The 57671-nt window shown below is 70.1% G+C and carries 45 protein-coding genes, 1 tRNA gene and 1 pseudogene (2 of these 47 running past the window's edge); 24 read left to right on the forward strand and 23 right to left on the reverse strand.

Translation table 11 applies throughout. From position 1 onward, the window contains the following. Positions 1 to 517: the 5' portion of a UTP--glucose-1-phosphate uridylyltransferase GalU gene (gene galU / locus EV659_RS10960; RefSeq protein WP_132708931.1), read on the reverse strand. Its footprint begins 368 nt before the window's first position; the window shows 517 of its 885 coding nt (coding positions 1–517); the start codon lies at positions 515 to 517; the stop codon falls past the left edge of the window. 297 nt (positions 518 to 814) lie between these two features. Here galU and thrS point away from each other — a divergent pair, with 297 nt between their 5' ends. After that, positions 815 to 2791 (forward strand): threonine--tRNA ligase, encoded by a 1977-nt coding sequence (gene thrS, locus EV659_RS10965; protein ID WP_132708989.1) that lies wholly within the window; start codon positions 815 to 817, stop codon positions 2789 to 2791. A 72-nt stretch (positions 2792 to 2863) separates the two neighbouring features. On the opposite strand, the gene EV659_RS10970 is transcribed toward thrS, so the two are convergent. The 6 genes from EV659_RS10970 to EV659_RS10995 all read right to left on the reverse strand — a co-directional run bounded on the left by EV659_RS10970 (position 2864) and on the right by EV659_RS10995 (position 11313). Further along, positions 2864 to 3769 (reverse strand): ribokinase, encoded by a 906-nt coding sequence (locus EV659_RS10970; RefSeq protein ID WP_132708932.1) that lies wholly within the window; start codon positions 3767 to 3769, stop codon positions 2864 to 2866. A gap of 322 nt (positions 3770 to 4091) precedes the next feature. Further along, on the reverse strand, positions 4092 to 5330 hold the full coding sequence (locus EV659_RS10975) for a NupC/NupG family nucleoside CNT transporter (protein ID WP_132708933.1): 1239 nt from the start codon (positions 5328 to 5330) through the stop codon (positions 4092 to 4094). A gap of 77 nt (positions 5331 to 5407) precedes the next feature. Continuing rightward, complete coding sequence (locus EV659_RS10980; protein WP_132708934.1) at positions 5408 to 7666, reverse strand: aldehyde dehydrogenase family protein; 2259 nt, start codon at positions 7664 to 7666, stop codon at positions 5408 to 5410. A 15-nt stretch (positions 7667 to 7681) separates the two neighbouring features. After that, positions 7682 to 8713: a deoxyribose-phosphate aldolase gene (deoC, locus tag EV659_RS10985; RefSeq protein ID WP_132708935.1), complete on the reverse strand. Its 1032-nt coding sequence runs from the start codon at positions 8711 to 8713 to the stop codon at positions 7682 to 7684. Between the two features lie 43 nt (positions 8714 to 8756). Beyond that, on the reverse strand, positions 8757 to 10115 hold the full coding sequence (gene deoA, locus EV659_RS10990; protein WP_200287476.1) for a thymidine phosphorylase: 1359 nt from the start codon (positions 10113 to 10115) through the stop codon (positions 8757 to 8759). A 442-nt stretch (positions 10116 to 10557) separates the two neighbouring features. Continuing rightward, positions 10558 to 11313: a PAS domain-containing protein gene (locus EV659_RS10995; RefSeq protein ID WP_132708936.1), complete on the reverse strand. Its 756-nt coding sequence runs from the start codon at positions 11311 to 11313 to the stop codon at positions 10558 to 10560. A 479-nt stretch (positions 11314 to 11792) separates the two neighbouring features. Here EV659_RS10995 and EV659_RS11000 point away from each other — a divergent pair, with 479 nt between their 5' ends. Then, positions 11793 to 13340 carry a cryptochrome/photolyase family protein gene (locus tag EV659_RS11000; RefSeq protein WP_132708937.1) on the forward strand — a complete coding sequence of 516 codons (1548 nt, stop codon included), beginning with the start codon at positions 11793 to 11795 and terminating at the stop codon, positions 13338 to 13340. Between the two features lie 55 nt (positions 13341 to 13395). Here the strand turns inward: EV659_RS11000 and EV659_RS11005 are convergent, their stop codons facing one another. The 3 genes from EV659_RS11005 to leuC all read right to left on the reverse strand — a co-directional run bounded on the left by EV659_RS11005 (position 13396) and on the right by leuC (position 16218). Further along, complete coding sequence (locus EV659_RS11005) at positions 13396 to 14004, reverse strand: pseudaminic acid biosynthesis-associated methylase (RefSeq protein ID WP_132708938.1); 609 nt, start codon at positions 14002 to 14004, stop codon at positions 13396 to 13398. Between the two features lie 175 nt (positions 14005 to 14179). Continuing rightward, positions 14180 to 14794: a 3-isopropylmalate dehydratase small subunit gene (gene leuD / locus EV659_RS11010; RefSeq protein ID WP_132708939.1), complete on the reverse strand. Its 615-nt coding sequence runs from the start codon at positions 14792 to 14794 to the stop codon at positions 14180 to 14182. Continuing rightward, a complete protein-coding gene (leuC, locus tag EV659_RS11015) occupies positions 14794 to 16218 on the reverse strand; it encodes a 3-isopropylmalate dehydratase large subunit (protein WP_132708940.1) in 1425 nt (474 codons plus the stop codon). The genes leuD and leuC overlap by 1 nt, the downstream gene beginning before the upstream one ends. A gap of 288 nt (positions 16219 to 16506) precedes the next feature. On the opposite strand from leuC, the gene EV659_RS11020 reads away from it, so the two are divergent. Continuing rightward, positions 16507 to 17076: a phosphoribosyltransferase gene (locus tag EV659_RS11020; RefSeq protein ID WP_132708941.1), complete on the forward strand. Its 570-nt coding sequence runs from the start codon at positions 16507 to 16509 to the stop codon at positions 17074 to 17076. On the opposite strand, the gene uraD is transcribed toward EV659_RS11020, so the two are convergent. Continuing rightward, positions 17046 to 17639, reverse strand: coding sequence for a 2-oxo-4-hydroxy-4-carboxy-5-ureidoimidazoline decarboxylase (gene uraD / locus EV659_RS11025; RefSeq protein WP_165878857.1), 594 nt, complete (start codon positions 17637 to 17639; stop codon positions 17046 to 17048). The two genes, EV659_RS11020 and uraD, sit on opposite strands and share 31 nt — an antisense overlap. Before the next feature lie 667 nt (positions 17640 to 18306). On the opposite strand from uraD, the gene guaD reads away from it, so the two are divergent. Beyond that, positions 18307 to 19626: a guanine deaminase gene (guaD, locus tag EV659_RS11030; protein ID WP_132708943.1), complete on the forward strand. Its 1320-nt coding sequence runs from the start codon at positions 18307 to 18309 to the stop codon at positions 19624 to 19626. 41 nt (positions 19627 to 19667) lie between these two features. On the opposite strand, the gene EV659_RS11035 is transcribed toward guaD, so the two are convergent. Next, a complete protein-coding gene (locus EV659_RS11035; RefSeq protein WP_132708944.1) occupies positions 19668 to 20726 on the reverse strand; it encodes a Kelch repeat-containing protein in 1059 nt (352 codons plus the stop codon). Between the two features lie 133 nt (positions 20727 to 20859). On the opposite strand from EV659_RS11035, the gene EV659_RS11040 reads away from it, so the two are divergent. Continuing rightward, entirely contained in the window at positions 20860 to 21573 is a 714-nt protein-coding gene (locus EV659_RS11040; RefSeq protein ID WP_132708945.1) for a 2OG-Fe(II) oxygenase, read from the forward strand. A gap of 10 nt (positions 21574 to 21583) precedes the next feature. Here EV659_RS11040 and EV659_RS11045 read toward each other — a convergent pair whose 3' ends face one another. Further along, on the reverse strand, positions 21584 to 23278 hold the full coding sequence (locus EV659_RS11045; protein WP_132708946.1) for a DNA recombination protein RmuC: 1695 nt from the start codon (positions 23276 to 23278) through the stop codon (positions 21584 to 21586). A gap of 189 nt (positions 23279 to 23467) precedes the next feature. Between EV659_RS11045 and EV659_RS11050 the strand changes: the two genes are divergently transcribed. The 4 genes from EV659_RS11050 to EV659_RS11065 all read left to right on the forward strand — a co-directional run bounded on the left by EV659_RS11050 (position 23468) and on the right by EV659_RS11065 (position 25569). Then, on the forward strand, positions 23468 to 24061 hold the full coding sequence (locus tag EV659_RS11050) for a superoxide dismutase (RefSeq protein WP_279388347.1): 594 nt from the start codon (positions 23468 to 23470) through the stop codon (positions 24059 to 24061). A gap of 256 nt (positions 24062 to 24317) precedes the next feature. Continuing rightward, positions 24318 to 24659 (forward strand): hypothetical protein, encoded by a 342-nt coding sequence (locus tag EV659_RS11055; RefSeq protein WP_132708948.1) that lies wholly within the window; start codon positions 24318 to 24320, stop codon positions 24657 to 24659. Beyond that, positions 24659 to 25186, forward strand: a complete 528-nt coding sequence (locus EV659_RS11060) for a helix-turn-helix domain-containing protein (RefSeq protein ID WP_165878858.1) — start codon at positions 24659 to 24661, stop codon at positions 25184 to 25186. Before EV659_RS11055 ends, EV659_RS11060 begins: the two co-directional genes overlap by 1 nt. Positions 25187 to 25290: 104 nt before the next feature. Continuing rightward, positions 25291 to 25569, forward strand: a complete 279-nt coding sequence (locus tag EV659_RS11065; RefSeq protein WP_132708950.1) for a hypothetical protein — start codon at positions 25291 to 25293, stop codon at positions 25567 to 25569. A gap of 39 nt (positions 25570 to 25608) precedes the next feature. Here EV659_RS11065 and EV659_RS11070 read toward each other — a convergent pair whose 3' ends face one another. Beyond that, entirely contained in the window at positions 25609 to 25950 is a 342-nt protein-coding gene (locus EV659_RS11070; protein WP_200287474.1) for a YbjQ family protein, read from the reverse strand. Between the two features lie 192 nt (positions 25951 to 26142). On the opposite strand from EV659_RS11070, the gene ggt reads away from it, so the two are divergent. Continuing rightward, a complete protein-coding gene (gene ggt, locus EV659_RS11075; RefSeq protein ID WP_132708992.1) occupies positions 26143 to 27867 on the forward strand; it encodes a gamma-glutamyltransferase in 1725 nt (574 codons plus the stop codon). Here ggt and EV659_RS11080 read toward each other — a convergent pair. Beyond that, complete coding sequence (locus EV659_RS11080) at positions 27861 to 28568, reverse strand: TetR/AcrR family transcriptional regulator (RefSeq protein ID WP_132708951.1); 708 nt, start codon at positions 28566 to 28568, stop codon at positions 27861 to 27863. The two genes, ggt and EV659_RS11080, sit on opposite strands and share 7 nt — an antisense overlap. A 232-nt stretch (positions 28569 to 28800) precedes the next feature. Next, positions 28801 to 29433, reverse strand: a pseudogene (lipB, locus tag EV659_RS11085) (lipoyl(octanoyl) transferase LipB); the annotation flags it as partial. A gap of 331 nt (positions 29434 to 29764) precedes the next feature. Here lipB and EV659_RS11090 point away from each other — a divergent pair. The 4 genes from EV659_RS11090 (at position 29765) to EV659_RS11105 (ending at position 32287) form a co-directional block, all read left to right on the forward strand. Continuing rightward, positions 29765 to 30001: a FliM/FliN family flagellar motor switch protein gene (locus EV659_RS11090; RefSeq protein ID WP_132708952.1), complete on the forward strand. Its 237-nt coding sequence runs from the start codon at positions 29765 to 29767 to the stop codon at positions 29999 to 30001. Positions 30002 to 30055: 54 nt separating this feature from the next. Beyond that, positions 30056 to 30143, forward strand: a tRNA-Leu gene (locus tag EV659_RS11095). Between the two features lie 171 nt (positions 30144 to 30314). Then, positions 30315 to 31781, forward strand: a complete 1467-nt coding sequence (gene mgtE, locus EV659_RS11100) for a magnesium transporter (protein ID WP_132708953.1) — start codon at positions 30315 to 30317, stop codon at positions 31779 to 31781. A 62-nt stretch (positions 31782 to 31843) separates the two neighbouring features. Further along, entirely contained in the window at positions 31844 to 32287 is a 444-nt protein-coding gene (locus tag EV659_RS11105) for a DUF1489 family protein (protein WP_132708954.1), read from the forward strand. A gap of 71 nt (positions 32288 to 32358) precedes the next feature. Here the strand turns inward: EV659_RS11105 and EV659_RS11110 are convergent, their stop codons facing one another. The 3 genes from EV659_RS11110 to sseA all read right to left on the reverse strand — a co-directional run bounded on the left by EV659_RS11110 (position 32359) and on the right by sseA (position 36997). Beyond that, positions 32359 to 34473, reverse strand: a complete 2115-nt coding sequence (locus tag EV659_RS11110; RefSeq protein ID WP_132708955.1) for a methyl-accepting chemotaxis protein — start codon at positions 34471 to 34473, stop codon at positions 32359 to 32361. Positions 34474 to 34874: 401 nt separating this feature from the next. Further along, positions 34875 to 36104, reverse strand: coding sequence for a cystathionine beta-lyase (gene metC / locus EV659_RS11115; protein WP_132708956.1), 1230 nt, complete (start codon positions 36102 to 36104; stop codon positions 34875 to 34877). Beyond that, positions 36101 to 36997, reverse strand: a complete 897-nt coding sequence (gene sseA, locus EV659_RS11120) for a 3-mercaptopyruvate sulfurtransferase (protein WP_200287468.1) — start codon at positions 36995 to 36997, stop codon at positions 36101 to 36103. Before sseA ends, metC begins: the two co-directional genes overlap by 4 nt. A 237-nt stretch (positions 36998 to 37234) precedes the next feature. Between sseA and queF the strand changes: the two genes are divergently transcribed. Both queF and pepN read left to right on the forward strand, forming a co-directional pair. Further along, positions 37235 to 37699 carry a preQ(1) synthase gene (queF, locus tag EV659_RS11125; RefSeq protein WP_132708957.1) on the forward strand — a complete coding sequence of 155 codons (465 nt, stop codon included), beginning with the start codon at positions 37235 to 37237 and terminating at the stop codon, positions 37697 to 37699. A gap of 78 nt (positions 37700 to 37777) precedes the next feature. Next, positions 37778 to 40459 (forward strand): aminopeptidase N, encoded by a 2682-nt coding sequence (gene pepN, locus EV659_RS11130; protein WP_132708958.1) that lies wholly within the window; start codon positions 37778 to 37780, stop codon positions 40457 to 40459. 100 nt (positions 40460 to 40559) lie between these two features. On the opposite strand, the gene EV659_RS11135 is transcribed toward pepN, so the two are convergent. Further along, complete coding sequence (locus EV659_RS11135) at positions 40560 to 41309, reverse strand: DUF1194 domain-containing protein (protein ID WP_132708995.1); 750 nt, start codon at positions 41307 to 41309, stop codon at positions 40560 to 40562. 492 nt (positions 41310 to 41801) lie between these two features. Between EV659_RS11135 and EV659_RS11140 the strand changes: the two genes are divergently transcribed. Further along, on the forward strand, positions 41802 to 43247 hold the full coding sequence (locus tag EV659_RS11140) for a class II 3-deoxy-7-phosphoheptulonate synthase (protein ID WP_132708996.1): 1446 nt from the start codon (positions 41802 to 41804) through the stop codon (positions 43245 to 43247). A 368-nt stretch (positions 43248 to 43615) separates the two neighbouring features. Here the strand turns inward: EV659_RS11140 and EV659_RS11145 are convergent, their stop codons facing one another. Continuing rightward, positions 43616 to 44335: a hypothetical protein gene (locus EV659_RS11145; protein WP_132708959.1), complete on the reverse strand. Its 720-nt coding sequence runs from the start codon at positions 44333 to 44335 to the stop codon at positions 43616 to 43618. A 431-nt stretch (positions 44336 to 44766) separates the two neighbouring features. Here EV659_RS11145 and EV659_RS11150 point away from each other — a divergent pair, with 431 nt between their 5' ends. The 6 genes from EV659_RS11150 (at position 44767) to EV659_RS11175 (ending at position 54083) form a co-directional block, all read left to right on the forward strand. Further along, complete coding sequence (locus EV659_RS11150; RefSeq protein ID WP_132708960.1) at positions 44767 to 45267, forward strand: hypothetical protein; 501 nt, start codon at positions 44767 to 44769, stop codon at positions 45265 to 45267. A 103-nt stretch (positions 45268 to 45370) separates the two neighbouring features. Beyond that, the gene (locus EV659_RS11155) at positions 45371 to 46903 is read left to right on the forward strand and encodes a TolC family protein (protein WP_132708961.1); all 1533 of its coding nucleotides are present in this window, start codon (positions 45371 to 45373) and stop codon (positions 46901 to 46903) included. Continuing rightward, positions 46900 to 48510 carry an efflux RND transporter periplasmic adaptor subunit gene (locus EV659_RS11160; protein WP_132708962.1) on the forward strand — a complete coding sequence of 537 codons (1611 nt, stop codon included), beginning with the start codon at positions 46900 to 46902 and terminating at the stop codon, positions 48508 to 48510. Before EV659_RS11155 ends, EV659_RS11160 begins: the two co-directional genes overlap by 4 nt. Beyond that, positions 48507 to 51698: an efflux RND transporter permease subunit gene (locus tag EV659_RS11165; protein ID WP_132708963.1), complete on the forward strand. Its 3192-nt coding sequence runs from the start codon at positions 48507 to 48509 to the stop codon at positions 51696 to 51698. The genes EV659_RS11160 and EV659_RS11165 overlap by 4 nt, the downstream gene beginning before the upstream one ends. A 60-nt stretch (positions 51699 to 51758) precedes the next feature. Beyond that, positions 51759 to 53390 (forward strand): DUF2867 domain-containing protein, encoded by a 1632-nt coding sequence (locus EV659_RS11170; RefSeq protein WP_132708964.1) that lies wholly within the window; start codon positions 51759 to 51761, stop codon positions 53388 to 53390. Positions 53391 to 53528: 138 nt separating this feature from the next. After that, a complete protein-coding gene (locus EV659_RS11175) occupies positions 53529 to 54083 on the forward strand; it encodes a DUF2867 domain-containing protein (RefSeq protein WP_132708965.1) in 555 nt (184 codons plus the stop codon). A gap of 53 nt (positions 54084 to 54136) precedes the next feature. Here the strand turns inward: EV659_RS11175 and EV659_RS11180 are convergent, their stop codons facing one another. After that, the gene (locus tag EV659_RS11180; protein WP_132708966.1) at positions 54137 to 55858 is read right to left on the reverse strand and encodes a tetratricopeptide repeat protein; all 1722 of its coding nucleotides are present in this window, start codon (positions 55856 to 55858) and stop codon (positions 54137 to 54139) included. A 179-nt stretch (positions 55859 to 56037) separates the two neighbouring features. Here EV659_RS11180 and EV659_RS11185 point away from each other — a divergent pair, with 179 nt between their 5' ends. Beyond that, positions 56038 to 57480 carry a hypothetical protein gene (locus EV659_RS11185; RefSeq protein ID WP_132708967.1) on the forward strand — a complete coding sequence of 481 codons (1443 nt, stop codon included), beginning with the start codon at positions 56038 to 56040 and terminating at the stop codon, positions 57478 to 57480. 36 nt (positions 57481 to 57516) lie between these two features. On the opposite strand, the gene EV659_RS11190 is transcribed toward EV659_RS11185, so the two are convergent. Beyond that, a protein-coding gene (locus EV659_RS11190) for a hypothetical protein (protein WP_132708968.1) crosses the window boundary here: on the reverse strand, positions 57517 to 57671 show its 3' end. It continues 406 nt past the right edge of the window; the window shows 155 of its 561 coding nt (coding positions 407–561); its start codon lies off the right edge, out of view; the stop codon is at positions 57517 to 57519.

Raw genomic sequence — 57671 nt, forward strand, 5'->3', positions numbered from 1 at the left:
TCTCGGCGCGCGGCACGTCCATCACCGCGACCATGTTGCCGCCCACCTCGGCATGGGCGTCGACCATCTGCTTCAGGCACGGCGTGTCGGCCTTGATCAGATCGTCGGCCAGCAAGACCGCGAACGGCGCGTCGCCGATCAGGTTGCGCGCGCACCAGACCGCGTGACCAAGGCCGAGGGGCGCCTGCTGGCGGGTATAGGCGATGTCGCCTTCCTGCGGCATGATCGCGGTGACGGTGGCCAGTTGCTCGATCTTGCCGCGTTCGCGCAGGGTGTGTTCAAGCTCGTGGCAATGGTCGAAATGGTCTTCGATGGCGGTTTTGCCGCGCCCGGTGACCAGGATGATCTCTTCGATGCCGGCGGCGCGCGCTTCCTCGACCGCGTACTGGATCAGCGGCTTGTCGACCACCGGCAGCATTTCCTTGGGCATCGCCTTGGTGGCGGGCAGGAACCGGGTGCCGAGGCCGGCGACCGGCAGGATCGCCTTCTTGACGCGGTGGGGGGAGGGCGCGGGCATGGGGGTCACATCCTGATAACCGGCGGAGGGCGCCGAAGGGGCGAACGCGCGGGCCGGCGGGTGGTGGGCCTGAGCGACTGCCGGGGGCAGCCGGGTGGCGCACGGGCGCGGGACGCGCGGCATGGTCGCGGCTCGCCTTACGGCAGAGGGCGGAAATCTGTCAAGCAACCCTGCGGCGTTCTCGTTGACGTGGCGGGGCCGGCTCACTATCCCGGGTGTGTTGAGTAGCAACCCTTATCAGGACCCCGAACGATGCCCGATACCGGACGTGACCAGATCGCCGAGCCCGCAGCCGATATGGCGGCGCTCGTGACTATCACGCTGCCCGATGGCAGCCAGCGTCAGGTCCGCGCGGGCACGACCGGGCATGACGTGGCGGCCGAGATCGGCACCGGGCTCGCCAAGGCGGCGCTGGCCATGCGCGTCGACGGCGAGTTGTGCGACCTCAAGGCACCGCTGACCCGCGACGCTGCGGTCGCCATCGTCACCGCCAAGGACGAGGCCGACGCGCTGGAATTGATCCGCCACGACTTCGCCCATGTGCTGGCCGAGGCGGTGCAGGCGCTCTATCCGGGCACCCAGATCACCTTCGGCCCGACCACCGCCGATGGTTTCTATTACGACTTCGCGCCCAAGGACCGGCCGTTCACCGAAGAAGACCTGCCGGCGATCGAAGACAAGATGCGCGCGATCATCCGCGCCGACAAACCGCTGCGCCGCGAGGTTTGGGAGCGCGCCGACCTGATCGCCCGCTGGCAGCGCGACGGCGAGGCGTTCAAGGCCGAATGGGCGGGCGAACTGCCCGAGGGCGAGGAGATCAGCGTCTATTGGTCGGGCGACGACTGGATGGACATGTGCCGCGGCCCGCACCTGCCGTCCACCGGCAAGCTCGACCCCGACGCCTTCAAGCTGACCAAGGTGGCCGGCGCCTATTGGCGCGGCGACGCCGATCGCGAGATGCTCAGCCGCATCTACGGCACCGCCTGGCGCACCAAGAAGGAACTCAAGGCCTATCTGCACCGGCTTGAAGAGGCCGAACGGCGCGACCACCGCAAGCTCGGCCGCGAACTCGACCTGTTCCACCTGCAGGAAGAGGCCCAGGGCTCGATCTTCTGGCACCCCAAGGGCTACCGCATGTGGCTCAAGCTCGAACAATATATGCGCAACCGGCAGCGCCAGGGCGGCTATCACGAGATCAAGACGCCGCAGGTGCTCGACAGCAAGTTCTGGCGGCTGTCGGGCCACTGGGACAAGTTCCGCGAAAACATGTTCGTGGTGCCCGACGTGGTGCCGTCGAGCGACAGCGACGAGCTGCACATCGACCCCGACGCCAAGATGATGGCGCTCAAGCCGATGAACTGCCCGGCGCACGTGCAGGTGTTCAAGCAGGGCATCAAGTCCTATCGCGACCTGCCGCTGCGGCTGTCGGAATTCGGCTGCTGCCACCGCAACGAAAGCCATGGCGGCCTGCACGGGCTGATGCGGGTGCGCCAGATGACCCAGGACGACGGCCATATCTTCTGCCGCGAAGATCAGATCAGCCAGGAGGCGGTGACCTTCTGCCGGCTGCTCGAAGTGGTCTATGGCGACCTGGGCTTCGACGACGTGGCGGTCAAGCTGGCGACCCGGCCCGAGGTGCGTGCCGGCGAAGACGATGTCTGGGATCGCGCCGAGGCGGGCTTGAGCGAGGCGCTCGACGCTGCCGGGCTCGACTATGAGGTGGCGCCGGGCGAGGGCGCGTTCTACGGCCCGAAGCTGGAATTCCACCTGCGCGACGCCATCGGCCGGTCGTGGCAGTGCGGTACGCTGCAACTGGACTTCGTCATGCCGCAGCGGCTCGACGCCGAATATGTGGGCGAAGACGGTGCCAAGCACCGGCCGGTGATGCTGCACCGGGCCATGCTCGGCTCGCTCGAACGCTTTCTCGGCATCCTGATCGAGCATTATGCCGGCGCCATGCCCATGTGGCTCGCGCCCACCCAGGTGGTGGTGGCGACGATCACCGACGACGCGGCCGACTATGCCTGCGAGGTGGCCGAGGCGGCGCGCAACGCCGGGCTTGAGGTCGACCTGGACCTGCGCAACGAGAAGATCAACTTCAAGGTGCGCGAACATTCGCACCAGAAGGTGCCGGCGATCCTGGTCTGCGGCAAGCGCGAGGCGGAAAGCCGCACGGTCAATGTCCGCCGCTTTGGCGCCAAGGATCAGACCGAAATGCCGCTCGACCAGGCGCTCAAGGCCCTGGCCGAGGAAGCCCGCACGCCGGGCATGTGAGAGAGAGGGCGGCTTTGCGCCGCCCGTCTCGCCTCCGCCCGTCTCGCCCCCGCCCGTCCGACGTCGTCGGTCTCATCCGGCGCCGGCCATCAATTCGGCGACGGCGGCGGGGTCGGGGAACGAATGCTGGGTGCCGGGTGCGGCGGCGGCGCAGGAGCCCGCGGCACAGGCATAGGCCAATGCCGCCGCCGGGTCGTCGCCGCGCAGCAGGGCCAGGGTCAGCGCGGCGGTGAAGGCGTCGCCGGCGCCGGTGGTGTCGACCACCTTGACCTTTGGTGCCGCCGCGCTGGCGACGGTCTCGCCGCCGCGCTTGAGGTCGGCGCCGCGCGCCGCCTTGGTGATCGCCAGCACCCCCCGATAGCCGGCCAGCAGGGGCTCGGTGGCGGCCACGTCCACTTCGTTGACGACGATCAGGTCGGCGCGGTCGAGCACCGGCTGCGGCACCTCGCGCACCGGCGACAGGTTCAGACAGAAGAAGGCGTCGCCGCACTGTTCGGTCACCGCCACCAGGGTGTCGCGCGGGATTTCCATCTGGCAGATCACCGCGTCGGCGGGCTTGAGGTGGAGATGCTCGCGGGTGAAGGCGCGGTTGGCACCCGGCGCCACGACGATCTGGTTGTCGCCATTCTCCGCCACCACGATCAGCGCCAGGCCGGTGGGCCGGTCGGCGAACACCTTGAGCCCCGACAGGTCGATGCCCGCCGCGCGCAGCAGGCTGAGCGCCTGCTTGGCTTCGGGGTCCTGGCCGACGCCGCCGTGCATGACCACCCGCGCGCCGAGCCGGCGGGCGGCGAGCGCCTGGTTGGCGCCCTTGCCGCCGGGGTGCTGGGCCAGTTGCGCGTCGGTCACGCTTTCGCCCGGCAAGGGCAGGCGCGGCGCGCGTGCCACCATGTCCAGGTTGATCGAGCCGACCACCGATACGGTCGGGCCGGTGATGTCATGGGGGGCATGGTCGGTCGAGGCTGAATGGTCGCTCATGACCGTGTCTCCGGTCGCTGGGGGGCTCGGGGGATCGAGCGGGACCTGCCTATCAAACCGCGCCCGGTGGCTCACGTAAACCCTTCGCTCAAGCGCCCCGCCCGTTCCCCCTCCCGTCCTGGCGAGCGTCAGCGACGCCATCCAACTGACGGCAGCAACAACGCCCGGCGGCCGATAACGGGCCGGCGCCGCCCACACGGCTATCCGCAGCGCTGAGCGGCGGCGGCAATTGGGTCGCGTCGCTTGCGCTCGCGACGACGGTGATTCAGACGACCCTTGCTCGGCCTCCCGCCCCCGTCCTGGCACGCCCGGCCTCCCGCGGTCAGACCGGGGCGATCATCAGCCCGGTGAGTGCGGCGCTCAACAGATTGGCCAGCGAGCCGGCGGCCACCGCGCGCATCCCATAGCGCGCGATCAGCGGGCGCTTGTCGGGGATCAGCGTGCCGATGCCGCCCAATTGGATGGCGATCGACGACAGATTGGCAAAGCCCGCCAGCGCCACGGTGACGATCGCCTCGGTGCGCGGGCTCAGCGTCTCGCGCACATCGGCTAGGCTCAGATAGGCGACGAATTCATTGAGGATCAGCTTTTCGCCGAACAGCGCACCGGCGGTCGTGGCCTCGGCCCACGGCACCGCCAAGAGCGCCATCACCGGCGCGAACAGACGCCCCAGCAGGCCCTCGAAGGTCAGGCCGTCCAGGCCCACCCAGCCGCCCACGGCACCGAGCAGGCCGTTGGCCAGGGCGATCAGCGATACGAACGCGATCAGCATGCCGCCGATGTTGAGCGCCAGCTTGACGCCTTCCTGCGCGCCATTGGCCGCCGCCATGATCACATTGTCATGGCCGCCCACGTCGCCGTCGAACGGGCGGAACGGTGCGGTGTCGCGCTCGGCCGGGTCGTCGGGGTCGCCGGGCAGGATCAGCTTGGCCATCAACAGCCCCGCCGGCGCGGCCATGAAGCTGGCCGCCAGCAGATAGTCGAGCTTGACCCCCATCTGCGCATAGGCCGCCAGCACGGTGCCCGACACCGAGGCAAGCCCGGTGGTCATCACCGCGAACAGTTGCGCGTCGGTCAGCCGGCTCAGATAGGGGCGGATGACCAGCGGCGCCTCGGTTTGGCCGACGAAGATGTTGGCCGCCGCGCACAGCGATTCGACCGGCCGGGTGCCCACCAGGCGCTGGATCGCGCCGCCCATCAGCCACACCACGCCCTGCATCAGCCGCAGGTGATAGAGCACCGCCATCAGCGACGAGAAGAAGATGATGATCGGCAGCACCTCGACGGCGAAATTGACCGCCGGGAACCCGGTCGCCAAGTCGCCGAACACCATGTGGATGCCGGCGCTGGAATAGCCGAGCAGGGCGACCACGCCGTCGGACAGCGCGGCGATCATCGCCTGGCCCGCCGGCACATGAAAGACGAACGCCGCCACCGCCACCTGCAGGCCCAGGGCGGCCAGCACCACGCGCGGCCGGATCGCCCGGCGGTTGGCGGACAGGGCGACGGCGAGCGCCAGGATCACGGCGATCCCGGCCAGGCTAATGAGCGCCGAGGGCATGAAGCGGGGGTCCTTCTTAGCCGGGCGGTCGGGCGGTCAGGCCGGCGGGCCGCCCGAGGCGGGCGCGGGGCGAAGCGTCAGGCGTCATGGGGCAGCCACAGCGTCTTGGTGGCGGTGGCGGCGTCGAGGAAGGCGGCGCCGTCGCCGGCCGGTGGCGACAGCCAGTCGGGCGACCGGCCCCGGCTGACCCAGGTGCGTTTGAGGTCGTCGGCCGCGGCGGCCTCGACCGCGGCGGCGTCGGCGGCCGAGGTGAAGCACCAGACGCCGTCCACCTGGCCGTGCTCGGCGAGCGCCCGGGCCAGCGGGCCGCGCGCGCCGGTCAGCAGCGTGGCGACGCCCTGGGGCAGTTGGGCCGCCGCCAGCAATGCCTGAAGGTCGTCGGCCAGGGCCGCGTGGCCGGGGCCGGCCACCAGCACCGCGCGGTTGCCCATGGCCAGCGCCGGCGCGAGCAGCGAGACCAGCGCCACCAGGGGCGGCCGGTCCGGGCAGACGATGCCCAGCACGCCCACCGGTTCGGCCAGCGTCAGCACGGTCTGGCCGGGCTGGGCCAGCGACGCGCCGCCTTCGTGGCTCTCGGCGTGGCCGGCATAGGCGTAGAGCCGCGCGGCGCTGGTCTCGACCTCGTGCCGGGCGGCGGCGCGGTCGGCGCCGGTGGTCTCGACCAACCGGTCGACCAGGGCGTCGCGCCGGTCGTCGACCGCCTGGGCCAGACGCACCAGGGCGGCGGCGCGGGTGCGGCCGTCGCATTGCGCCCAGGGGGCCGCCTTGGCCGCCGCCTCGACCGCCTTGTGCACCGCGTCGGCGACGCCGGCCGGCACGGCGTCGGTGTCCAAGGTGGCGGTCTCGGCGTCGGTGTCCGGGGTCTGCTGCCGGTCGCGGCGCTTGAGATAGGCGAGCAAGCCTTCGCGCCCGCCTTCGCGGCCGAAGCCCGACTGGCGCACGCCGCCGAACGGCACCCCGGCGTCGAGCTTGTTGGTGCAATTGACCCACACCACGCCGGCCTTGATCCGGCGCGCCAGGGCGAGCGCGCGGCCGCCGGTCTCCGACCAGACGCTGCCGGCGAGCCCGTAGCGGGTGTTGTTGGCCATGTCGGCGGCCTCGGCGTCGGTGCGGAAGGTCAGCACCGACAGCACCGGGCCGAAGATCTCCTCGCGCGCCGCCACATTGGCCGGTGCCACGTCGGTCAGCACGGTGGGCCGGTGGAAACAGCCGGTCGCGGGGCAGTCGATATCGGGCTGCCACGGCGCCGCGCCTTCCTCGACCGCGCGCGCCACCAGGCCCGCCACGCGCTCGTGCTGGACCCGGTCGACCAGCGCGCCCATGTCGGTGGTCCGGTCGAGCGGATCGCCGAGGCGCAAGCGCGCCAGCCGCGCCTTGATCTTGGCCACCAGCGGCTCGGCCACCGCTTCTTCCACCAGTAGCCGCGAGCCGGCGCAGCAGACCTCGCCCTGGTTGAACCAGATGGCGCTCATCAGCCCTTCGACCGCGGCGTCGAGGTCGGCGTCGGCGCAGACGATGAACGGCGACTTGCCGCCCAGTTCGAGGGTCAGCGCCTTGCCCGACCCGGCGGTGGCCCGGCGGATCGCCCGGCCCACCTCGGTGGAGCCGGTGAACGCCACCTTGTCGACGCCGGGGTGGGCGACCAGGGCGGCGCCGGTGTCGCCAGCGCCCGTGACGATGTTGACGGTGCCCGCCGGCAGCCCGGCCTCGGCCACCAAGTCGGCCAGGTAGAGCGCGGTCAGGCTGGTGTATTCGGCCGGTTTCAGCACCACCGTGTTGCCGCAGGCGAGCGCCGGGGCGATCTTCCAACTGGCCATCAACAGCGGGAAGTTCCACGGGATCACCTGGCCTGCCACCCCGTGGGGGGCGTGGTCGGGGAAGGTCTGGGCGACCAGGGCCGCCTGGTTGGCGTGGTAGGTCAGGTGGCGCACCGCGCCGGGGATGTCGATATGGCGGGTCTCGCGGATCGGCTTGCCGTTGTCGAGCGTTTCCAGAACCGCCAGCGTCCGCGCGTGCTTGTGTACCAGCCGGGCGAGGCGGTGCAGGTGGCGTGCCCGGTCGGCGCCGCTGAGCGCGGCCCAGGCGGGCTGGGCCCGGCGGGCGGCGGCGACCGCGGCGTCCACGTCTTGGGGGCCGGCCTGGGCGATGTGGGCCAGCAGGTCGCCGGTGGCGGGGTTGGTGCTGGCGATGGCGGGCAGGGCGTCGTGGCTCGCCTGCCAGCGGCCGTCGATGAACAGCGCGAAGGACGGGCGCTCGGCCAGCCAGCGGCGGACCGCCTCGGCGCTTTCGTGCACCGGGGCGTAGTCGGGCGCGGTCTCGGAGTGGGTGTCGGTCATCGGCGGGGGGGCTCCCTATCCCAGGGCGAAGTGGTCGGGGCTGGCGTGGCGGCCGGTGAGCGTCAGGTCCAGATGGCGTTCGATGTCGCCCAAGAGGCGCGAGGCGCCGAAGCGGAACCGGGCCGGGGTCATCCACTCCGGGCCCAGTTCCTCGCGCAGCAGCACCAGATAAGCCAGCGCCTCGTCCGCCGAGCCGATGCCGCCCGCCGGCTTGAAGCCGACGCGCGCGCCGGTGCGGGCGTGATAGTCGCGGATCGCGCGCATCATGACCAGCGCCGCGGGCAGGGTGGCGTTGACCTTTTCCATCCCGGTCGAGGTCTTGACGAAGTCGGCGCCGGCCATCATCGCGACCAGGGCGGCGCGCGCCACCCGGGTCGGCGAGCCCAATTCGCCGGTGGCCAGGATCACCTTCATGTGGGCGTCGCCGCAGGCGTCGCGGAACGCCGCGATCTCGTCATAGAGCGCCGACCAGTTGTCGGTGAGCGCGTGGGCGCGGGTGATCACCACGTCGATCTCGCGCGCGCCGGCGGCGACCGAGGCGCGGATCTCCTCGATCCGCAGGGGCAAGGGCGACAGGCCGGCGGGAAAGCCCGTGGACACCGCCGCCACGGCGATGCCGGTGCCGTCGAGCGCGCGCACCGCAGTCTCGACCAGACCATGATAGACGCACACGGCGGCGGTGGTCAGCGGCCGGTGGGCGCCGAGGGCGGTTTGCGCCTCGGGCGACAGCGGCAGGCGGGCCTTGGCGCACAGCCGGCGCACCCGGCCGGGGGTGTCGTCGCCGGCCAGCGTGGTCAGGTCCGTGCAGGCGATGGCGCGCATCAGCCAGGCGGGCCGGACCGCAGCGGCGACCGGCCGGGCGGCGGCCAGGGCGGTGATCCGGCTGGCGACGGCGGCGGCGTTGACGCGGGTCGCCTGGACGCCTGCCAGGTCGAGCGCGGTGCCGGGGTTGCGCGCCGGGGGGCGGGCGCTGGTCGCGGCCCCAGGCCCGGCCGGCGCGGGCGCCGGCCCGGGGTTTGGGGGCGGGCTTTCGGGCGACTGGGACACGGGCGTCGGTCCTTTTCGGTCGGGCGCCGGTGGCCGGGGGCGATCAGGCCGCCGGCTCTGGGGCCACGGGCGCGAACGGGGTCAGGGTGGTGTGGATCAGCGGCGGGATCGTCGGCGCGTCGTCACACACCTGACAGGCCGCGCGCAGCCGTTGTCCGGCCAGTTCGGCGGCTGCGGCGGTGCGCGCGTGAACGCGGGCCAGCGGGCGGTCGGGGGCCACAGGGTCGCCAAGCGCCGCCATGTGGCTGAAGCCCACCGCCAGATCGATCCGGTCATCGAGCCGGCGCCGGCCGCCGCCCAATTCGATCACCGCGTTGCCGACGGCGCGGGTGTCGACCGACGCCAGAAAGCCCGGCCGGTCCGGCATGATGTCGACCACATAAGGGGCGCTTGGCAGGATCTGCTCGGCGCGCTCCAGAAAGTCCGCCGGACCGCCGAGGGCGGCCAGCATGGCGTTGAACCGGTCGGCCGCGGAGCCATCGTCGAGTGCGCGGGCGGCGCGGTCGGCAGCCACCTCGCGGTCGGCCTCGACGCCGCCGGCGACCAGCATCTCGGCGACCAGCGCCAGGGTGACGGTGTAGAGCCGCGGGTTGCGCGCCCGGCCGGTCAAGAAATCCACCACCTCGCGCATTTCGACGGCGTTGCCGGCGGTGGTGCCCAGAACCTGGTTCATATCGGTGATCAGTGCGTGGGTGACCAGGCCGGCGGCCCGGGCCGTGTCGATCAAGCTGCGGGCCAGCGCTTCGGCGTCGTCGCGCGTGGTCATGAAGGCGCCCGAGCCGAGCTTCACGTCCATGACCAGGGCTTGATTGCCCGCCGCGATCTTCTTGGACAGGATCGACGCGGTGATCAGCGGCACCGATTCGGTGGTCGCGGTGACGTCGCGGATGGCGTAGAAGCGCCGGTCGGCGGGGGCTAGATCGTCGGACTGGCCGACGATGGCGCAGCCGACTTGGCTGACCACGCGGCGGAAGCGGTCCAGGTCGGGGGTGGCGTCATAGCCGGGCACGGTGGCGATCTTGTCCAGCGTGCCGCCGGTATGGCCGAGCCCGCGGCCCGAGATCATCGGTACATAAAGCCCGCACGCGGCAGCCAGCGGGGCGAGCAGGAAGCTGACCTTGTCGCCGACGCCGCCGGTGGAGTGCTTGTCCACCACCGGGCCGTCGAGACCTTGGGCGGTCCAGTCGAGTTGCGTGCCCGAGCGCATCATAGCGGTGGTCAGGTGCCCGGCCTCGGCCACCGTCATGCCGTTGAGAAAAACCGCCATGGCCAGGGCCGCCACCTGTTCGGCGGGCAGGCTGTCGTCGGCCAAGCCAGCGACGAATTGATCGATCTGGGCGTCGCTCAGCGGACGACCGTCGCGTTTGGTGCGGATGATGTCGACGAACAGCATATCTCTCATCGCCTGTGCGGCCATGGGTGGCGGATCGGCGGCCCCGGGGCCGCCGACCCTGCGGCGCTTGACCTAAGCGATGGTTCTTGCAGAAGTCAAACGAATGACGCTCGACGGGGCCAGCTCGATGGAGCCAAAGCGCCGAAGAGGCCGGGCGCGGTCGCGGGGCGAAAGCGAAGCCCGATGTCCGGGCGGCGCATGCAGCGGCGGTTCAGATGTTCGGTGCCAGGACCGGGTAAACCCGTCGCAGTGCCCTTGGTGATGGGCGGAAGGCTCGATTGTCGGGCGTCCGGCGCTGACGGAAGGTGGGGGCAGGCGGACGATGACCCCGCCCAGGCAAGCGGGCTGCGGCGGCGGGCGGTCAGCCGCCCCGCGACGGCCGCGCTGGGCTGCGGGCCTGAACTGCGGGTGGGGGCTGCGGGCCCGGCCGCACGCTTCGGCCAGCCCGATGCTAACCCAAGGGCGGCTGGAGCGAGCCGGTGACCAAACCGCGGCCCTTGAGCGCATGGATCAAGGGGCGCTCGGCGTAGGCGCAGCACAGCATGGTGTCGACGGTCTTGCCGTCTTCGGCGCAGGGCAGGGCCAGTTTGTGCAGCGCGCCGGGCAGATCCCCGACCGTCGACCGCAGATAGACGGCGTCGCCGGCGCAGTAGGCGGCGCATAGCGGCTCGCACAGTTCGACCGTCTCGTCGGGGCAATTGTCCAACCGGTAGGTAATGCCGGTGATATCGCGTCCCAGAAGGGAGACGAGATGCGTGCCGATCAGCGTGGCGGTGAAGGTGACCGGTGGCGCGGTGACGGCGAAGAGATAGAGTTGCCCCATCCAGGGGAACAAGTCGCGGTGGCTGAACCCGCTGCGCGCCGGCAAGCCGCATCCTGCGCGGCGGCTTGACCAAAGCGAGAACAGATCGACCAATCTCGGGTCGCCGATCTGTTCGGCCGCCAGCGCGGTCGGTATGCTGCAGGCAGTCGATGCCGTGTCGGCTTGCAAGCCATTGCCGGCTTGGTTTGTCCATGGGCCATGATGCGGCGGGCCATGGTTCAAGAGGCCGTCGCCGGCGGCCGAACCATGGGCGGGTGGCGCTGCCGGGCGGACGTTATCACGCCGCGACATCGACAGCCCCTCCATCGCCGACCAGATGACCGGCGGTTCGTCGGTGGGGTCCGGATCAGCCTCTGTCATGCCATCCGTCTGGGGGTCGGACACCAGCTGTCTCCTTGCTCATCACGCGAGTGGTTGCACACCCTATGCTCTTCGGGACGGTGTTAACCGTCCATCGGACCGGCGGGTTCCGGGTGTGCGACGGCATGGCCGCTTGCCCTCATCCGCGCGGTTTGTCGGTATTATACGAATCGTTTTAAGGCAAACAAGTGACTTGCCAGGAAATTTGATACTTAAAGTGATAAGAATTAGTGCATTGATTTGTCTGGCAAAATTTATGACCTATCTTGGTTGCATCGGGGCTGAGGCGGAAAATCGAGGCGCTTGAAGCGGAGCGCATCGCTCCCGGGCGCGGGCGACATGATCGCGAATAAGGCGAGTCGCTCTCGCCGCTTCGGCGAACCCCAAGCCAAGAATGGGCAGTTTATCCTAAAAATCAAACCAATGTCATCCGTTACCAGCGGTCGCACGGGCGCGCGGGATTGTCGCAAGCGGTCGGCGTGCGGGATCGCGTACACGACGGCATGACCTCATCCTGTGCGCTCATTCCCGTTTTCGCCGATCAGTTGAGCGATGGCTTGGCGTCGCTCGCTGCCGGCGTACCCGACCGCGACCTGGTGGTGATGGCCGAGGTGGCCGAAGAGGTGGGCTATGCCGACCACCATCAGAAGAAGCTGGCGTTTCTGTTCTCGGCCATGCGCCACTTCGCCCTGCGGCTGCGCGGGCAGGGCTGGCGGGTGCGCTACACCCGCCTCGACGACCCGGCCAACAGCGGCAGCCTGACCGGCGAAGTGGCGCGCGCGGCCGCGGCCGAGGCGGCGGGGCGGGTGCTGGTCACCGAGCCCGGCGAGTATCGCGTGGCGGCGATGATCGACCGGTGGCCCGAGCATCTGGGCCTGGCCGTCGAGCGCTTCGCCGACGATCGGTTCGTCTGTTCTCCAGGCGATTTCGCGCGCTGGGCCGAGGGCCGCAAAACCCTGCGCATGGAGTATTTCTATCGCGACATGCGCCGGCGCACCGGCCTGTTGATGGCCGGTGACGCGCCTGAGGGCGGGCGGTGGAACTATGACGCCGACAACCGCAAGCCGGCCGAGGCGGACCTGTTCATGCCCGCGCCGCACCGGGTCGAGCCCGACGCGATCACGACGGACGTGCTGGCCATGGTCGAGGCGCGCTGCGGCGACCATTTCGGCCGGCTGCGGCCGTTCTGGTTTGCGGTCACCCACGACCAGGCCGAGGCCGCGCTCGACCAGTTCATCGCCGCAGCGCTGCCCCGCTTCGGCGACTATCAAGACGCCATGCTGCGCGGCGAGCGGTTTCTCTATCACTCGGTGCTGTCGGTCTATCTCAATGCCGGGCTGCTCGACCCGCTGGCGGTGTGCCGGCGCGCCGAGGCGGCCTATTATGACGGCCACGCGCCGCTCAACGCGGTCGAGGGCTTCATCCGCCAGATCATCGGCTGGCGCGAGTTCATCCGCGGCGTCTATTGGCTGCACATGCCGGGCTATACGGCGCAGAACCATCTGGGGGCTGCGCGCGCCCTGCCGGGCTTCTACTGGACCGGCGACACCCACATGGCCTGTCTGGCCGAGGCGATCGCCCAGACCCGCGACGAAGCCTATGCCCACCATATCCAGCGCTTGATGGTGACCGGCAATTTCGCGCTGCTGGCCGGGCTCGACCCGGCGGCGGTGCATCGATGGTATCTGGCCGTCTATGTGGACGCGTTCGAGTGGGTCGAGGCGCCCAATACGCTCGGCATGAGCCTCTATGCCGATGGCGGCCTGTTCGCGTCCAAGCCCTATGCGGCGGGCGGTAACTATATCAACAAGATGTCCGACTATTGCCGGGACTGTCACTATAAGGTGTCGAAGAAGAGCGGCCCGGACGCCTGTCCGTTCAACTATCTCTACTGGGATTTTCTCGACCGCAATGCCGAGATCTTGGGGGCTAACCCGCGGCTGGGGCCGGTCTATCGTACCTGGGGGCGCATGGCCGACGACAAGCGCCAGGCCGCGCGCGACAGCGCGGCGCGCTTCCTGGCCCGGCTCGACGCCGGCGAACGGGTCTGAGCGCGGCGGCGAGCGGCCCGCCGGCGGCTTAGGGGGGGGCGCCGGCAAGGGTGGCTCAGGCGCGGCGTTCCATCAGGAAATAGGTCACATCGTCCTGCGGGCTGACCGGGTCGCGGCGGTAGACGAAGCCATAGTCGACCAGCGCGAAGCCCGAGCGGTCCATGAACTCGCCGGCGAAGTCGCGCTTGAACAAGCGGTCGCGCTCGCCGCGATAGGGCACTTCCTGCGGCGTCGGCGCATAGTATTCGACCATCAGCACATAGCGCCGCGACAGCGCCGCCGCCCGGTCGTAGACCGCGCCCAGCCGGTCGGGGTTGATGTGGATGAGCACGCCTTTGCACAAGACCAGGTCGAAGGTCTCGTCAGGCGTCGTGTCGAGGATCGAGCCGTGCAGCGCGTCGGGCACATGGGCGCGCAACTCGGCGTGGGCGGCGGCGTTGATCTCGATGCCGTGCAGCCGGGCGTCGGGCAACAGGGCGGCAAGCGCGGCCAGATTGTTGCCGATATTGGCGCCGATCTCGAACACCGAGCGGACCCCTTGGGCGGCGCGCAGGGCACGGCCGAAGAAGGCGATGGTGGGGGCGAGCGCGTAGCGGTTGCGCTCGATATAGTCGGTGCCGAAGCGGCCGGCCCAGAAGGCTTCCTGCTCTGTCTCATAGGCCATGGGGCGGTCGGTCTCCCGAAAAGGGCGGGGCATAGAAGGTGGGGCGTAGGCGCGGCCCAAGCATGGCGTGCAAGGGTGAGCAAAGGCTTAACCATGCTTGGGCATCGCGGGTCGCGTTGCCCGGGCGCTGTTGATTTGTCCCGTTGATCCTGCCCCGTTGATCCTGCCGGAGCGGTCAGGCGGCGTCGTGCAGCCACGGCCGGCGCAGGCGGTCGGCGGCCTCGAAGGCGGCGATGTGGTCGCCATGGCGGTCGAGGGTCAGCGCCACCTCGTCGAGCCCTTCGAGCAGGCAGTGCTTGCGGAACGGGTCGATCTCGAAGCGGTGGACGGTGCCGTCTTCGGTGGTCACCGTCTGGGCGTCCAGGTCGACGGCGATCGCCCGGCCGGCTTCGCCTTCGGCGGCGATCGCGGTCACCGCGTCGCGGTCGAGGCGCACGGTCAACACGCCGTTCTTGAAGCAGTTGGAGGCGAAGATGTCGGCGAAGCTCTCGGCGATCACGCAGCGAAAGCCCAGGTCGGCGAGCGCCCAGACCGCGTGTTCGCGGCTCGACCCGCAGCCGAAATTGTCGCCGCCCACCAGGATCTGCGAGCCCGCATAGGCTGGCTGGTCGAACACCGAGTCCGCGCGCGGCTGGCCCTCGGCGTCGTAGCGCACGGTCTCGAAACAGCCGCGGCCGAGCCCCTCGCGCGACACGGTCTTGAGATAGGCGGCGGGGATGATCAGGTCGGTGTCCACATTGTCGCGCACGAACGGCGTCGGCCGGGACGAAAGCGTGGTGAACGGCTGCATCAGGCGGCCTCCTCTCGGGTCAGGCGGCGCACGTCGGTCAGGTGACCGGTGACGGCGGCAGCGGCGGCCATGGCCGGCGATACCAGATGGGTGCGCGCGCCCGGCCCCTGGCGGCCCTGGAAATTGCGGTTGGAGGTGGACGCGCAACGCTCGCCCGGCGGCACCTTGTCGGGGTTCATGCCCAGACACATGGAACAGCCCGGTTCGCGCCAGTCGAAGCCGGCGTCGCGGAAGATGCGGTCGAGCCCCTCGGCCTCGGCCTGCGCCTTCACCAGCCCCGACCCCGGCACCACCATGGCGTGGCGCAGGGACGCCGCCACCCGGCGCCCGCGCACGATCTCGGCTGCCGCGCGCAGGTCCTCGATGCGCGCATTGGTGCACGAGCCGATGAACACATGGTCGATGGCGATGTCGGACAGCGCCATGCCCGGCTCCAGTCCCATATAGTCGAGCGCGCGTTCGGCCGCCTCGCGCGCCGTGGCGTCGTCGATGCCGGCCGGGTCGGGCACCCGGTCGCCGATGGCGGCGACCTGTTCGGGGCTGGTGCCCCAGGTCACCTGCGGTTCGATGGTGGCCGCGTCGATGGCCACGTCGCGGTCGAACACGGCGCGCGGGTCGGAGACGAGCGCGCGCCACTGGTCGACCGCCTTGTCCCATTGCTCGCCTTGCGGGCTGTGGGGCCGGCCCTTGAGATAGGCGAAGGTGGTGTCGTCGGGCGCCACCAGACCGGCGCGCCCGCCGGCCTCGATCGACATGTTGCACAGCGTCATGCGGCCTTCCATGGACAGCGCGCGCACCGCTTCGCCGGTGTATTCGATCACATGGCCGGTGGCGCCGGCGGTGCCGATGCGGCCGATGATCGCCAGCGCCATGTCCTTGGCGGTGACGCCGGCGCCGAGCCGGCCGTGCACGGTGACGCGCATGTTGCGCGACTTGGTCAGCAGCAGGGTCTGGGTTGCCAGCACATGTTCGACCTCGGAGGTGCCGATGCCGAAGGCGAGCGCGCCGAACGCGCCGTGGGTCGAGGTGTGGCTGTCGCCGCAGACCATGGTCAGGCCGGGCTGGGTCAGGCCCTGTTCGGGGCCGACGATGTGGACGATGCCCTGGCGCCGGTCGGTCATGTCGTAGAGTTCGACGCCGAAGGCGCGGGCATTGTCGCGCAAGAGGTCGATCTGGCGCGCCGACAGCGGGTCTTCGATGGGCCGGGTGCGCGGCGTGGTCGGCACATTGTGGTCGGGCACCGCCAGCGTGGCGTCGGGGCGGCGCACCGGCCGGCCGGCCAGGCACAACTTCTCGAACGCCTGCGGGCTGGTCACCTCGTGCACCAGGTGGCGGTCGATATAGATCAGCGCCAGGTCACCGTCCAGGTCCGCGACCCGGTGGCGATCCCAGATTTTGTCATAAAGTGTCTTCGCAACGCCCATCGGCGACCCTTTCGACGAACTATCGGTCACGGGGCGGCAACCTATCCGATGGCGCCCGGCAATGCCAGAGCGCAGCCGCGCCCCGGCCCGCCCCCGGTCTGTGCCCGGCCCGCGCCCCGGCCTGTGCTTTGGTCTGCGCGTCCTCGAAGGGTGGGGCTGGCGGGGGCGCTCGGCGGTTGCGCGGGCGGGCGATCTGTTGGATACACGGGCGCGACGGCTGCCGGCGCGCTGCGGCCAGCGCCGTTTCCCCACCCCTGGCGCCACTTCACCACCGGGAACCCCCTTGGGATGAGCAAAGTCTTTATTTCCGCCGAGGATCTTCTGCGCGATTCGTTCGAATTGGCGATGCGTATCCTGGAAAGCGGCTATCGGCCGTCGTTCATCGTCGGCGTCTGGCGCGGCGGCGCGCCGGTGGGCATCGCGGTGCAGGAAGTGTTCGAATATGTGGGCATCGAAACCGACCATATCGCCATCCGCACCGCGTCCTATGGCGGCGGCACCGAGCCGTCGCACGAGGTCCAGGTCTATGGCCTCGATCATCTGGTCGAAACCATCAACTATGACGACCAGTTGCTGATCGTCGACGATGTGTTCGACAGCGGGCGCAGCGTCCGCGCGGTGATCGAGGAACTGCGCAGGCGCTGCCGGCGCAACGCCCCGCGCGAGATCAAGGTCGCCACGGTCTATTACAAGCCGTTGAAGAACCGCACCGACCGGGTGCCGGACTACTTTATCCACGAGACCGAACAGTGGCTGGTGTTCCCGCACGAAATGCGCGGCTGCACCACCGAGGAACTGCGCGCCCACAAGGCGCTGCCCAAGCGCTTTTACGACTGGGACGGGCCGTCGGGCGACTGATCGCCCGCGGGCGCCTCTTGGGCGTCCTCTTGCGGCGCCTCTGGGCCGGCGCCTTGCAGGTCGGGCGCGGCGGTGAAGGCGGCCAGACGGGCGCCGGCGATCTTGTGCAGTTCGCTGAGTGCGGTGCGCCGTTCGGCGTCGAAATCATGGGCCAGCCGGGCCTGTAGGGCGGCCATCACCCGGCCGAGGTCGAGCCCCCGGGTGGCCAGGATGAACGGCAGGCCGAAGCGCTTGCGGTAGCGCGCGTGCAGCGCCTCGATGGTGGCGTATTCCTCGGGCGTGCAGCGGTCGATGCCGCCGCTGTTGCTGCGGTCGTCGGTGTCGCCGGTGGCCGCATCGGCGGGGCTGCGCGCCTCGCCGACGGCGGCCTTGTCGATCAGGTCGGGATGGGCGCGCATCAGCCGCATCTGGTCGAGCGGTGGCGCGGTTTCAACCGCGTCGACAAAGGCGGCATAAAGCGCGCCGGCGTCGTCGAGCGAGCCGTCGTCGGTTCGCGGCGCCAATGCCTCGGCCAGCCAGGCACCGTCATCGTAAAGGCCGCCATAGGTGGCGACGAAACGCACCTGGTCGAGCGCACTCGGCGCCGGCGACAGCGTCCCGACGGGGCCTTGGCCGGCTGGATCGTGCGCCGGCGGCGGGGCCTCGGCGGCGTCATCCGGCCGTTGCGATGGATTGGCGCGCGCGGGCGCCTCAACGGCGGCCCGGTCGCCAGCGGGATCTCCAGACGACCGATTGCCGGGCGACGTCCCGGGTGACGGATCACCAAAAGACGGGTCTCTGGGCGACGGGTGGCCAGATTGGCGGCTCGGGCGCGGGCTATCGGTGGACACGGGGCGCGGGCTCCATGGGCATCGTCAGCACGAGCGGCAGAGTATACGCCATCGTGGCGGTCGGGTGCACGCCTTTTGGTGCCGGGGCTTGACAGAGGCACGGGCGTTCCCGCGCTATAGGCGGTGCGGAGGCGGTGCCCGCTTTCGCGCTCCGATCACGCGGCCGCCGGTGTCATCGCCGGGCGGCCGGCCCAGATCCTTCATGCCATGCCCGCCGACGCTCCCTGCCGGGGCGCCGGGGCGGGCGATGTGCGACCGCAGATCCGTCAGAGGCCAGGATGACCGCATTGTCCAGACCCGCCCCACCGTTCGCGCGCGCCCTCGCTCGGCCGTCGAGCCAGGCTTCAGCCCCGGGCGCGGCGCGCCCGGTCCCCGGTTCGGGAGCGGCGGGGCGCGGGCGATGAGCCGGACCGCGTTTCGCGCCGCGCTGTGCACGCCCATCGACGACCCTGCCACTGCCGGGCGCGACGCCATCGTCTATCACCCCGACGGGCTGCTGCTGGTGGAAGACGGCCATATCGCCGCCTGTGGGGCGTTTCGCGACCTGGCGCCGAGCCTCGCCGACCCGGTCAGCATGCAGCATTATCCCGGGGCGTTGATCGTGCCCGGGTTCGTCGACGCCCATGTGCATTTCCCCCAGGTGGATATCATGGCGTCCCACGGCGCGGGGCTGCTCGACTGGCTCGACCGCTACACCTTCCCGTGCGAGGCGCGCTTCGCCGACCCCGCGCACGCCCGCACCACGGCGGCCTTCTTCCTCGACGAGATGATGCGCCACGGCACCACCAGCGCGCTGGTTTTCGCCACCGTCCACGCGGCCTCGGTGGAGGCGCTGTTCGAGGCGGCCCTGGCGCGCAACATGCGGCTGATCGGCGGCAAGGTGTTGATGGACCGCAACGCCCCCGATGCCTTGCTGGAGGACGCGCAAACCGGTGCCGCGGCCACCGACCGGCTGATCCGTGCCTGGCGCGGGCGCGGCCGGCTTGGCTATGCGGTCACGCCGCGCTTCGCGCCGTCGTGCGGCGACACCCTGCTGGCCGCCGCCGGGCGCCTGCTCGCCGCCCATGACGACGTGCTTCTGCACACCCATCTGAGCGAGACCGCCGACGAGGTGGCGCTGGTCGACCAGTTGTTCCCGGCCGCTGATGGCTATGTGGACGTCTATGACCGCGCCGGGCTGCTCACCCGACGCTCGGTGCTGGCCCACGCCATCCACCTGTCGAGCGGCGACCGGGCGCGGCTGGCCGAGACCGGCGCCTCGCTGGCCCATTGCCCCAGTTCCAACCTGTTCCTGGGCAGCGGCCTTTATGACCTGGCGGCGGCGGATGCGGCCGGGTTGACCACCGCGCTCGGCACCGATGTGGGCGCGGGCACCAGCCTGTCGCTGCTGGCCACCCTGGGCGACGCCTACAAGGTGGCGCGGTTGCGGGGCCAGGGGCTCGACCCGTTGCGCGGGCTCTATCTGGCGACGCTCGGCGGCGCCCGGGCGCTCGGGATCGATCACCGCATCGGCAGCCTGCAACCGGGCAAGGAGGCGGATTTCGTCGTCCTCGACCCCGCAGCGACGCCGTTGCTGGCGCGCCGCCGCGCCACCTGTCGGGGCGTCGAGGACGTGTTGTTCATGCTCGCCACCCTGGGCGACGACCGCTGCGTGGCCGAAACCCGGCTGATGGGCGCCAAGGCGTGGCGCCGGGGTCGGCGCAACGGCAGCGGGGGCTAGGCCACAGCCCGCCGGGTCGCCTCCTGGCCGCCCGGGGGCGCTCAGCCCCGGGGCTGCGGGCCGAGGGCGACCGGGATCACCGCGCCGGTGATCACCCCGCCGGGGCCGCGGCCGCCGAGCGTGTAGATCTGGTCGCCGTCGCTGACCAGCCCGCGATGGGCCATGGTGGCGACCCGGCGCCGGCCTTCGCCGATCCACTGCCGGCTGTCCAGGTCGAACACGTGCACCGCGGCCCTGGCCGGGGCGCCCTCGGCCGGGGACAGGTCGGCGCTGGCGGTGCCGCCGGCGACCACCACCCAGCCGCTCGCCGCCACGCCGCCGCCGGCGGCGGCGAACAGCGGTGCGCCCGGCGGGTCGGGCACCGGCTCCCAGTCGATCACGCTCGGGTCGTCGGGATTGATGGTGCCGGCCCAACTGCCGGCCACCGGTGCGCCGCCGGGCGCCCGGCGCCCGCCGGTGACCAGCAGCGTGTCGCCCACCAGACCGCCCGCATGGCCGAACCGGCCGGGCCCCGGCAATTGGCTGGCCGGGAACCATTCCTCGGCCTCGGTGTCGAACACCTGCACCGCGGCCACCGCGCCGCCTTCCGCGCGGCCGGCCACCAGCACCAGATAGCGCTCGGCATAGACGCCGATCAGCGCGTGCGCCACCGGCAAGGGCGGCGTCGGCAGGGGCGCATAGGCGCGCGTCGCCGGGTCGAAGACCAGGGCGGTTTCGGCAAGCCGGCCCGAGCCGTCGCCCCAGGTGCCGCCGACCAGATAGAGCCGGCCGCCGACACCCGCCGCCGCCACGCCCACCAGCCCGCGCGTGCCGGGCAGGGGCGGCAGCGCGCGCCAGCGGTCGTCAAGCGCGTCATATTCGAATGCCAGCCGGCTGCCGTCGCGATAGGGGCCTGCGCTGCCCTGGCCGGCGACGCTGTAGAAGAACGGCCGGCCGTCGCGTTCGAGCGCGGCGACCGCATTGTCGGCCAGCGCCACCGGCATGGCCGCGCGGTCGGTGACCAGCGCTTGGGCGGCCGGTTTCGTGGCCGGGTCGGGCCGCAGCGCGCACGCGGCGAGTGCCAGGGTCGCGATCAGGGCGGCAAACGGTTTCCAGGCCATGGGCGGCGCCTTCCGGGCTTGAGGAGCGGCGAGGGGCGCGGCGGCAGAGCATCGGCCCCGGCCGCTTGACAGGCCCCGGATTTGGGCCGCTTATAGACTTATTGGGTTGGCGTTGAAAAGGAGTCTGCGGCCGATGCGCGGTCCCTTTGGGCGGTCGGGAAGCGGGCCGCCAGCGTTTGAGGGCGCGTCCGAGAGCCCGCCCGACGGGCCGGCCGAGAGCCTGCCCGACGGGAAGGCCGGGAGGCTGTCGCGCGATCGCGACCTGGCCGGCGGTTTGATCGCCGGGGTGTGGGTGGAGCCCGCCCTGTTCAGCGCCGGGGAGTGCGCGCGCCTGTCGGCGTTGATCGACGCGGCCGCGCGCGACCGGCCGGCCGCCGGCGGCGACCTGGCGGGGCGGGTCCGCGACCCCCGGGTGCGCGCGTGCGAGACCTTGTGGCTCGACGACGAGCCGGCGACCGCTTGGGCGTTCGAGCGGCTGGCGCATCTGGTCGCTGGCGCCAATGCCGCCGCCTTCGGGTTCGACCTGGACGCCGAGCCGTTCATCGAAGGCGCGCTGATCGCCCGCTATCCCGGTACGATGGGCGGCCATTATGATTGGCATGTGGACCGGGCCCGGCGCGGGCCGGCGGCGCGGCGCAAGCTGTCGGTGTCGGTCCAGTTGAGCCCCGCCGATGGCTATGAGGGCGGCGCGCTGACCCTCAACGCCGAGGGCCATGAGGTGACCTTGGACCGGGCGCTCGGCACCGCTGCGGTGTTTCCCAGTTTCGTGTTGCACCGGGTGGCGCCGGTGAGCCTTGGCGCGCGGGTGGCGCTGGTGGCCTGGGCGCACGGGCCGCGCTTGCGCTGACCGCCCGCGATTAGCCGCTGTCGCGCGCCGCGGTCGTCCGGTCCGGCGCCGGCGGCTCTTTGTCTTGCGGCTCTGTGTCTGGCGTTGGGGCGTCCGGCGGCCCCGCGTCGGCCGGCTGAGTAGCGTCGGGCCGGGCCCAATCGTCGCCCAACCGGTCGAGCCAGGGGCTGTCGTCATCGGGCGCCACGAGGCGGTGCGGATCGGCGGGGTCGGCTGGATCGGCTGGATCGGTGCTGTCCCGGTCGCCGGCGGCTGGATCGGCGGTGGCGAAGTCGGGGGTGGCCGGGTCGATATCGAGCGGCGCGGCCGGCGCAGGAGCCGGGCTGGCGTCGGCGGCGGCCTTGAATTCGCTGGCGTCGAGCGCGGCGGCGGTGGGCGCCAGGGTGGTGAGCGTGTCGAGCGGCGGGCGCTGGTCGAGAATGCCGAGGCTTTCGAACTTGCGCGCCGTGGGCAGCACCCGGCGTTCCAGGCTGTTGACGAAGCTGTTGTAGTGGCCGACCGAGCGGTCGAGCGCGGTGCCGAGCCGGGTGATGTGGCCGGCCATGGTGGTGATCCGGTCATAGAGTTCGCGGCCGAGCCGGGCGGCGTCGTGGGCGCGTTCGGCCATCTGTTCCTGGGTCCACACATGGGCGACGGCGCGGGCGAGCGCGAACAGCGTCGCCGGGGTCGCCAGGATCACCTGGTTGGCGAACGCCTCTTCGTACAGCGTCGGGTCCTGTTCCACCGCGGCGGCGATCAGATCGTCGCCGGGCAGGAACATCACCACCGCTTCGAGGCCGGGGCCGAAGGCGCTCCAATAGCTTTTCTTCGACAGCGCGCGCACCTGGGTGCGCACCTGGGCGGCGTGCTGGGCGAGCTTGGCGTCGCGCTCGCGTGGGTCCTCGGTCGCCTGGGCTTCGAGGAACGCCGACATGGGCGTCTTGGCATCGATGACGATGGCGCGCTTGCCTGGCAGGTGGATCACCGCGTCGGGGCGCTGCTGGGTGCCGCCGTTTTGGGTGCTGGTCTGGGTGGTGAAGTCCACATAGGGCGCCATGCCGGCCAGTTCCATGATCCGCCGCAACTGGCTTTCGCCCCAGCGCCCGCGCACGCCCGAGCCCGAGCGCAGCGCGGTGGACAGCCGCGCGGCCTCTTCCTTGACCTCTTTTTGCGCCGCCGCCACCGAGCGCAGTTCGCTGGTCAGGCTGCCATAGGCGTTCTGGCGCGCGGTCTCGATCTCCTTGAGGTTCTGGCGATAGTGTTCGAGCGTCTGGGCCATCGGCCGGACCAGCCCTTCGAGGTCGCTGCGGGCGTGCGCCTGGTGTTTGTCGAAATGCGCCTGGGCCTGCTTCAGGAAGTCGTCGCGGCTTTGGGTCAGCGCCGCGTTGATCATGGTCTTGAACTGGGTCTCCATCTGGGCGCGGACATTCTTCAACTCGTCCACCTGGCGCGCCATGGCCCGGTGGCGCTCCTCGGCGCGCGCCTGAACCTCGGACAATTGCCGCTCGGCGTCGGCGCGGGCAGCGCTTTCGTCGGCGACCCGGTCTTCCAGGATCGCGGCTTGCTGGGCGGCGGCCTGGACCTCGTGCAGGTCGCGGATCGCCTCGGCCATATGGGCGCGGGCCTGGGTCACGTCGCGGCGGCCGATGGCATAGCCCCCGACAAGCCCCGCCAACGCCCCGCCAAGCCCGGCCGCAGCCGCGATCAGCCAGATCGTGTCGATCATTGTTCACCCCTTGTTCCGGTTGCAAGGTGCCAAAGCGGCGCCCACCTGTCCAGAACGAACCGGGGCGTCATGCCGATCGCGATGACCGATGTCCTTGATTTTTAAAATATCCCGGCGATGATGCCCCGGCGTCCGCCAGGCGGCTTGCCGTCGACGCGCTTTCGATACCCAACAGAGGAGGACACGACCGTGTTGACCCTTCCCGATCTTCCCTACGACTACAAAGCGCTTGAGCCCTATATGTCCGCCGAGACATTGGAGTATCACCACGACAAGCACCACAATGCCTATGTCACCGCCGGCAACAAGCTGATGGAGGGCACGCCCTACGCGGACATGGACCTGGAAAGCGCCATCCGCGAGAGCTTCAAGTCCGACCCCAAGCTGTTCAACCAGATCGCCCAGCACTGGAACCATATGGAGTTCTGGCACTGGATGAGCCCCAAGGGCGGCGGCGCCATCCCCGGCAATCTGGAAAGCCAGATCAAGAAGGATTTCGGCAGCGTCGACGACTTCAAGGAAGCCTTCGTCCAGGCCGGCGTGACCCAGTTCGGCTCGGGCTGGTGCTGGCTGGTGTGGAAGGACGGCAAGCTTGCGGTGACCCAGACGCCCAATGGCGAAAATCCGCTGGTCCACGGCGGAACCGCGCTGCTCGGCTGCGACGTGTGGGAGCACAGCTACTACATCGACTATCGCAATGCCCGGCCCAAATATCTCGAAGCGTTCTTCGACCATCTGGTCAACTGGGAGCGCGTCACCGAGATCTACGAACAGGCGTCCTGATCGCAGGTGTCGGGGCCGGCGCTCGTCGCCGCCGTCCCCCCGGCACCGCCGAGTATCGGCCGCAGCGGTCGCTTTCCTGGCCGTTCAAGGGCCAGGTCAAAGGCTGACCGCCACGCCACACGAACCGCCCGGCCGGGACCGCGCCCCGCCGGGCGGTTTGTCTTTTGGGGCGGGTCTTGGGCGGATGCCTTGCCGGTTGTGGAGTTGAACGGACTTTTCTACGCTCACGGCTCGTGGTGGCCGGCTGGGCAGCGCTATGGTATCCTTCGACCTCAATTCGGTGGCCGACGCGGAGCACAAAACGACGTTCCGGGCCCAATTGGCCGCCTTGGACGATGACGCCAAGGAAGAGGCGTTTCGCGTTCTGGCCACCCTGGCGGCCCATGGTCCCGAACCGGCGATGCGCTGCGCCGACCGCTGGGGCCTGGGGCTCGGGCTGTTCGCCTGCCCGGTGCCCGGGCGCCGGAGAGTGTTTCTGTTGTTCGCGCAGCGCGACGGCAAGGCGTTGATCTTTCTGGGGGTTTCGGAGAACCCCTCGGCGTGTGGGCAAGTGCTGTTGCGCGCCAGGCGGTTGCAGGAGGCCGGAGGACTGGCATGATGAAAGGCACGTTGAGCGACGATCTGGCGGTCATTCTGCACCGCCAGCCGGCGTTTGCCGAGCGCCTGCGGGACAATCGGGCGCGCTGGCGGCTGGTCGACGGCCTGATCGGGGCGCGCCGGCAGGCCGGCCTGACCGTGGCCGAGACCGCGCGCCGGTCGGGGCTGACCGCAGCTCAGGTCGCGCAGTTGGAAACCGTGACCGGTGCATGGCCAAGCCAGGCGCTGGTCAATGCCTATTTGGGCGCGTTCGGTCTGTTGCCCTTCGACGCGTTCGCCGAGCCTGTTTCGAGCGACCTTGAGGTGTCTGACGATGCTGCCGAGGCGGTGGCCGTGGCGGCCGACGAGGACGCGGCACTCGCGGCGTTGATCGCCCCCGATCTGGTGAAGCAGGCCGACACCGCCGGGCTCGGCGACGCGGCGGTGGCCCGCGAAGACGCCGCCGGTGACGATACCGCCGACGACCAGGACATCCACATCGACGATCTCGATGACGAACCCGATGACGACTTCGACCTGTCGTTCTGACCCGGTCGCGGCGGCAGTTGCTCCGGCGCCGCCGGGGCGGGCCGGGCGCCGGCCGTCTCGGGGCATCCGGGGCATCTGGGGTATCTGGGGGCGTGTCCGGGCCGATGGCGATTGACCCGCCGGGATTGCTGGGGCTGGCAGGGGTCTTGCTGCTTGCCCGTCCGGTGTTGCGGGCCGACAGCCTGGCGCGCCGGCAGACCCGGCTGAGCGACATCCGGTTTTCCGACCGCAGCGACCCGATGTTCCACGACGAGTTGGCCAAGCTGCGCGACCGCCGCGAGCGCCAGGCGCGCCGCTGGCGGCCGTCCGACCGGGCCTGTCTGTGGCTCGGCTATGGCTGCATCCTGGCGGCCGAGGCGTGGACGCTCTTGGCGGCACCGTGAGCGCGGCGCGCGCGTGTGCGTGCGCGGTCCTAGTGGCGGCTATTTCAGTCGGACCGCCGTGCCGGTGGCGACCACCAACAGCATGTTCGCGCCGCCGCCGCTCAATTCCTCATAGTCCAGCGTCACCGCCACAACGCCGTCGGCGTCGCGCGCGGCGGCCTCCTCGCGCAGCTCGCGCATCACCTCTTCGCGCGCTTCCTTGAGCGCCGATTGCATGGAACTGGACCGGCCGCCGAACACGTCGCGCACCTGGGCGAACAGGTCGCGGAACAGGTTGACGCCATAGACCGCCTCGGCGCTGACGATATCGATCTCGCGGTCGATGGTGGCGCCGGCGAGCGTCGGCGCGGTGGTCAGGCGGATGTCTTGGGGGTGAGCCATGGGCGTTCTCCTGCTGTCCTGGGTCGGGCTCGGTCACGGCAGATGGTCGATCGGTGCGGTTCAATCCGATCGCAAAACCCTCTAGCGTGCGTCGAGCATAAACACCCGCAATCCATAACGGGAAGGACAATCATGGGACGTTTGCGCGGCGCGCTCGGCGCCATGGGCAAGGCGATTTTGGCTGGGGTGGTGATGATCGGATGGGGCGACGACCTGGCCGCCGGGCCGGACAAGAGCGGCGGCGGCGACCGGGTGGTGGGCGCGGCGTTCGCCACCCGCGCGCCGGTGCTGGGCATGAACGGCATCGCCGCCACCTCGCACCCGCTGGCCAGCCAGATCGCCATCGACGTGTTGAAGGCCGGCGGTAACGCGGTGGACGCGGCGATCGCCGCCAACGCGGCCTTAGGGCTGATGGAGCCCACCGGCAACGGCATCGGCGGCGACCTGTTCGCCATCGTCTGGGACCCCGAGACCGAGCGCCTCTACGGCCTCAACGGCTCGGGCCGCGCGCCCCTGGGCCAGAGCCTCGACGACCTCAAAGCGAAGCTCGACGGCGACGACATCCCCGACTGGGGCAGCCTGTCGGTCAGCGTGCCGGGCACGGTCGACGGTTGGTACACGCTGCACGACCGGTTCGGCCGCCAGCCCATGGCCGACAATCTGGCGCCGGCGATCCGCTATGCCGAGGCGGGGTTCCCGGTCACCCAGTTGATCGGCTATTACCTGACCCGCTCGGCCGAGGCGTTCCGCACCCTGCATGCCCAAGGCATCGTCGAGGAGATCGACAACTACAAGGCCACCTATGAGCCTGACGGCCGGCCGCTGGGCCATGGCGACGTGTTCCGCAACCCGGATCTGGCGCGCACGCTGCGCCTGATCGCCGAGGGCGGGCGCGACGCCTTCTACGACGGTCCGATCGCCGACACCATCGACGCCTATATGAAGCGCATCGGCGGGCCGCTCAGAAAACGCGATCTGGTCGACCACACGTCCACCTGGGTCGAGCCGGTGTCGGTCAATTATCGCGGCTATGACGTCTGGGAACTGCCGCCCAACGGCCAGGGCATCGCCGCCTTGCAGATGCTCACCATCCTCGAAGGCTATGACCTGGCCGCCATGGGCTTCGGCTCGGCCGATTATCTGCACGTGTCGACCGAAGCCAAGAAGCTGGCCTTCGCCGACCGGGCGCGCTTCTATGCCGACCCCGATTTCTACGACGTGCCGCTGGCGCGGCTGTTGTCCGAGGACTATGCGGCCGAGCGGCGGGCGACCATCGCCATGGATCGCGCCAGCACCGAGGTCGACCCCGGCGACCCGAAGCTGATGGAAGGCGATACCATCTATCTGACCGTCGCCGACAAGGACGGCATGATGGTGTCGCTGATCCAGTCCAACTATCGCGGCATGGGGTCGGGGCTGGTGCCCGACGGGCTCGGCTTCATGTTGCAGGATCGCGGCGCGCTGTTCAGCCTCGACCCCGATCACCCCAATGTCTATGCGCCGGGCAAGCGGCCGTTCCACACCATCATTCCCGCCTTCATCACCAAGGATGGCGCGCCGTGGCTGAGCTTCGGCCTGATGGGCGGCGCCATGCAGCCCCAGGGCCACGCGCAGATCGTGGTCAATCTGGTCGATTTCGGTATGAACGTGCAGGAAGCGGGCGACGCCGCGCGTTACAACCATGCCGGTTCGACCCAACCGTTCGCCGGACCGGGGCCGATGACCGACGGCGGCACGCTGCGCATCGAAACCGGCATCGCGCAAGAGGTGCGCATGGACCTGGAAGCGCGCGGCCATGATGTGGAATACACCAAGGGGCCGTTCGGCGGCTATCAGGCGATCTGGCGCGACCCCGAGACCGGCGTCTATTGGGGGGCGACCGAGATGCGCAAGGACGGCATCGTCGTCGCCTATTGATCGCCCGGCCCGTCGGTCGCCGTCGTCACCGCATGGGCGGCGTCGGCGGCCGGGGCGCCGTGGCTTTGTTCACCGGGCTGGGTCTGGCCCGGTCTCTGGCTCCCGTCCCCAACGGCAGCCAGGCCGGCGGTATAGCGGTCGATCAGGTCGTGGGCCATGGACGCCAGGTCGCTTTGCGCGAAGGTCCAAAGATTCTGCCGATCGACGGTGGCGATCAAGCCGTTGAGCGCCAGCGCCACGGTTATGGCGCTGCGCATGGCCACCTCCGCCGGCAGGTCGGGCAGGGCGCGCAATAGAACGCGCTGATTCACCTCGACGATGCGCATCACCTTCTGCCAATACCAGATCGCCGGGTCGCTGCGCTGGGCGCGCGCGGCGATCACCGCCTCCCACAACAGGCCGTTGGTTTCGACGAAGCGGATGAACTGGTCGCACAGGCCATGCAGGCCGATCGCCTTGTCCTTCGCCTCGGCGGCCTCCAGCGTCTGAAGCAGCAGATCGAGCGCGCGGCCGGCGACCCGCAGGATCAACTCGTCGCGGTTTTCGAACAGATTGTACAGCGTGCCGGGCGAATAACCGATTGCGTGGGCGACGCCGCGAATGGTCAGGCCCTGCGTGCCCTGCGCCGTGACCCCCTGGATGGCGGCGGACAGAGCCAGTTCCTCCAACTCCTTGCGGCTATGATCCGAGCGTCGGCCCATGACCCCCCCTTTTTACATCTTGGCATTGAGCAGGCAGCCCTAGGGCCTGCTCATAATACCCGTAGTGATCGCGACATGGTTCCAAGGCGATCATCAAGCGGTCTCAAACCATGCCAACCAATACCGTTCAGTCAACTTTTGTTCGACTTAAATCAGATTGGCGAAGAACGCCAGAGATTTGATTTCAAATCGAAATCTGTTCACAGCCATGACGCGGCGTTGACTTTAAGCCTCAACTTTTTTCTGTGTATGTCAACAAGGTTGGGAGTGTTTCATGCAGCGCCACGTCCATGTCGGTCAGGGTTACCGGATAGCCCAGGTCGGCCAGCGATGTGACGCCGAAGGCGGACAGCCCGCACGGCACGATACCCGAAAAATGGGCCAGGTCCGGGTCCACATTGATCGCCAGCCCATGATAGCTGACCCATCGCCGGACCCGGACGCCGATGGCGGCGATCTTGTCCTCGCGCCCCATGGCCGGGCGGGGCACCCAGACGCCGACGCGGCCGTCGCGCACCTCGGCGGTGACGTTGAAGCGGGCGAGCGCGGCGATGATCCAGGCTTCGAGGCCGGCCACGAAACGACGGACGTCGCGGCCGCGGCGCGTCAGGTCGATCATCACATAGACCACCCGTTGCCCCGGCCCGTGATAGGTGTATTCGCCACCGCGCCCGGTTTGATAGACTGGAAAGCGATCCGGGGTCAGCAGGTCGGCGGGTTTGGCGCGGGTGCCGGCGGTGTAGAGCGGCGGGTGTTCCACCAGCCAGATCAACTCGGGCGCCGTGCCGGCGCGGATCTCCGCAACCCGCCGTTCCATGCGCTCCAGGGCCTGGGCGTAGTCGACCAGGCCTTCAGCGACCTCCCAGGCCGGCCACTCGGCGGCGTTCGGGTGCGGGGTATCGGGGCCGGCGCGGTGTTGCCCGGCACTGTTGCCGTCAGACGCACGCCCAGGGACAGGGCTCGAAACGGGGCTGGAATTGCTGTCCGCAGCGCTGCCAGAGCGGTCGCCGCGGGCGTCGCCCGGGGCGCTGGCGGGAGTCTTTCTATGGCATCCGCTGGCCACCGTTTACAGTCTCCTTCCGAAGCGGTTAACCCTCAAGTAACATGGTTGCGCGAAGGTGCAACACTCCCGGCGGCGTGTTTGACCGCCGGCGTGACGGTCCCGGTGGGTCGGTCCAGATCATACGAGGCATGGTGTGAGCTCACTCAACAAGGTCGGTGTGGAAATCTCGGTGGTGATCGGCTCGGCCAATATGCCGATCCGGCAATTGCTCAAGATGGGCCGCGGCGCCGTGGTCGATCTGGATTCGAACGTCGACGAGGAAGCCTGGATCTACGCCAATGGCGAGCTGATCGCCCGGGGTGAGGTGCAGGTGATGGGCGAGAAGATCGGCGTGTCGATTACCGAGATGACCTCTTTTCGTGATCTTTAAGGCGACTGAGGGCTTGATCGACGGCGGGGCTTTCGGTATACCCCGGCCTCCGATGCGGTCGTGGCGGAATTGGTAGACGCGCAGCGTTGAGGTCGCTGTGGGCGATAAGCCCGTGGAAGTTCGAGTCTTCTCGACCGCACCATTATCTCTCGCCCCAAGATGCCGAGCCGGGCGGGCCCTTGCGGTCCGGCGCGCTTGGTGCGGGCGGTCCCGGAGAGGGCGTCAGACCCCCTGAGGGGCGCAGCCGATCCCGGGGGCCGATCCCGAGCGAACGGCGAATACCGGAGGGTGGCGGCAGACAGGGAGGGCCGGCATGACCGACAGACCGCCCGAGCGCCGCGCGCCGTGGCCGGAACCGCCAGATTTGCTCCCCGATGAGGGGGGCGGCACGCTTCTGAAAACCCGATCCGACGACGATCGCGATCCGAGCAGCCAGGATGCGCACCTGCAGGTGGATTTCGTCCAGCAGGTGGTCGAGGCGGTGCGCCGCGAGGATGCGGCCGAGGCCGCGGATCTGGTCGACGGGCTGGCCTTGCCCGACCTGGCCGATCTGTTCGAGGTGCTGCCGCCATCGGATCGCCGGCAACTGGCCGCCCTCGCCGGCGACAATCTGGACCCTGCGGTGCTGCCGGAATTGGACGGCCAGGTGTTCACCGACGTGGTGCGCCAGGTGCCGGCCACGCTGGTCGCCGAGGCGGTGCGCCAACTGGACAGCGACGACGCCATCGCGGTGATCGAGGAACTGGACGAGGACGTCCAGAATCAGGTGCTGCGCCGGCTCGCCGCCGCCGACCGGGTGGTGATCGAGGAGGGCCTCGCCTATCCAGAAGAATCCGCCGGCCGGATCATGCAGCGCGATCTGGTCGCCGTGCCGCAGTTCTGGACCGTCGGCCAGACCATCGACTATCTGCGCGCCGAAAATCCGTCGCTACCCGACGATTTCTACGAGATCATCGTCACCGATCCGTTTCATCGGCCGGTCGGCGCGATCGCGCTCAGCCGCGTGATGCGCAACGAGCGGCGGGTCAAGATCGGCGACATCATGACCCGCGACCCGCATCTGATCGACGTGATGGCCGACCAGGAGGACGTCGCCTATCAGTTCAACAAGTATCACCTGATCTCGGCCGCGGTGATCGATCAGAGCCGCCGTCTGGTCGGCGTGATCACCGTCGACGACATCGTCCATGTGGTCGAGCAGGAGGCGCAGGAGGACATCCTGGCGCTCGCCGGGGTGTCGGAGGGCGGCGTCAACGAGTCGATCGTCACCATGACCCGCAGCCGGTTCACCTGGTTGTTGGTCAATCTGGGCACCGCCGTGCTGGCGTCGGCGGTGATCGGCCGGTTCGAGGCGACCATCCAGCAACTGGTGGCGCTCGCCGTGCTGATGCCCATCGTGGCGTCCATGGGCGGCAATGCCGGCACTCAGACCATGACCGTCGCCGTGCGCGCTCTGGCGACCAAGGAATTGTCGGCGGCCAACGCGCTGCGCATCGTCAACAAGGAATTGCTGGTCGGTCTGATCAACGGCGCCTTGCTGGCCGGGGTCATCGGCGGCGTCGCCTGGGCCTGGTTCGGCGACCCGCTGCTGGCCGGGGTGCTGGCCGCTGCGATGGTCATCAATCTTGCGGTCGCCGGGCTGTCGGGCATCCTGGTGCCGATGACGCTGTCGCGGCTGGGCATCGACCCGGCGGTCTCGTCGACCGTGTTCGTGACCACGATCACCGACGTGATCGGCTTTCTGGCCTTTCTGGGGCTTGCGGCGTTGGTGCTGTTGTAATCCCTGAGCTGCGGCGCGCCGCCCCCTGGCGTTCGCCGCACGGCTTGGCTATTTCCCGGTTCATGGTCGTTCATTTGTTGAAAACCGCCGCCGGCGTGCCCGATCTGGACACGCTGGCGGCACGCCAAGCCCAGTTCACCGTCACCGCCCCGGCCGACAGCCGGGCGGCCGGGCGCCCGGTTGTGCTGCATTCCACCCGTAACATGCCGCGCCGGCGCGATGCCGTGCTCGACGGCGGGTCGATCTACTGGATCGTCCGGCGCGAGATCGCCGCGCGCAACCGCATCCTGGACATGGTCGAGGCGGACGACGAAATGGGCCCCAAGCGGTGCCGGTTCCTGTTGGACCCGGAGTTGGTCGCGGTGGCGCGGGTGCACCGGCGGCCGATCCAGGGCTGGCGCTATCTGCCCGCGGCCGAGGCGCCGCGCGATCTGGCTGGCGGTCCCGACGGCGACAGCCTGCCGCCGCATCTGGCGCGCGATCTGGCGGATCTGGGCCTTCTGTAACCCGACACGGCCCGCCCAAGGGAAGCTTGGGCGGGCCGTCGGCGGTCGGTCGGTCGTTTTTCGGGGAGCGCTTAGCTGGCGCGGACCCCGGACAGGAAGTCCTTGACCGTGGCGCGCAGTTTGTCGGCGTCGCGGGCCAGACCGTCGGCTGAGTCGCTGACGCTGTTCGACGCCTGGGAGGTGTTTTCCGCCGCCTGGCGCAGGCTGGTGAGGTTCTGGGTCACCTCGGAGGTGCCCATGGCAGCTTCCTGCGCGCTGCGGCTGATTTCGTCCACCGCCGACGCCTGCTGCTCGATGGCCGCCGCCATGGAGCCGGTCGACGCGTTCACCTCGTCGATCTCCGTGACGATGGTGCGCGTGGCGTTGACCGCCTTGTTGGACGCCTCGTTGACCGCCGCCAACTGGCTGGCGATGGACTCGGTCATCTTCTGGGTCTGGCTGGCCAGTTGCTTGACCTCACCCGCGACCACCGCGAAGCCCTTGCCGGCATCGCCAGCACGCGCCGCTTCGATGGTGGCGTTCAAGGCCAACAGATTGGTCTGTTCGGCGACCGTACCGATCTGGCCCACCACCTCGTCGATCTGGCTGACCGCGCGTTGCAGGTCGTCCATCAGGCTGCCCGCTTCATTGGCGCCCTTGGCGGTGTTTTGCAGGTTTCGCGCCGCTTGCGAGACCTGTTCGTTGACCTCGCGGATCGCCGCCGACAGTTCCTCGGCCGCCGACGCCACGGTCTCGACGCTGGCCGACGCCTGATCGGCGCCTTGCGAGGCGGCATGGGTTTGTTCGCTGGTCTCCTGGACCGCCGTGGTCAGTTGGTGGGCGGTGGCTTGCAGGCTGCTACCCGACTGGCTGACGCTGTTGACCACATCGCCCACTTCCGACTCGAAGCGATCGGCCAGATCCTGGACCGCCTTGCGCTTCTCGGCCTCAAGCCGACGCTCCTGGTCGCGCTGCTCTGCCTCGAAGCGTTCCTGCTCGCGTCGGTGCGCGGCTTCTTCTTCGCGCTTTTCCGCCTCGGCGCGGGTTTGCTCGGCCTCCAGTTCCTGCTTGGCGATCGCGTTGTCTTTGAATACCTGCACATTGCCGGCCATCTGTCCCAACTCGTCATGGCGGCCGACGCCGGGAATGTCGATGTCCAGCTTGCCGTCGGCCAGCGACTTCATGGCGGCGGCGATGGTGATCAGCGGTCCGGCGATCGCCTTGGTCAGGGTGCGGGACAACACCAGTGCGCCGATGACGCTGAGGGCGAGGAACACCGACATGGTGATCCAGGCGCGGCGGCTGTCGCGGATCAGGGCGCTGGTCTGTTGTTCGCGCAGCGTGCGCGCGGCTTGTTCGACCCGTTCGGCCTGGGCCGACAGGTCGGGCGCGATCTCGGCCTGGCGGTCGCGACCGTCGACGAAGGCGCGAAACGCCCGTTCATAGTCGTCGAGGGCGGTGAGCACGGTCTCCGCCACACTGCGAATCTCATCGGTCTTGGCGGTGTCGAGCAGGTACTGGGTTTCACCGCGCAGGGCGCCGACCAGATTGATTACCCGCTCCACGGCGTCCTTGTCGCCGCTGATCTGATAGTTCTTCTCGTCGCGCCGGATGTCCAGCATGTAGGTGATCAGCCGGTTCGCCGCATCGGCCTTGGCCAGATCGTCCTGAATGATCGCGGTGTCGGCGTCCTCGGCGATCAGCTCGTTGGCCTGAGCCTTGAGTTCGGCGCGGAACGCGGTCAACTCGGCGTCGACGCGCCAGGCGGCGTCTTCCATGGCGGTCTGAGCGCTCTGCGCCTGATCGTCGATACGGACGAAGCGGTCGAACAGAGTCTCGTATTGACCGACCACCGCCGACAGCGAGTCCAGCTTGGTGCGGGCGCCGGCGTCATTGAACATGCCGGCGGCGATTTGGATCTGGTCGCTCAACCGGTCGGTCAGGCTGTGGACTTGTGCGGCCTTCTCGGGCGCGCGGTCCAGCCGATAGCTCATCTCTGAACTGCGTAGATCGAGCGCTAAGATCACCAGTTGGTTGGCTTCACTCGCTTTGTCGGTGCGATCCGAGACGCTGTTCAGCGCGATCAGGCCGATACCGCCAAGGGCCAATGTGATGATCAAGCCGAGCGTGAACGCTCCGGCCAGCTTGCGCCCGATCGGCAAGTCGCGAATGGCGTTGAAGAAACGATGATTTGGGGAACTTTGCATAACGCAGGCTCAACTTCTGAGGGTAGGCGGCATGAGTTGCCGGTATGGCGTCGGTCCTGTCACACCTCAAGCCTAACCTGGAGACCGGATTATGTTAGACCCCCGTAAATTTCGGGTAAAGACAGCTGATTCGGCGATATTCTTAAACTAGGAGTAGGTCGCGCGGTGGCGTTGCCGAGGCGAAGGCGACCGGGCGCTTTTCCACGTCCGGCCCGGTGGGGGGCGAGGGGCGCCCGGGCCGCCGGCGCTTCGCGGGCTCATGCGGCGGCGACGGGCGCCCGCGTGCTTCGGGCCGGGGGGCGTCTGGTGTGCCGGCCCCCCCCCGGGTCTTGCCCCTGCGCTCAGGCCAAGGGCGTTTCGCGGCGCCAGGGTGTCGGCCTGGCGCCGGTTCAGGTGCCGGTTCAGGCGGCGCGGTCGCGCGCGGCGCGGAAGCGCGCCAGCCCATCGGCCAGATCGGCCTTGAGGTCGGCCACGTCTTCAAGGCCGATGTGCAGGCGCAGCACCGGCCCGGCCGCGGTCCACGGCTCGGCGGTGCGCACCCGTTCCGGGCGTGCCGGCAGCACCAGGCTTTCATAGCCGCCCCAGGAAAAGCCGATCTTGAACAGCTTCATCGGATCGATCATGGCGGCCACGTCGCTTTCCTGGCCGCCCTCAAGCACCACGCCAAAGAGGCCGGTGGAGCCGGTGAAGTCGCGCTTGAACACCTCGTGGCCGGGGCACGAGGCGAGGGCGGGGTGGCGCACCTCGGCGACCTCGGGCTGCTCGGCCAGCCAGTGCGCCACGTCGAGCGCCGAGGCCTGGTGCTGGGCCAGGCGCACGCCGAGGGTGCGCAGGCCGCGCAGCGCCAGCGCGCAATCGTCGGCCGAGGCGGTCATGCCGAGCCGCACGGCCATCTTCTTGAGCTTGGGCCAGGCGCGCGCGGTCGCGGTCACGCTGCCCATCAGCACGTCGGAGTGGCCGACCACATATTTGGTGCACGAGATCACCGACACGTCGGCGCCGTGGCTGAGCGCTTCGTAGTAGAGCGGCGTCGCCCAGGTGTTGTCGGCGATCACCGTGGCGCCCACCTGGTGCGCCGCAGCGGCGATCGCCGGCACGTCGGCGACCTCGAAGGTCAGCGACCCCGGCGTCTCGACCAGCACCACCGCCGTGCGGTCGTCCAGATAGTCGGCGATGCCGGCGCCGACGCCGGGCGGATAGAAGGCGGTCTCGACGCCGAAATGTTCCTGTGCGGTCTGGGCGTAGCTGCGGATCGGTTCATAGACATTGTCGGGCAGCAGCATGCGCTGGCCGGGCTTGCAATAGGCCATCAGCGCGGTGGTGATCGCCGACACCCCCGACGGGAACAGCCAACTGTCATGGCCATTGGGTTCGAGCCCGGTCAGCGCCTCGCGCAGCGACCAGTGGGTCGGCGTGCCGCGCCGGCCGTAGAACAGCCGGCTGTCGGGGTCGGCGATGCCGGCGTCGAAGTCGGCATAGGTTTCGAACAGGCAGGTGGAGGCGCGGAAGACCGGCGGGTTGACGACGCCCTGGGTCCATTCGGGGCGCCGACCGCCGGTGACCAGTCGGGTGTTGTCGCCCAGCGCATTACGGCCGCGCGGGGCTTTCGGGTCTTGGTCGGAAGGGGTCATGCAGGGGCTCCGGTTGCGATGGGCCGGCTTTGGTCCCCCCGGTCGGCGCCCCAGTCGGCCCACGAGCCGTCATAGACGGCCACATCCTTCTTGCCGAGGATGTCGAGGGCGAGGGCGAGCGTGCACGCGGTGATGCCCGAACCGCAGGTGGTGATCACCGGGCGGCTCAGATCGACGCCGCCGGCCTCGAAGGCGGCGCGCAGACCGTCGGGGTCCTTGTAGGTCCCATCGTCGTTGAAAAGGCTGGCGAAAGGCACGTTCAGGCTGCCCGGAATGTGGCCCGAGCGGATGCCCGGGCGCGGGTCGGGGTCGGCGCCTGAGAAGCGCGGCCCGCCGCGCGCGTCGACCACTTGGGCGGTGCCCTTGTCGAGCGCCTGGGCCACCTGGTCGGCGTCGCGGACCAGGGTCGCCTGGTAGCGCGGCGAGAAATGGCGGCGGCGCGGGATCGGCGGGATGTCGTCGATGCGGCCGTCCTGGGCGCGCCAGCCGGCGAGGCCGCCGTCGAGCACGACCACATCGCGGCAGCCGAACACCCGGAACATCCACCACACCCGGGCGGCGGGATGGACGCCGCCGGTGTCGTAGATGACCAGCCGGTTGCCGTCGCCCAGGCCCATCTCGCGCACCCGCGACGAGAATTTTTCCGCCGGCGGCAGCATGTGCGGCAGATCGCCGGCGGTGTCCTTGATCTCGTCGATGTCGAAGAACACGGCGCCGGGAATGTGCGCCTCTTCATACTCCGCATGGGCCTTGCGGCCGCTGTCGGGGAAGTGCCAGGACGCGTCGACGATGCGGATGTCGGGCGCGGTCATGTGATCGGCCAGCCAGGCGGCGGAGACCAGCGAACCGGTTTCGCCCGATTGCTGCCGGGGCATGCTTTGAGAGTCGGCCATCTGCCTTGTCCTCCCTTGGGATGGGCACGGGTCAATGGGGCCGCCGTGGCGGTCCGTCCGGCGGTTTGCTGCCGGGTCGATCGGCGGCCCGGTCGGCGCTTCGGTGAGCGTTTCAGTTGACGTTTCGGGCCGAAGCTAGAAGGCTGCGGTGGCTTTTTCAATCGGTGCGCTGTTTTGCGAACTATAGCGCCCGGCGCGGGCTTTGACAGGCGCCGCCGCCGGTTGCATAAGCAGGCCATGAAAGAGACCATTTATAGCGATCTGACGCAATTGGGCGCAGCGGCGCACATGCCCGCGACGCCCGACGAGGCGGTGTTGGAGACGGTCGCCAACCCGCACCCCGACACCCTGTATCTGGTGCGCTTCACCTGCCCGGAATTCACCAGCCTGTGCCCGGTGACCGGCCAGCCCGACTTCGCCCATCTGGTGATCGACTATGTGCCGGGGCCGAAGCTGGTGGAGAGCAAGGCGCTGAAGCTGTATCTGCACAGCTTCCGCAACACCGCCGGCTTCCACGAGGCGTGCACGGTCAAGATCGCCAAGCGCCTGGCCGCCGAGACCGAGGCCCAGTGGCTGCGCATCGGCGGCTATTGGTACCCGCGCGGCGGCATCCCCATCGACGTGTTCTACCAGACCGGCGAACCGCCCGCGGGCCTGTGGCTGCCCGATCCGGGCGTGGCCTCTTATCGCGGCCGGGGCTGATCCCCGGCTTCGCCATTGAGGACCGCGCCTTGCGATCCCATACATATACTCTCCGATTTCAAGCCGAGGATTGAGCCGATGGATGCCCGCACCGGTGCCGACAGCCCCGCCACCCCCGCCGAGAGCAAGGCCCCCCAAGCGATCAACCTGGCCGACTATCGCCCGCCCGCCTTTCAGGTGGACCAGGTGGATCTGACCGTCGACCTGGCCGACCGCGACACCCGGGTGGTCGCCCGGCTGACCGTGCGCCGGGCGCGCGCCGGCGCCACCGACCTGACCCTCGACGGCGATCCGGCCATGCGCCTGGACGGCGTGACCATCGACGGCGAGCCGGTGGCCGAGACGCGGCTGACCCGCGTGGCCGAGCAACTGACCATCGCCGACGTGCCCGAGCGGTTCGTGCTGGAGACCGTCACGCGCATCGACCCGGTGGACAATACCCGCCTCGAAGGGCTCTACAAATCGGGCGGCATCTTCTGCACCCAGTGCGAGGCCGAGGGCTTCCGCAACATCACCTTCTTCCCCGACCGGCCCGACGTGATGGCGCGCTACCGGGTCCGTATCGAGGCCGACGCCAGCGCCTATCCCGTGCTGCTGTCCAACGGCAACCGGGTCGAGGCCGGCACGCTTGACGGCGGTCGCCACTTCGCGGTGTGGGAAGACCCGTTCCCCAAGCCCAGTTATCTGTTCGCGCTGGTGGCCGGCGATCTGGGCCGGCTTGGCGACAGCTTCACCACCCGCTTGGGCCGGCCGGTGACGCTCAACATCTGGGCGGCGCGGGCCGACCTCGACAAGTGCGGCCACGCCATGGCAAGCCTCAAACGGGCCATGGCCTGGGACGAGCAGGTCTATGGCCTCGAATACGATCTCGACGAATACAACATCGTCGCGGTCGGCGACTTCAACATGGGCGCCATGGAGAACAAGTCGCTCAACGTGTTCAACACCAAGTATGTGTTGGCCAGCCCGGAAACCGCCACCGACGACGATTACGATCATATCGAGGGCGTGATCGCGCATGAGTATTTCCACAACTGGACCGGCAACCGGGTGACCTGCCGCGACTGGTTCCAACTCTCCTTGAAGGAGGGGCTGACGGTGTTCCGCGACCAGCAGTTCTCCGCCGACATGGGCTCGGCGGCGCTCAAGCGCATCGACGATGTGCGGGTGCTGCGCAGCCACCAGTTCTCCGAGGACGCCGGCCCCATGGCGCACCCGGTGCGGCCGTCGAGCTATATCGAGATCAACAACTTCTACACCACCACGGTCTACAATAAGGGCGCCGAGGTGATCCGCATGATGCACACGCTGCTGGGCGCCGAGGGCTTCCGGCGCGGCATCGACCTCTATTTCGAGCGCCACGACGGCCAGGCGGTCACCTGCGACGACTTCGCCGCCGCCATGGCGGACGCCGGCGGTGTCGACCTCGGCCAGTTCAAGCTGTGGTACACCCAGGCCGGCACGCCCGAGGTGCACGCCGAGGGCTCTTACGACCCCGGCGCCGGGCGCTATACGCTGACGCTCACCCAACGGGTGCCCGACACGCCGGGCCAGACCGGCAAGGCGCCCATGCACATCCCCGTGAAGATGGCGTTGCTGGGCCCCAACGGCCAGCGTCTCGACGCCCGCCTGGCCCAGGGCGAAGGGCGTGCCGACGCCGAGGGCTTCTTGCTAGACCTGCGCGAGGCCAGCCAGCAATTCGTGTTCGAGGATGTGGGCGTCCGGCCGGTGGCCAGCCTGTTGCGCGATTTCTCCGCGCCGGTGCGGCTGACCACCGACCAGAGCCGCGACGACAAACTGTTCCTGCTAGCCCATGACGACAACGCCTTCGCGCGCTGGGAAGCGGGCCAGGACCTGGCCGGCGACCTGATCCTGGGGCTGGTCGCCGACCACGCCGCGGGTCGGGCGCTCGACGTCGACCCGGCGTTCGTCCAGGCGATCGAACAGGTGATCGCCGACGCCGAGACCGACCCCGCCCTGGTCGCCGAGATCGCCACCCTGCCGAGCGAGGTGATGCTGGGCCAGCGCATGGACGAGGTGGACGTGGACGGCCTGTTCGCCGCGCGCCAGACCGTGCGCGAGACCCTGGGGCGCGCCCTGGCCGCACGCTGGCAGGCGGTTTATGACGCCGCTTCCAAGCGCCTGGCCGCCGGCTGCGACGCCGCCGACGCGCGCCAGCAGCGCCGGGTGAAGAACCTGGCGCTCGGCTATCTGGGCGCCGCCGGCGCCGCCGGCCTGCGCCTGGCCGAGGCGCAATATGACGCCGCCACCACCATGACCGACCGGCTGGCGGCCCTGCGGGTGCTCGCCAATGCCGACGACCCGGCGCGCGAGCGGGTGCTGGCGGACTTCTACGCCCGCTATGAGGATCAGCCGCTGGTGATCGACAAGTGGTTCTCGATCCAGGCGGTATCGACCCGCGCGGACACCGTCGAGCGGGTCGCCGCCTTGATGGACCACCCGGCGTTCACGCTCGCCAACCCCAACCGGGTGCGCTCGCTGGTGTCTGCGTTCAGCCAGTTGAACCAGGTGCGTTTCCACGACGCCTCGGGGCAGGGCTATCGGCTGCTCGCCGACACGGTGCTCAAGGTGGATAAGCTCAACCCGCAGATCGCCGCGCGGCTGGTCGGTCCGCTGGGGCGCTGGCGGCGCTTCGACGCCACCCGGCGCAGCGCCATGCGCTCGGAACTGGAGCGTCTGGTCGCCGTATCCGACCTGTCGAAAGACGTCTACGAGATCGCGTCCAAAAGCCTCGCCTGACCGGGCGGCAGGGGAGACCGAAAAAAAGCCGGGTGGCGCTCTGCCAACCGGCTTTTTGTTTGTGGGCCCCGGACCGGGGCGATCCGATGGCGCGGATGGCTTAGCGACGCCGGCGCAAAACCCCCAGCCCCGCAAGGCCGATAGCCATCAACAAAATGGTCGCGGGCACCGGGATCGGCTTGGTACCCTGGTCCACCTCCAGGTCGATCTTTTTGGCGATGGCCTCGGCGAAATCGTCGAAGCTGTTGGCTCGCTTGACGAACGCGTCCTTGCCGCCAGCCACGTCGTAGGCGAAAGCCGCAGCCAGAAACTCAGTGCCGATGGCGATGGCGTTGATCGCGTCGATCTCTTGGGCGAGGGCGGCGTCACGCACTGCCCGCGACGTCCGCCCGGTACCACCGGTACCGTCACCGGACACGTCGATGATCTTGGTCGACCCTTCGAACTCATTGTTGAGGATGCTGTCGAGCGCCGCTTGCATCCCCAGCGCCACATCGGTGCCGCCGTTGAACGGCCGCGCGAAGGCTTCCAGGAGGTCGGCGAAGCCCAGCACATCGCTTTCGGTCTGCAGATGCTGGTACCCGATGCCCTCGCTGGCAATGCTGGAGAAAAACACCGCGTTGACCGCGATACCATTCTTCGATCCGACGATATCGTCGATCACCGATTGTTGACGGAAGGCGTCGGCATACCCCGCCATTTGGAGACGATATTCCTGGCGCCGGATCGACGAGGACACGTCGATCGCCAACGACAATTCCAGGTCCACCGGAACCAGCGCCGCTGCGGCCGGAGCCGACATCCCCAGGCCGACCACTGCCGCCACCACCAACCGCTTGATACTGTTCATTGTCTACACTCTACTACATTCAAGCTCTACCGACACCATGTGCCCTTATATCGTGTTCGGCAAGGTTTTGCCGATGCAATCCCGACCCGCCGGTCCATTGTCCGACGGCGCGGGTACTCAAAAATTTAAGCAAAAACTGTGCCGTTTATCAACCCTTTGTTGGCAAAGGGGTGATTTGGCGTGTGGCGCGGCTGCTGTCAGATTTCTTTACAGAGGAGCTCCGCTTCGCGCCGCCTTTGTATCGGTCAGTGACAGGGTATCGTATCTGTCGGTGACCGGGGCAAATTAAGCGCAGCGGGCCGTTTCCGCCCGGACCGAGCGCCGTCAGCGACACCGTCCGGCGACCACGGACCGGAGGCGGCCCGGACGGCCAATGCGCTGCCCGTGCTGCGCTGCGGCACGTTCACCCTTGCGTAACAAAGGCACGGCAAGCTATTTTCGGCGGCTTCAAAATCGCGGAGTTTTTGACCGATTATGTCTGCGCAGTCCGACATGGCCGGGCGCCAGCCCAAGGCGCCGTTCGATCCGGAGCACGCTCACACCTGGCGCCCCGACGGCTGGCGTCGCTGCCCGATCGAGCAGGTGCCGGCCTATCCCGACGCCCAAGCGGTCGAACGGGTCGAGGCGACCATGTCGCGCTACCCGCCGCTGGTGTTCGCCGGCGAAGCGCGCCGGTTGAAGCACCAGCTGGCCCAGGTGGCCGAGGGCGACGCATTTCTGCTGCAGGGTGGCGATTGCGCCGAAAGCTTTGCCGAGTTCCACCCCGACGGCATCCGCGACACCTTTCGGGTGATCCTGCAAATGGCGGTGATCCTGACCTTTGCGGCGTCCTGCCCGGTGGTCAAGGTGGGCCGCATGGCCGGCCAGTTCGCCAAGCCGCGCTCCAAGCCCACCGAGGTGCAGGACGGCGTCGAACTGCCCGCCTATCGCGGCGATATCATCAACGGCATCGAGTTCGTCGAGGCCGAGCGCACGCCCGACCCCGAGCGCATGCTCAAGGCCTATGCCCAGTCGGCGTCGACCATCAACCTGCTGCGCGCCTTCGCCCAGGGCGGCTATGCCGACCTCAACAAGGTGCATGGCTGGACGCTGGAATTCCTGTCCAACACGCCGGCGGTGGCGCGCTATCGCGATGTCGCCGACCGGATCAGCGGCGCGCTCGACTTCATGGCGGCGTGCGGCGTCGGCCCCGGCGACGTGCCGCAATTGCGCGGCACCGACTTCTACACCAGCCACGAGGCGCTGCTGCTTGGCTATGAACAGGCGCTGACCCGTCGCGACTCGGAAACCGGCGCCTGGGTGGATACCTCGGCGCACATGCTGTGGGTCGGCGACCGGACCCGGCAACTGGGCGGTGCGCACCTGGAGTTCCTGCGCGGCATCGAAAACCCGGTGGCCGTCAAGGTCGGGCCGAGCATGGCCGCCGACGAACTGCTCAAGGTGATCGACACGCTCAGCCCCGACAATGCGCCGGGCCGGCTGACGCTGATCTGCCGCTTCGGCGCCGACCAGGTGGGCGACCATCTGCCCGGTCTGATCCGCGCGGTCGAGCGCGAGGGACGCCGGGTGGTGTGGTCGTGCGACCCGGTCCACGGCAACACGGTCAAGACCGCGGTGGGGCTGAAGACCCGGCCGTTCGACAAGATCCTGACCGAGATGCGGCGCTTCTTCGAGGTCCACCGGGCCGAGGGCACCCATGCCGGCGGCGTGCACCTGGAACTGACCGGCAAGAACGTCACCGAATGCACCGGCGGCGCCCTGGCGATCACCGAAGAGGCGCTGGCGTCGCGCTACCACACCCATTGCGATCCGCGCCTCAATGCCGACCAGTCGCTGGAGATGGCATTCCTGATCGCCGAGGAACTGAAGGGTGAGCGACGCGGCCGCAAGGCCCAGGAACACGCGACCCAGGAACCGGGCGGCGCCCGCCACGTCTGAGCGCGGCCCCTTTGTGCCCGGGGCGGCGACCTCGGGCCTGCGCGCACAGGCGCGGGCGGCCGGGGCGGTGGGCTCGGGTCGGCAGGTGGCGGTTTTGGGCTGGCATGTCGACCGGCCGTTGAGCCGGGATGCGGGATCGGGCTGTCGCGGCGGGCGCAGGAGTGGCGGGCTGCGGACCACAACTTCGCCGCTTCTGGCCGGTTCGGGTCCGGATCGGGCGCGGGCGATGGTGGTCCAATGCCGCTGAGGCGCATCAATGCGGGATCGTAAAGCGGGCCAAGCCCCCGGGCGCAGGGGGAGGGAGAGGAAGGCGCCCGGGGGTGTCGCCCACGCCAGATGCTCAGATCACTGGTTGCAGATCATCGGGTCTAGATCACCGGGCACCAGGCGTCGGCGTGGGCTTGGATCTGGTCTTCGACCCAGGCGGCGAGGCGGGCGGCGTCGACTCTGCGCATCCCCGGCACCGCGTGGCCCGAGCGGGTCAGGCCGTGACGCGCTTCGCCGGCGGGGCAGGTCGCGTCGATCTGCTCGACCAGCCCGGCCAGGGCGCCCACAGCGGCGTCCAAATCGGCGTCGGTGGGGGTGTGGAAGGCTTCGGCCAGGCTGCGCGCCGGGGCCTGGCCTGCTTCCACCAGCACCAACCCGGCGCCCGCGCCGCAGGTTCCGGCGGCGACCCGCGCCACCACCTCCTTCAGCCGCCGACCGGCCCACAGCGCGTCGCCGCCGTGGCGCGCCACCAGCCGCGGCACGTCCATCGCCACATGGGCATAGTAGAGCCCGTCGCCGGTTTCCGGCGTCGGCGCCGCCTTGTCGGTCGGGGCGGTGGCCAGGTCGGCGAGGCGCGGGCGCACCGGTTCGGCGTGAACCATGAACGCCGGGGCCACCCGCACCGCCGCACCGGCGGGGTCGGCGGCGTCGGCCAGGGCGATGCCCCAGCGCCGGGCCAGCGTCTCCGGGGCGATCCGGGCGCGCAGGGCACCGCCCATGGGCACCCGCTCGACCGGGCCGGCAGCCCCGCCGTCGGTCGCGCCAGAGGCGGCATTGAACACATCCAGCACGTGAAGTTGCATCGTGATCGCAGCGGTCATCGGCCGTCTCCTTCGATCCTGTCCGCCGGTCGCCCGGCACGCGGGGGAGGTGGTGTCGTCGATGGCACCACCGACCGTCTCGGCTTCAGAAAAACATTTCTGTCGTCGTCATCTTCTATAGCAAAGCTTTCATTGATTTTCACCTATTTTTTTGTTTCAGGCTCATAATGTGTAGAACAATTTTCTCAGGCTCCGGGCCTGGGGCGGGCGGCCGTGTGCCTAGCGATCAGGCTGTATCCCGCCGCCCGGAGACGGGCCCCGGCTCGGGCACAGCTTCGGATACCGGCTCGGACCGGGTCACAGCTAGGGGCACGGACGGAAATCCGGGCAGGGCCGGCGAAGCGTTGACGCAGCGGGCCCCTTGATTCCGATGCTATACCCTGGCAGGGTATGCGGTATCGCTTAACTGGCCGCCCCGTCGAGACCGTTTCATGCCGTTTTCCACCGTCAGCGTTTCAATCCGGCGCTTCGTTGCCGTGCTGGTGGCCTGGCTTGTCCTGGCCGCGCCGGCGCTGTGCGACTGCGGTCCGGCCCATGGCCATGACCATGGCGGCGCGTCGCCGGTGGGCGAGGCCATGGCGCTGTCGGCTGGTCCGTGCGACGCCGGGACCGTGTGCCCGGCGATGGCGGCGGGCGGGCCCGGGGCGCCTGCCGGTCACCCCATGACCGCTGCCGGGATGGCCGCTGCCGGGATGACCGCCTGCGACGGCGATGGCTGCGGCCTGTGTGCTGCGGACATGCCACAGTGGAGCGGCCCGGCCGAGCGGTCGGGCGATCCGTTCTGGTGGGGCGCGGGCGGTATGGCCGTCCTGGCGGGGGGCGATGCGTCGCCGCGCGCCGTCGCCGGCCCCGGCGGGGTGGCGCCGCCCGCCGGTCCGCCGCCCCGGGTGCCCGAAACGCTCGTCGCCCTTTCCGTTCTTCTGCTGGCGTGACGCCCCTGCGCTGACGTCTGCCGTCGGTCGGTGCCGATGCATCGCCGGCGCCGAGGCAGTGTCTGCGGCCTTTGCGTCGCGCGTTCAGGTGCAGGAGATATGGATGAGTGAGCAACGAAACCGGCCGCCGTGGCCAGGGCGCGGCGCGGCGCCTTATGACCGTCCCAACCCGGTTCCCCCCGCAGATCGTCGAGCGCCTGACCGGCTTGCCCGGCGGCGCGCGCCCGGCGGTCCCGGGGCGCGCCCCGGCTTTGTCGGATCGGCCGCTGCGGCGGTGCTGCTGGTCGGCGCCCTGGCGGTGACCGCGACGCCCGCACAGGCCGAGCCCGGGACCAATCCGGCCGCCCCGACGCCGGGCGAGCCGGTGGCCGAACTGGCCGCCCAGGCCGCATCCCGCCCGGCGTCGGCGCCCGCCCCATCGGCGGCGGTGCCGGTGCCATCGGCTGCGCCGGTCGAGGCGCCGGCGCTCGGTCTCGACGACGCGGTGGCGTTGGCGCTGGGCCGGGAAGAGCCGCGCGTGGCGGCGGCCCGGGCACGCGCCCGGGCGCTTGATGAGCGCGCGGTGGCCGAGGGCCAGTTGCCCGACCCCGAACTGCGCGTCGGCCTGGCCAACATGCCGGTGGACAGTTTCGATTTCGACCAGGAGCCGATGACCCAGGTGCAGGTGGGCGTGCGTCAGGCGTTCCCGCGCGGTCGCACCCTGGCCGAAACCCGCGCCCGCACCGACGCCGAGGCCGAGGCCAGCCGCGCCCGCGCCCGGCTTGAACGCCGCCGGGTGGTGCTGGAGACCCGGCTCGCCTGGCTCGAACTGGCCTATTGGCTGACCGCCCGCCGGATCGTCGACGACCAGCAAGCCGCGGTCACCGAGTTGGTGCGCGTGATCGAGACCGCGTTCGCCACCGGCACCGGCAGCAACCAGGACCTGTTGCGCGCCGAGTTGGAACTCAGCCTGCTCGACGACCGCGCGGTCGAGGTGGCACGCCGGATCGAGACGGTGCGCGCCGACTTGAGCCGCTATGTGGGCGCAGCGGCGGCGCGGCCCTTGCCCGATGCGCTGCCGACGCTCAGCCCGCCGCCCGACCGGCGGCTGATCGCCGAGGCCCTGGCCCGCCACCCGCAGGTGACCGCCCTTGACGCCCGGGTGGACGCGCGCGGGCGCGACGTGGCGATCGCGCGCCAGGCCTATAAGCCGCGCTGGGCGCTCGACCTGGCCTATGGCGCGCGGGTCGGCGGCCGCGCCGACTTCGCCTCGGTGGGGGTGACGCTCGACGTGCCGCTGTTCACCGACCAGCGCCAGGACCGCCGGCTGGCCGCCGCGCGCCAGGACCGCCAAGCCGCCCGGCTCGACCGCCAGGCGGTGCTGCTCGACCTGCGCCAGCGATTGGACCGCACGCACGCCGCCTGGATGCGGCTGGGCCAGCGGGTCGGGCTTTATGAACGGGTGGTGCGCGCGCGCGCCGACGCCAACGCCGACGCCGCCCTCGACGGCTACCAGAACCAGGTCGCCGACTTCGCCGAATTGATCCGCTCGCGCCTGGAAGCGCTCGACACCCGGCTGACCCTGCGTCGGCTGCGCACCGACCGCGCCAAGGCCCAGGCCGAGCTTCTCTATCTGGCCCAGGGAGACGGGCAATGAAACGCATGATGACGATGGTGGCCACGCTGGCGCTCGGCGCCGCGCTTGGCTTTTCGCTGGCCTGGGTCCTGCCCTGGGGCGCGACCGGCAGCGGCGACGCGCGCGGCGGGGATGCGGGCGGCGCCGGTGAAGGCAGCGGGGACGACAAGGAAATCCTCTACTGGGTGGCGCCCATGGACCCCGACTATCGCCGCGACGAGCCCGGCAAGTCGCCCATGGGCATGGACCTGGTGCCGGTCTATGCCGGCGAGGAGCCCGGCGCCGGCGGGGCGGCGACCAGCTCGGTCCAGATCGACCCGCGGGTGGTGCAGAATCTGGGCATCAAGACTGCCGACGCGCACGCCGGCCGGCTGCGCCCGACCATCGCCACCCTGGGCCGCCTGACCGTCGACGAAACCGCGGTCGCCGACATCCATCTGCGATCGAGCGGCTGGGTCGAGCGCTTGGTGGTGCGCGCCACCGGCGAACCGGTCGCACGAGGCGACCTGCTGGCGAAGGTCTATGCGCCGGGGCTGGTCAACGCCCAGGCCGAGTTCATCCAGGCGTTGAGCAGCGGCCGGGCGACGGTGATCGAGGCGGCGCGCGACCGGCTCGCCTCGCTCGACATCCCCGACTATCAGATCGCCCGGGTCGAAGAGACCGGCAAGCCGCAGACCCTGATCGACGTGATCGCCCCGATCGACGGCGTGGTCACGCGCCTCGGCGTCGCCGACGGCGACTATGTGCGGCCCGAGACCGAGATCATGGCGCTGGCCGACCTGTCGACCTTGTGGCTGATCGCCGACGTGTTCGAGGCCCAGGCGCCGTTGCTGGCGACCGGCGCGGCGGTCACCGCCCGCGCGACCTTCGACCCCGACCGGCGGATGTCCGGCCGGGTCGACTATATCTATCCCGAACTGGACCCGGTGACCCGCACGGTGCGGGTGCGCGTGGAGGTCGACAATGCCGACGGCCAGTTGAAGCCGGGCATGTATGCCTCGGTCACCATCGACGGCCGGCGTCGCGCGCCGGCGGTGCTGATCCCGCGCCTGGCGCTGATCCGCACCGGCAAGGCCGACCGGGTGATCCTGGCCCTGGGCGACGGGCGCTTCCGCCCGGCCGAGGTGCAGGCCGGCATCGGCGACGGCGAGATGGTGGAGATCCTGGCCGGCCTCAAGCCCGGCGAGCGGGTGGTCACCGGCGGCCAGTTCCTGATCGATTCGGAAAGCAGCTTCGCCGGCGCCGAGGTGCGCCTCGCCAGCGCCGAGGGCGCCGACCCGGCGGCGTCGATGACCGATATGCCCGACATGACCCATGACGCCATGGATCACGGCGCCATGACCCATGATGCCGGCGACCGCGCCAACGGCTCGGCCGCGCCGCCCCAGACCGCCGCGCGCGTGGTCGAGGTGCGGCCCGGGGCGCGGACCGTGCGGCTCGACCACGGTCCCATCGAGGCGTTCGCCATGCCGGGCATGGTCATGGACTTCGCGGTCGCCGAGGGTGTCGACATGGCCGCCCTGACCGCCGACGCGCGGGTGCACGTGATCCTGGCCCGCCAGCGCAACGCCGACGGGCTCTATGTGATCGAGGCCGTCCACCCGATGGCGGCGGAGGCGGGTCAATGATCGCCGCGTTGATCCGTTGGTCGATCGCCAACCGGTTTCTGGTGCTGCTGATGTCGCTGCTGGTGCTGCTCGCCGGTCTGGTCGCGGTGCGCGAGACGCCGCTCGACGCCATTCCCGACCTGTCCGACGTGCAGGTGATCGTCAAGACCAGCTATCCAGGCCAGGCGCCGCAGGTGGTCGAGGACCAGGTCACCTATCCCCTGACCACCGCCATGCTCGCGGTGCCCAAGGCGGTCAATGTGCGCGGCTATTCGTTCTTCGGCGATTCCTATGTCTACATCATCTTCGAGGACGGCACCGACCTTTATTGGGCGCGCTCGCGGGTGCTGGAATATCTGGCCCAGGTGTCGGGCCGGCTGCCCGACGGCGCCGAACCGTCGCTGGGCCCGGACGCCACCGGCGTCGGCTGGGTCTATCAATATGGGCTGGTCGACCGCACCGGCGCCCATGATCTGGCCGAACTGACCAGCCTGCAGAACTGGTTCCTGAAGTTCGAGTTGCAGAGCGTGCCGGGGGTCGCCGAGGTGGCGACCATCGGCGGCATGGTGCGCCAGTATCAGGTCACCGTCGACCCCGACGCCCTGCGCGTCTACGACCTGACGCTGGCGCGGGTGGCCGAGGCGATCCAGAACGGCAACAGCGAGGTGGGCGGTTCGGTGCTCGAACTGGGTGAGGCCGAATATATGATCCGCGCCCGCGGCTATGTGGACGAGGTGGCCGACCTTGAGACGATCCCGGTGGGCCGGCAAAGCGACGGCACGCCGGTGCTGCTGGGCGACGTGGCGAGCATCGACCTCGGCCCGCAGATGCGTCGCGGCGTCGGCGACCTCAACGGCGAGGGCGAGGTGGTCGGCGGCGTCACCATCATGCGCTGGGGCGGCGATGCGCTCGCCACCATCGACGGCGTCAAGGCCAAGCTCGCCGAGCTTGAACGCAGCCTGCCCGAAGGCGTCGAGATCGTCGAAACCTACGACCGCTCGGGCCTGATCGGGCGCGCGGTGGAGACCTTGACCCGGGCGCTGGGCCAGGAATTTCTGATCGTCGCGCTGATCTGCGCGGCGTTCCTGTTGCACCTGCGCTCGTCGTTGGTGATCGTGCTGACCCTGCCCCTGGGCATCCTGGCGGCGTTCATCGTCATGAAGATCCAGGGCGTCAACGCCAACATCATGTCCTTGGGCGGCATCGCCATCGCCATCGGCACCATGGTCGACGGCGCCATCGTGATGATCGAAACCCTGCACCGGCACATGGAACGCACGCCGGTGACCAAACAGAACCGCTGGGACGTGGTGTCGCGCGCCGCTGAAGAGGTCGGCCCGGCGATCTTCTTCTCACTGATCATCATCACCATCAGCTTCCTGCCGGTGTTCGCGTTCGAGGCCCAGGAAGGCCGCATGTTCAAGCCCCTGGCGTTCACCAAGACCTATGCCATGGCGGCCTCGGCGATCCTGGCGGTGACCTTGACGCCGGTGCTGCTTGGCTATTTCGTGCGCGGGCGGATGCGGCCCGAACACAAGAACCCGATCACCCGCGGGCTCGGCTTCGTGTTCCGGCCGCTGATCGACCTGGTGGTGGCCCGGCCCTGGGCGTTGTTGGCGCTCAGCGTAGCGCTCGGCGCGACCGCGCTCTATCCGCTCCACCGCCTGGGCTCGGAGTTCATGCCGGCGCTCGACGAGGGCGATTTTCTCTATATGCCGAGCGCCTTTCCCGGCATCTCGATCGGCGAGGCGCGGGCGTTGCTGCAACAGACCAACAAGATGATCAAGTCGGTGCCCGAGGTGGCCACGGTCTATGGCAAGGCCGGCCGCGCCGACACCGCCACCGACCCGGCACCGCTGACCATGATCGAAACCACCATCCAGCTCAAACCCCGCGACCAGTGGCGGCCGGGCATGACCATGGACAAGATCCGCGCTGCGCTCGACGCCGCGGTCACCGTGCCCGGCATCTCCAACGTCTGGATCATGCCGATCAAGAACCGCATCGACATGCTGGCCACCGGCATCAAGACGCCCTTGGGCATCAAGGTGGCCGGCGACGACCTGGACCAGATCGCGCGGCTTGGCGAACAGATCGAGCGCGCCTTGAAGGACCTGCCCGGCACCGCCTCGGTCTATGCCGAACGGGTGGTTGGCGGGCGCTATATCGAGGTCGATGTGAAGCGCCGGGCGGCGGCGCGCTATGGCATGAACGTGGCCGATGTGCAGCGCATCGTCGGCTCGGCGATCGGCGGCGCCGATATCTCGCAGTCGGTCGAGGGGCTGGAGCGCTATCCGATCAACCTGCGCTATCCGCGCGACTATCGCAACTCGCTCGACCGTCTGCGCACCCTGCCGGTGGTCACGCCGACCGGCGCCCATGTCACTCTGGGCGATCTGGCGACCCTCGCCATCGCCGACGGGCCGGGCATGATCCGCAGCGAGAATGCGCGGCTCAACGGCTGGATCTATGTGGACATCGCCGGGCGCGACCTGGGCTCTTATGTCGCCGAGGCGCAGCAGGTGGTGGCGCGCGAGATCGACCTGCCGACCGGCTATTCGCTCGGCTGGTCGGGCCAGTTCCAGTATATGGAGCGCGCCCAGGAGCGCCTGACCCTGATCGTGCCGGTGACCTTGGCGCTGATCGTGGTGATCTTGTTCCTGGCGTTCGGCCGGCCGCAGGAGGTGGCGCTCATCCTGGTGTCGCTGCCGCTGGCGCTGGCCGGCGGGGTCTGGTTCCTCTATGCGCTCGACTACAACCTGTCGATCGCGGTCGGGGTGGGCTTCATCGCGCTGGCCGGGCTGACGGTGGAAACCTCGCTGGTGCTGTTGACGTTCCTCAACAGCAGCGTCGCCGACGCCCGCGCCGCAGCGCAGTCCGAGGGCCGCGCGTTCGGCCCGGCCGACCTGGTGGCGGCGGTGCGCGAGGGCACGCTGTTGCGCCTGCGCCCGATCCTGATGACCGACGCCACCGTGGCGGCGGGGCTGGCGCCGATCATGCTCGGCCAGGGCAGCGGCTCGGGTGTCATGCGCCGGATCGCCGCGCCCATGGTCGGCGGTCTGGCCAGCGAGTTGATCGTCACCCTGGTGGTGCTGCCGGCGCTCTATCTGGTGTGGCAGCGCTGGGTGCTGGCCCGCTCGGGCAAGCCGGCGATGGTGTTGCAGGGGGCGTCGGGGGGCGTTGGTGACACCGTGTCCCGTGACGCTTGAGCCCGGTTGCGTTAGGCTCTGGCCCCTGGTGCAGCGACTTGAAGCGAGAGGACGGAGCCTATGGCGCAGAGCACAGCGACCCGCCGCCCCGCCGCGACTGCCGACCGGGGCAAGCCCCTGGGCAAATCCGGTGCCAAACCCCGTGCCCAATCCCGGGGCAATAGCCGCACCGCGCTGGTCTTCGGCGCCAGCGGCACGGTCGGGCGGTTTTTGGTGCCGCGGTTGGTCGACGAGGGCTACCGGGTGCGCGCCGCGGCGCGCGGTCGGGCCAAGCTGGCCGCCGAGGGCTGGCACGACGTGGACACCGTCGCCGCCGACGCGCTGCGGCCGTGGACGCTCGACGCCGCCCTCGACGGCGTGTCGGTGGCCTTCTATCTGGTCCATTCCATGGGCGTCGGCGCCAGCTTTCCCGAACGCGACCGCCGCGCCGCACGCCACTTCGCCGCAGCGGCCGCGCGCGCCGGCGTCGAGCGGATCGTCTATCTGGGCGGCGTGACGCCCGAGGGCCAGGGCTCGGCGCACCTGTCGTCGCGGGTCGAGACCGGCGACATCCTGCGCGACGGCGAGGTGCCGGTGGTCGAGTTGCGCGCGCCGGTGATCGTCGGCCCGGGCTCGGTGGCGTTCGAGGTGGTGCGCGACCTGGCCGCCCATCTGCCGGCGGTGGTGGCGCCTCGGGAGGTGTTCTCGCTGTCGCCGCCGGTGGCCATGGCCGATCTGGTGGACGATCTGGTGGCCCTCGCCGAGGCGCCCCAGGCCGCCGGCCAGATCTACGAGACCGGCGGACCCGACCGCATCGGCTATGACACCATGATCGCGGAAATGGCGCGCGCCCTGGGCCGCGACGAGCCGCGCCTGTTCACCAGCCGGCTGATCCCGCCAGACCTGGCCGGGCTCGCCATGCCGGTACTGACCGCGACGCCGGCCAATGTGGCGCGCGCGCTCCTCAGCGGCATGAAGTACGACTTCTCCGCTGACGACCGGGGCTTGCGCGACCTGGTGCCGCGCGAACCGCGGACCTTCGCCGAAGGCGTCGCCGACGCGCTGGAGGCCGAACGGCGGATCGTCGCCACCGACCGGTTCCGCGAAGGCGCCTTCAACCTGCGCGGCGAGCGCCACGACATCGGCTTTTATGCCAAGACCATGACCCGCGCGGTCGAGACCGACGCCACGCCGGCCGAGGTCTGGCAGGTGATCGAGGCGTTGGGCACCGCGCGCGCCGGCTATTTCTTCCTGTCCGTCGGCTGGCACTTGCGCCGCCAGGTGGACCAGGCGCTCGGCAACGAGCCCGCCGGCCCGCGCCCGGCCCCGGGCCCGTTCGAGCCCGGCGAGCGGTTCGACATTTTCGAGGTGCTGGCGGCCCGCGCGCCCGACGCCGGCGGCGGCGAACCGGGCCGGCTGACGCTGTTCTCCGACGCCATCGGCCCCGGGCGCGGCGGCCTGGAGATTGAGGTGCGCGCCAGCGAAGACGGCCGCACCCGGCTGAGCGCCATGCTGTTCTGGCACCCCGCCGGGCCCGCCGGCCTGCTTTACTGGTATCAACTGGGCCCGGCGCACGGCGTCATGCTGCGCGGCATGGTCAAGGCGATCGCCGAACACGCGGCCCAGGGCGGCTGGTACGAAGACCCGGCCGACGCCGGGCCAATCGATGCCGGACCGGCCGACGACGCGCTGCCCGGTGCGGCGCCGATTTGACGCCGGGCGGGCCATGTGCCGCGGGGTCGGGGGCGACCCGGCCGTCGACAGGCGGCCTTGGGGCGGTTAAAGGCTTAAGCCGCCAAACGGGAGGCGTGGCGGCGCGGGCACGCGCAAGCTGAGTGAGGGAGTAGCGCGATGGCGCGGGATTACAGCCACTATCGGTCGTTCAAGTACAAGGCCGGCGGCGCGGCACGGACGCGCGCGCCCCAGGATCTGGTCTGGGAGGTGGTCGCCGGCATCGGCGGCGAGGACCGCTATTACACCATGAACTATCTGTGGACCGTGCGCGAGATGATGGACGCGGCGGTCGGCGGGCCGGGCATGCGCCGGACCCGCCCGGTGGGCCATGAGCCGCGCCCGGGCGACCATATCGACAGTTGGGAGGTGTTGGTGGCCGACCGGCCGCGCCGGCTGGCGCTGATCTTCGGCATGAAGGCGCCGGGCCGCGGCGTGCTGGAATTCGACCTGGCGCGCCTGCACGGCCGCACCCGCCTGACCGCCACCGCCTATTGGCAGCCCGATGGCTTTTCCGGCCTGCTCTACTGGCGCGCCATGCAGCCCGCCCATCTGGTGTTGTTCGACCGCCTGACCAGCGAAATCTGTCGGCGCGCCGAGGACCGCGCGCGCGACCTGCCGCAGCCCGCCGGGGCGGCGCCCTTGACCTCGATGCCCGAAGACGCCACCGGCTGAGCCCCGGGGGTTGAGCCCCGCGCCCCGCGCCCATCGGCGCCGCCGGCGCGCCGCTACGATGCCGGCGACGACGGGGTCGACGGAGACGGTGCCGACGAGGGGGCCGGCGGTGCGTCCGGGTCGCCGGTTGCCGCTGCCGCCTGCAACGCCGCGCCCAAGGCGTCGAGCACCGGCTGCCACGAGCCCGTCGGCCTGCCGAACACCCGCAGGCCCGGAATATGGGCCGGGCGCTCGCTCTCGTCGCCAAACTGCCAAAACTGGGGCAGGGTGCAGACGATCCAGGTCGGCCGCCCGGCGGCCAGCGCCAGCATCTGCGTGGCGATGCCGGGCCCGATCACCACATCCATCCGGGTCATCAACGCCAGATTGGCCTCGATATCCTGCTTGAGGTCGACGCCCGCCACCACGTCGAGCGGCACCCCGGCGAGGCGCGCCAGTTCGTCGGTTTCGGCGGCGTCGGCGCCATATTGCAGCGACACGAACTGGCACGCCTCGCCGCCCACCGCGCGCATCACCCGCGCAGCCCCCGGTACCCCGATATAGGCCGGCGTCGTCGCCCGACCGACGCGGCCGCTGCGCCACGACAGGCCGACGCGCAGGCGCCCCTCGGCCGGCGGCAACTGGCGCTCCAAACGCGCGGCAAGGTCGGGGTCGGCGCCCAGATAGCCCGTGGGCCAGGCCGGCAGGGCGGCGGCGTCGGGCCAATAGAGCCGCGACAGCGAGCCCGCCGGGATCGCGTGGTCCACCGGCCAGTGGCCCGCCGCCACGGCCTGTTCCAGCCTGGGCAGGCGCCGGCGCCGGTGGCGGCCGTCCATGGCGTCGACGAAGCCCTCGACCCAGGCGTCGGGGAAGGCGCGGGCATAGGCCGGCACCAGGCGCGGGTCGCAGCCGATGGCCAGCCGCGCCGCTTCGCCCGCCAGACGCGGCACATGGTGGCCGAACATCATCTCGTCGCCGAGGCCCTGTTCGGGCAGCACCACCACGCTCTTGCCCGTCAAGGGCTCGCCCTGCCAGCCCGGCAGCGTGTCGGCATAGACGGCGGTGCGCGTCGGCCCGCGTCGCGGATCGAGCCGGTGCTCATAGGCCGCCCAGCCCGCGCCCAAGACCCCGCGCGGGATCAGGTAGAGCGCGTGGTTGAGGTGCAGGGCCGGGTCGTCGGGGGCGGCGGCAAGCGCCCGGGCGTAAAGCGCGCGCACCTCGCCCGGGTCGGCGCGGCGGGCGGCCGCGTCATGGGCCTTGGCCTCCAGCGCCGGGGCGTGGGCGGGGGCAAGGCTCAGCGCCTGGTCGAGCAGGGCCATGGCGCGGTCCCGGTCGCCCAGTTGGTAGCGGAACAATTGCGCCGCCTCGCACAACAGGTCGGGGTCGGCAAGGCCCTCGGCGCTGGCGTGGCGGAAAGCCTCGTGCGCGGTATCCAGGTCGCCTTGCCCGCGCGCGACGCGGATCATGGCGGTCAGCGTGGCGGTACGGTCGCCGCCCTCGGCCAGCGCATGTTTGAGGAATTTGAGCGCCAGGGGGCCGGCGCCCTGATGCTCCAGGAAGCGGGCGGTGAAGCGCAGGATCTCGTCGTCGAGCGGCCGGTGCCGGCGATAGGCGGCGAGCGCGTCCGACACCGCGGCGATGTCGCCGGTGTCGGTCAGCGCCGCGAGCCAGCGCCAGAACGCCGCCCGGTCGCCGGGCCGGGCAGCCCATGCCTGCGCCAACGCGGCCACATCCGGGGCGGCGGCGGTGGCGGAGGCGCCGTTGGCGGTGTCCGCGCCGGGTCGGTGGTCGGTCATGGCTGCGCTCCCCCTGGAACCTGACGGGTTGGGCCGGTTCGGTTTGGTCGATCTGGCGGCGGTTCGGCCGCCCGGCGCCTTGCGTCGCGACACCGGGCGGCGTAGTGCCTTTGTGAGCGTCGGGGCCGGCCAGGGCAAGCCCCGGCGCCGCCAGGATAGGCGAGACGGGGGCTGGGCACATGGACGAAACCGACCGGCAAGCGGTGGACGCACAGGGCGGTAGCGCGCCGCCGCTGGGCCTGTTCACCACCGCCAAGGCATTCCAAGGTGCGGAAGGCACCCACCAGACCCTGGCGCTCAAGAGTTGGGCGGCGCTCGGCCTGCCGGTGGCGCTGATCGGCGACGATGCCGGCACGGCGGACGCCGCCGCCGCCTTCGGCTTTACCCATATCCCCCTGGGGCGGCCCGGCCGGCCGCGCCTCGACCATCTGTTCGCCGAAGCGGCCGCCGCCCTGGCCACGCCGGCGCTTTGCTATGCCAATGCCGACATCGCGCTGCACCCGACGGCGGCCGCACCGCTTCGGCGGCTGGCCCGCGAGGCCGCCCGGCGGCCGCTGCTCGGCGTGGCGCGGCGGCGCAACCTGCCGTTTCCGCGCCGGTTGGCGGCGGGGGCGGACGGCGTCGACGTGACCCGGCTGATCGAGGACCTGGACGCCCGCTACGGCACCTGGGGCGGCGCTACGTCGATCGACCTGGTGTTGTTCAGCGCCGGCCTGTTCGACGCCATGCCGGCGCTTGAGGTGGGGCGCATCGGCTGGGACCATTGGGCGCTGTGGGCGGCGCGCGACCAGGGCGCCTGGGTGGTCGATGCCTCGCACCGCATGGCCCTGTATCACCCGATCCACGAATATGGCGCCGGCGGCGGCGGCTTCGACGCCTATTGGAGCGACGCCGGTGCGGTGCGCAACACCGACCTGGTGGCCGGCCGGCGCCTGACCCTGGACGAGGCGGCGACCCATTTCCTGCTGGGCGACGCCTGTGTGGCCGTTGGCGAGGCGCCCGCCGAGGCCGCCGAGGCGCTGACCCCAGACCCCGACCGGGTGGTCGCCGGCGGGCTCAAGGCGCTGGCCGATTTGGGCGCGGAATGGGCGGCGGCCGACGCCGCGGCGGCCGAGACCCTGCGCCGGCCCTTGGTCGATCTGGCGCGCTTCCTGGTGATGACCGCCGGGGGGTTTGTGCCGTTTTCCGATCCGCGCGACGTGGCCCGCCTCGGCGCGCCGGAGCGCCTGGCCGCCCTGCGCGCCCTGGCCCCGGCCAAGGCGGCAGAACAACTGGAAGACGCGCTCGCCGCCGACCTGCTGGCCGTCCTCGGCCGCCACCGTGCGGCCGGCCGGCCGCTGCTGATCCACGGCTCGGGCGCCTATGGCCGCCGCGCGCTGGCGCTGCTCAAGCGCTCGGGGCTGGACGTGGCGGGGTTCGTCACCCCGGCGGCCTATCGCGGCGCGCCGAGCCTCGACGGCCTGCCGGTCCATGAGGCCGAAGCGCTCCAGGCCGCCGGGCCCGAAACCGGCCTGCACGGCGACACCGCACCGGCGATCCTGGTGGCGTCGAGTGCGGCCGCGCGGGTGATCGAAACCTATCGCGCCGCGGGCTTCGCGGTCGGCGACCGGGTGCTGGTCTAGCCGGCGACGGCCCCCCGGCATCCGGTATGGGGTGGCTCAGCAGATCACGTCGCGGCGCAGCACATAGCCGGCGGCCTCATAGTCGTCGAGCAGCAGGGCATAGCTCGACGCGATGATCACGAACGGCCGCGCCTTGGTGCCAAGGCGCGCGGCCGCCGCCTCATCCAGCGTTTCAGCCGGCAGTACCGGCA

Source organism: Rhodothalassium salexigens DSM 2132, assembly GCF_004341375.1.
GTDB lineage: Bacteria > Pseudomonadota > Alphaproteobacteria > Sphingomonadales > Rhodothalassiaceae > Rhodothalassium > Rhodothalassium salexigens.

Excerpts from the sequence above, each read along its gene's own strand:
- EV659_RS11055 (WP_132708948.1), top strand. The coding sequence starts at position 24,318 with ATGGTATCCTTCGACCTCAATTCGGTGGCCGACGCGGAGCACAAAACG.
- EV659_RS11185 (WP_132708967.1), top strand. The coding sequence starts at position 56,038 with ATGGACGAAACCGACCGGCAAGCGGTGGACGCACAGGGCGGTAGCGCG.
- leuC (WP_132708940.1), bottom strand. The coding sequence starts at position 16,218 with ATGGGCGTTGCGAAGACACTTTATGACAAAATCTGGGATCGCCACCGG.
- EV659_RS11150 (WP_132708960.1), top strand. The coding sequence starts at position 44,767 with ATGCCGTTTTCCACCGTCAGCGTTTCAATCCGGCGCTTCGTTGCCGTG.
- pepN (WP_132708958.1), top strand. The coding sequence starts at position 37,778 with ATGGATGCCCGCACCGGTGCCGACAGCCCCGCCACCCCCGCCGAGAGC.
- deoA (WP_200287476.1), bottom strand. The coding sequence starts at position 10,115 with ATGAGAGATATGCTGTTCGTCGACATCATCCGCACCAAACGCGACGGT.
- EV659_RS11080 (WP_132708951.1), bottom strand. The coding sequence starts at position 28,568 with ATGGGCCGACGCTCGGATCATAGCCGCAAGGAGTTGGAGGAACTGGCT.
- EV659_RS11110 (WP_132708955.1), bottom strand. The coding sequence starts at position 34,473 with ATGCAAAGTTCCCCAAATCATCGTTTCTTCAACGCCATTCGCGACTTG.
- EV659_RS11065 (WP_132708950.1), top strand. The coding sequence starts at position 25,291 with ATGGCGATTGACCCGCCGGGATTGCTGGGGCTGGCAGGGGTCTTGCTG.
- EV659_RS11170 (WP_132708964.1), top strand. The coding sequence starts at position 51,759 with ATGGCGCAGAGCACAGCGACCCGCCGCCCCGCCGCGACTGCCGACCGG.
- sseA (WP_200287468.1), bottom strand. The coding sequence starts at position 36,997 with ATGGCCGACTCTCAAAGCATGCCCCGGCAGCAATCGGGCGAAACCGGT.
- EV659_RS10970 (WP_132708932.1), bottom strand. The coding sequence starts at position 3,769 with ATGAGCGACCATTCAGCCTCGACCGACCATGCCCCCCATGACATCACC.
- EV659_RS11005 (WP_132708938.1), bottom strand. The coding sequence starts at position 14,004 with ATGGCCTATGAGACAGAGCAGGAAGCCTTCTGGGCCGGCCGCTTCGGC.
- queF (WP_132708957.1), top strand. The coding sequence starts at position 37,235 with ATGAAAGAGACCATTTATAGCGATCTGACGCAATTGGGCGCAGCGGCG.
- EV659_RS11180 (WP_132708966.1), bottom strand. The coding sequence starts at position 55,858 with ATGACCGACCACCGACCCGGCGCGGACACCGCCAACGGCGCCTCCGCC.
- mgtE (WP_132708953.1), top strand. The coding sequence starts at position 30,315 with ATGACCGACAGACCGCCCGAGCGCCGCGCGCCGTGGCCGGAACCGCCA.
- EV659_RS11000 (WP_132708937.1), top strand. The coding sequence starts at position 11,793 with ATGACCTCATCCTGTGCGCTCATTCCCGTTTTCGCCGATCAGTTGAGC.
- EV659_RS11155 (WP_132708961.1), top strand. The coding sequence starts at position 45,371 with ATGAGTGAGCAACGAAACCGGCCGCCGTGGCCAGGGCGCGGCGCGGCG.
- EV659_RS11040 (WP_132708945.1), top strand. The coding sequence starts at position 20,860 with ATGCGCGGTCCCTTTGGGCGGTCGGGAAGCGGGCCGCCAGCGTTTGAG.
- EV659_RS11140 (WP_132708996.1), top strand. The coding sequence starts at position 41,802 with ATGGCCGGGCGCCAGCCCAAGGCGCCGTTCGATCCGGAGCACGCTCAC.
- EV659_RS11145 (WP_132708959.1), bottom strand. The coding sequence starts at position 44,335 with ATGACCGCTGCGATCACGATGCAACTTCACGTGCTGGATGTGTTCAAT.
- EV659_RS11175 (WP_132708965.1), top strand. The coding sequence starts at position 53,529 with ATGGCGCGGGATTACAGCCACTATCGGTCGTTCAAGTACAAGGCCGGC.
- thrS (WP_132708989.1), top strand. The coding sequence starts at position 815 with ATGGCGGCGCTCGTGACTATCACGCTGCCCGATGGCAGCCAGCGTCAG.
- ggt (WP_132708992.1), top strand. The coding sequence starts at position 26,143 with ATGATCGGATGGGGCGACGACCTGGCCGCCGGGCCGGACAAGAGCGGC.
- EV659_RS11160 (WP_132708962.1), top strand. The coding sequence starts at position 46,900 with ATGAAACGCATGATGACGATGGTGGCCACGCTGGCGCTCGGCGCCGCG.
- EV659_RS11060 (WP_165878858.1), top strand. The coding sequence starts at position 24,659 with ATGAAAGGCACGTTGAGCGACGATCTGGCGGTCATTCTGCACCGCCAG.
- metC (WP_132708956.1), bottom strand. The coding sequence starts at position 36,104 with ATGACCCCTTCCGACCAAGACCCGAAAGCCCCGCGCGGCCGTAATGCG.
- EV659_RS11135 (WP_132708995.1), bottom strand. The coding sequence starts at position 41,309 with ATGAACAGTATCAAGCGGTTGGTGGTGGCGGCAGTGGTCGGCCTGGGG.
- EV659_RS11105 (WP_132708954.1), top strand. The coding sequence starts at position 31,844 with ATGGTCGTTCATTTGTTGAAAACCGCCGCCGGCGTGCCCGATCTGGAC.
- EV659_RS11045 (WP_132708946.1), bottom strand. The coding sequence starts at position 23,278 with ATGATCGACACGATCTGGCTGATCGCGGCTGCGGCCGGGCTTGGCGGG.
- EV659_RS11165 (WP_132708963.1), top strand. The coding sequence starts at position 48,507 with ATGATCGCCGCGTTGATCCGTTGGTCGATCGCCAACCGGTTTCTGGTG.
- leuD (WP_132708939.1), bottom strand. The coding sequence starts at position 14,794 with ATGCAGCCGTTCACCACGCTTTCGTCCCGGCCGACGCCGTTCGTGCGC.
- EV659_RS11035 (WP_132708944.1), bottom strand. The coding sequence starts at position 20,726 with ATGGCCTGGAAACCGTTTGCCGCCCTGATCGCGACCCTGGCACTCGCC.
- EV659_RS10975 (WP_132708933.1), bottom strand. The coding sequence starts at position 5,330 with ATGCCCTCGGCGCTCATTAGCCTGGCCGGGATCGCCGTGATCCTGGCG.
- guaD (WP_132708943.1), top strand. The coding sequence starts at position 18,307 with ATGAGCCGGACCGCGTTTCGCGCCGCGCTGTGCACGCCCATCGACGAC.
- EV659_RS11020 (WP_132708941.1), top strand. The coding sequence starts at position 16,507 with ATGAGCAAAGTCTTTATTTCCGCCGAGGATCTTCTGCGCGATTCGTTC.
- EV659_RS10980 (WP_132708934.1), bottom strand. The coding sequence starts at position 7,666 with ATGACCGACACCCACTCCGAGACCGCGCCCGACTACGCCCCGGTGCAC.
- EV659_RS11070 (WP_200287474.1), bottom strand. The coding sequence starts at position 25,950 with ATGGCTCACCCCCAAGACATCCGCCTGACCACCGCGCCGACGCTCGCC.